Source organism: Halovenus rubra (genome assembly GCF_026586665.1).
GTDB lineage: Archaea > Halobacteriota > Halobacteria > Halobacteriales > Haloarculaceae > Halovenus > Halovenus rubra.
In genome coordinates this window covers 1-57,671 of record NZ_JAODIY010000047.1, presented here as the reverse complement: position 1 = coordinate 57,671, position 57,671 = coordinate 1, and the positions used below count along the sequence as shown (strand labels likewise).

At 52.9% G+C, this 57,671-nt stretch carries 51 protein-coding genes and 3 pseudogenes (1 of these 54 running past the window's edge); 33 read left to right on the top strand and 21 right to left on the bottom strand.

Annotated features, from left to right (window positions below; all coding sequences use genetic code 11):
* The 5 genes in view from N5098_RS16960 to N5098_RS16940 are tightly spaced (at most 3 nt apart) and all read left to right on the top strand, a layout consistent with a single transcriptional unit that may run on beyond the window.
* Window positions 1–938 carry the 3' portion of an ABC transporter substrate-binding protein gene (locus tag N5098_RS16960; protein WP_267639025.1) on the top strand. 328 nt of this gene lie to the left of the window's left edge, so only the last 938 of its 1,266 coding nucleotides appear in the window; the start codon falls outside the window, past its left edge; the stop codon is at window positions 936–938.
* A gap of 3 nt (window positions 939–941) precedes the next feature.
* A complete protein-coding gene (locus N5098_RS16955; protein WP_267639024.1) occupies window positions 942–1,976 on the top strand; it encodes a branched-chain amino acid ABC transporter permease in 1,035 nt (344 codons plus the stop codon).
* Window positions 1,973–3,097 (top strand): branched-chain amino acid ABC transporter permease, encoded by a 1,125-nt coding sequence (locus tag N5098_RS16950; protein ID WP_267639023.1) that lies wholly within the window; start codon window positions 1,973–1,975, stop codon window positions 3,095–3,097. The genes N5098_RS16955 and N5098_RS16950 overlap by 4 nt, the downstream gene beginning before the upstream one ends.
* A complete protein-coding gene (locus N5098_RS16945; protein WP_267639022.1) occupies window positions 3,094–3,954 on the top strand; it encodes an ABC transporter ATP-binding protein in 861 nt (286 codons plus the stop codon). Before N5098_RS16950 ends, N5098_RS16945 begins: the two co-directional genes overlap by 4 nt.
* Entirely contained in the window at window positions 3,951–4,658 is a 708-nt protein-coding gene (locus N5098_RS16940; RefSeq protein WP_267639021.1) for an ABC transporter ATP-binding protein, read from the top strand. The genes N5098_RS16945 and N5098_RS16940 overlap by 4 nt, the downstream gene beginning before the upstream one ends.
* A gap of 133 nt (window positions 4,659–4,791) precedes the next feature.
* On the opposite strand, the gene N5098_RS16935 is transcribed toward N5098_RS16940, so the two are convergent.
* Window positions 4,792–5,898 (bottom strand): Ldh family oxidoreductase, encoded by a 1,107-nt coding sequence (locus tag N5098_RS16935; RefSeq protein WP_267639020.1) that lies wholly within the window; start codon window positions 5,896–5,898, stop codon window positions 4,792–4,794.
* A gap of 171 nt (window positions 5,899–6,069) precedes the next feature.
* On the opposite strand from N5098_RS16935, the gene N5098_RS16930 reads away from it, so the two are divergent.
* From N5098_RS16930 to N5098_RS16920, 3 genes are all read left to right on the top strand, one after another.
* Window positions 6,070–6,546: a hypothetical protein gene (locus N5098_RS16930; RefSeq protein ID WP_267639019.1), complete on the top strand. Its 477-nt coding sequence runs from the start codon at window positions 6,070–6,072 to the stop codon at window positions 6,544–6,546.
* Window positions 6,543–7,055, top strand: a complete 513-nt coding sequence (locus tag N5098_RS16925) for a hypothetical protein (RefSeq protein WP_267639018.1) — start codon at window positions 6,543–6,545, stop codon at window positions 7,053–7,055. Before N5098_RS16930 ends, N5098_RS16925 begins: the two co-directional genes overlap by 4 nt.
* An 88-nt stretch (window positions 7,056–7,143) precedes the next feature.
* Complete coding sequence (locus tag N5098_RS16920; RefSeq protein WP_267639017.1) at window positions 7,144–8,742, top strand: hypothetical protein; 1,599 nt, start codon at window positions 7,144–7,146, stop codon at window positions 8,740–8,742.
* A gap of 31 nt (window positions 8,743–8,773) precedes the next feature.
* On the opposite strand, the gene N5098_RS16915 is transcribed toward N5098_RS16920, so the two are convergent.
* Complete coding sequence (locus N5098_RS16915) at window positions 8,774–9,331, bottom strand: CDP-2,3-bis-(O-geranylgeranyl)-sn-glycerol synthase (protein ID WP_267639016.1); 558 nt, start codon at window positions 9,329–9,331, stop codon at window positions 8,774–8,776.
* 152 nt (window positions 9,332–9,483) lie between these two features.
* Here N5098_RS16915 and N5098_RS16910 point away from each other — a divergent pair, with 152 nt between their 5' ends.
* Complete coding sequence (locus N5098_RS16910; RefSeq protein WP_267639015.1) at window positions 9,484–9,906, top strand: PPC domain-containing DNA-binding protein; 423 nt, start codon at window positions 9,484–9,486, stop codon at window positions 9,904–9,906.
* A complete protein-coding gene (locus N5098_RS16905) occupies window positions 9,907–14,067 on the top strand; it encodes a DNA-directed DNA polymerase II large subunit (RefSeq protein ID WP_267639014.1) in 4,161 nt (1,386 codons plus the stop codon).
* Between the two features lie 27 nt (window positions 14,068–14,094).
* Here the strand turns inward: N5098_RS16905 and N5098_RS16900 are convergent, their stop codons facing one another.
* From N5098_RS16900 to N5098_RS16885, 4 genes are all read right to left on the bottom strand, one after another.
* Complete coding sequence (locus tag N5098_RS16900; protein WP_267639013.1) at window positions 14,095–15,114, bottom strand: ArsA family ATPase; 1,020 nt, start codon at window positions 15,112–15,114, stop codon at window positions 14,095–14,097.
* A gap of 555 nt (window positions 15,115–15,669) precedes the next feature.
* Window positions 15,670–16,038 (bottom strand): hypothetical protein, encoded by a 369-nt coding sequence (locus tag N5098_RS16895; protein WP_267639012.1) that lies wholly within the window; start codon window positions 16,036–16,038, stop codon window positions 15,670–15,672.
* A complete protein-coding gene (locus N5098_RS16890; protein WP_267639011.1) occupies window positions 15,995–16,285 on the bottom strand; it encodes a DUF7565 family protein in 291 nt (96 codons plus the stop codon). Before N5098_RS16890 ends, N5098_RS16895 begins: the two co-directional genes overlap by 44 nt.
* 136 nt (window positions 16,286–16,421) lie before the next feature.
* Window positions 16,422–16,886: a DUF302 domain-containing protein gene (locus tag N5098_RS16885; RefSeq protein ID WP_267639010.1), complete on the bottom strand. Its 465-nt coding sequence runs from the start codon at window positions 16,884–16,886 to the stop codon at window positions 16,422–16,424.
* Window positions 16,887–17,080: 194 nt separating this feature from the next.
* Between N5098_RS16885 and N5098_RS16880 the strand changes: the two genes are divergently transcribed.
* Window positions 17,081–18,172, top strand: a complete 1,092-nt coding sequence (locus N5098_RS16880; RefSeq protein WP_267639009.1) for an ATP-binding protein — start codon at window positions 17,081–17,083, stop codon at window positions 18,170–18,172.
* Between the two features lie 13 nt (window positions 18,173–18,185).
* On the opposite strand, the gene N5098_RS16875 is transcribed toward N5098_RS16880, so the two are convergent.
* Window positions 18,186–18,533, bottom strand: a complete 348-nt coding sequence (locus tag N5098_RS16875; protein WP_267639008.1) for a DUF5789 family protein — start codon at window positions 18,531–18,533, stop codon at window positions 18,186–18,188.
* 136 nt (window positions 18,534–18,669) lie between these two features.
* Between N5098_RS16875 and N5098_RS16870 the strand changes: the two genes are divergently transcribed.
* Together N5098_RS16870 and thsB are read left to right on the top strand one after the other, a co-directional pair.
* On the top strand, window positions 18,670–19,614 hold the full coding sequence (locus N5098_RS16870; RefSeq protein ID WP_267639007.1) for a cell division protein CdpA domain-containing protein: 945 nt from the start codon (window positions 18,670–18,672) through the stop codon (window positions 19,612–19,614).
* 408 nt (window positions 19,615–20,022) lie between these two features.
* Entirely contained in the window at window positions 20,023–21,675 is a 1,653-nt protein-coding gene (gene thsB / locus N5098_RS16865; RefSeq protein ID WP_368408039.1) for a thermosome subunit beta, read from the top strand.
* Between the two features lie 155 nt (window positions 21,676–21,830).
* On the opposite strand, the gene N5098_RS16860 is transcribed toward thsB, so the two are convergent.
* Window positions 21,831–22,460, bottom strand: coding sequence for a peptide-methionine (S)-S-oxide reductase MsrA (locus N5098_RS16860; RefSeq protein WP_267639006.1), 630 nt, complete (start codon window positions 22,458–22,460; stop codon window positions 21,831–21,833).
* 134 nt (window positions 22,461–22,594) lie between these two features.
* Between N5098_RS16860 and N5098_RS16855 the strand changes: the two genes are divergently transcribed.
* From N5098_RS16855 to N5098_RS16835, 5 genes and pseudogenes are all read left to right on the top strand, one after another.
* On the top strand, window positions 22,595–23,458 hold the full coding sequence (locus N5098_RS16855) for a DUF2250 domain-containing protein (protein WP_267639005.1): 864 nt from the start codon (window positions 22,595–22,597) through the stop codon (window positions 23,456–23,458).
* Window positions 23,459–23,751: 293 nt separating this feature from the next.
* Window positions 23,752–24,543, top strand: a complete 792-nt coding sequence (locus tag N5098_RS16850) for a hypothetical protein (protein WP_267639004.1) — start codon at window positions 23,752–23,754, stop codon at window positions 24,541–24,543.
* On the top strand, window positions 24,540–25,766 hold the full coding sequence (locus tag N5098_RS16845) for a PD-(D/E)XK nuclease family protein (RefSeq protein ID WP_267639003.1): 1,227 nt from the start codon (window positions 24,540–24,542) through the stop codon (window positions 25,764–25,766). Before N5098_RS16850 ends, N5098_RS16845 begins: the two co-directional genes overlap by 4 nt.
* Complete coding sequence (locus tag N5098_RS16840; protein WP_267639002.1) at window positions 25,763–29,305, top strand: UvrD-helicase domain-containing protein; 3,543 nt, start codon at window positions 25,763–25,765, stop codon at window positions 29,303–29,305. Before N5098_RS16845 ends, N5098_RS16840 begins: the two co-directional genes overlap by 4 nt.
* 781 nt (window positions 29,306–30,086) lie before the next feature.
* Window positions 30,087–30,236, top strand: a pseudogene (locus N5098_RS16835) (ISH3 family transposase); the annotation flags it as partial.
* 193 nt (window positions 30,237–30,429) lie between these two features.
* On the opposite strand, the gene N5098_RS16830 reads toward N5098_RS16835, so the two are convergent.
* The 5 genes from N5098_RS16830 to N5098_RS16810 form a co-directional block, all read right to left on the bottom strand.
* On the bottom strand, window positions 30,430–30,918 hold the full coding sequence (locus N5098_RS16830; RefSeq protein ID WP_267639001.1) for a PIN domain-containing protein: 489 nt from the start codon (window positions 30,916–30,918) through the stop codon (window positions 30,430–30,432).
* 24 nt (window positions 30,919–30,942) lie between these two features.
* A complete protein-coding gene (locus N5098_RS16825; protein ID WP_267639000.1) occupies window positions 30,943–31,245 on the bottom strand; it encodes a ribbon-helix-helix protein, CopG family in 303 nt (100 codons plus the stop codon).
* A gap of 211 nt (window positions 31,246–31,456) precedes the next feature.
* The gene (locus N5098_RS16820; RefSeq protein WP_267638999.1) at window positions 31,457–31,660 is read right to left on the bottom strand and encodes a carboxymuconolactone decarboxylase family protein; all 204 of its coding nucleotides are present in this window, start codon (window positions 31,658–31,660) and stop codon (window positions 31,457–31,459) included.
* Between the two features lie 376 nt (window positions 31,661–32,036).
* On the bottom strand, window positions 32,037–32,204 hold the full coding sequence (locus N5098_RS16815; RefSeq protein ID WP_267638998.1) for a DUF1931 domain-containing protein: 168 nt from the start codon (window positions 32,202–32,204) through the stop codon (window positions 32,037–32,039).
* Between the two features lie 71 nt (window positions 32,205–32,275).
* A complete protein-coding gene (locus tag N5098_RS16810) occupies window positions 32,276–33,268 on the bottom strand; it encodes a DUF8137 family protein (protein WP_267638997.1) in 993 nt (330 codons plus the stop codon).
* A gap of 129 nt (window positions 33,269–33,397) precedes the next feature.
* On the opposite strand from N5098_RS16810, the gene N5098_RS16805 reads away from it, so the two are divergent.
* The 11 genes and pseudogenes from N5098_RS16805 to N5098_RS16765 all read left to right on the top strand — a co-directional run bounded on the left by N5098_RS16805 (window position 33,398) and on the right by N5098_RS16765 (window position 41,665).
* Window positions 33,398–33,757, top strand: coding sequence for a hypothetical protein (locus N5098_RS16805; protein WP_267638996.1), 360 nt, complete (start codon window positions 33,398–33,400; stop codon window positions 33,755–33,757).
* A 65-nt stretch (window positions 33,758–33,822) separates the two neighbouring features.
* Window positions 33,823–35,232 (top strand): DEAD/DEAH box helicase family protein, encoded by a 1,410-nt coding sequence (locus N5098_RS16800; protein WP_267638995.1) that lies wholly within the window; start codon window positions 33,823–33,825, stop codon window positions 35,230–35,232.
* On the top strand, window positions 35,219–36,571 hold the full coding sequence (locus N5098_RS16795; RefSeq protein WP_267638994.1) for a DUF790 family protein: 1,353 nt from the start codon (window positions 35,219–35,221) through the stop codon (window positions 36,569–36,571). Before N5098_RS16800 ends, N5098_RS16795 begins: the two co-directional genes overlap by 14 nt.
* A gap of 127 nt (window positions 36,572–36,698) precedes the next feature.
* A complete protein-coding gene (locus tag N5098_RS17745) occupies window positions 36,699–36,848 on the top strand; it encodes a DUF7837 family putative zinc-binding protein (protein WP_438267335.1) in 150 nt (49 codons plus the stop codon).
* Window positions 36,849–37,011: 163 nt separating this feature from the next.
* Window positions 37,012–37,254 (top strand): annotated as a pseudogene (locus tag N5098_RS17820) (hypothetical protein); the annotation flags it as partial.
* Window positions 37,146–37,457, top strand: coding sequence for a hypothetical protein (locus tag N5098_RS16790; protein WP_267638993.1), 312 nt, complete (start codon window positions 37,146–37,148; stop codon window positions 37,455–37,457). The pseudogene N5098_RS17820 and the gene N5098_RS16790, both read left to right, overlap by 109 nt.
* Window positions 37,458–37,646: 189 nt before the next feature.
* The gene (locus tag N5098_RS16785) at window positions 37,647–38,756 is read left to right on the top strand and encodes a PDDEXK family nuclease (protein WP_267638992.1); all 1,110 of its coding nucleotides are present in this window, start codon (window positions 37,647–37,649) and stop codon (window positions 38,754–38,756) included.
* Between the two features lie 154 nt (window positions 38,757–38,910).
* Entirely contained in the window at window positions 38,911–40,254 is a 1,344-nt protein-coding gene (locus N5098_RS16780; protein ID WP_267638991.1) for a PD-(D/E)XK nuclease family protein, read from the top strand.
* 184 nt (window positions 40,255–40,438) lie between these two features.
* Window positions 40,439–40,798: a DUF7964 domain-containing protein gene (locus tag N5098_RS16775; protein WP_267638990.1), complete on the top strand. Its 360-nt coding sequence runs from the start codon at window positions 40,439–40,441 to the stop codon at window positions 40,796–40,798.
* A 2-nt stretch (window positions 40,799–40,800) separates the two neighbouring features.
* Complete coding sequence (locus N5098_RS16770) at window positions 40,801–41,145, top strand: DUF7964 domain-containing protein (RefSeq protein ID WP_267638989.1); 345 nt, start codon at window positions 40,801–40,803, stop codon at window positions 41,143–41,145.
* 31 nt (window positions 41,146–41,176) lie between these two features.
* Window positions 41,177–41,665, top strand: a complete 489-nt coding sequence (locus N5098_RS16765; RefSeq protein WP_267638988.1) for a DUF8045 domain-containing protein — start codon at window positions 41,177–41,179, stop codon at window positions 41,663–41,665.
* Between the two features lie 11 nt (window positions 41,666–41,676).
* Here N5098_RS16765 and N5098_RS16760 read toward each other — a convergent pair whose 3' ends face one another.
* From N5098_RS16760 to N5098_RS16745, 4 genes are all read right to left on the bottom strand, one after another.
* The gene (locus N5098_RS16760) at window positions 41,677–41,931 is read right to left on the bottom strand and encodes a hypothetical protein (RefSeq protein ID WP_267638987.1); all 255 of its coding nucleotides are present in this window, start codon (window positions 41,929–41,931) and stop codon (window positions 41,677–41,679) included.
* A 216-nt stretch (window positions 41,932–42,147) separates the two neighbouring features.
* A complete protein-coding gene (locus N5098_RS16755; RefSeq protein ID WP_267638986.1) occupies window positions 42,148–45,561 on the bottom strand; it encodes a HEAT repeat domain-containing protein in 3,414 nt (1,137 codons plus the stop codon).
* 63 nt (window positions 45,562–45,624) lie between these two features.
* On the bottom strand, window positions 45,625–47,229 hold the full coding sequence (locus N5098_RS16750) for an AAA family ATPase (RefSeq protein ID WP_267638985.1): 1,605 nt from the start codon (window positions 47,227–47,229) through the stop codon (window positions 45,625–45,627).
* A 766-nt stretch (window positions 47,230–47,995) separates the two neighbouring features.
* Window positions 47,996–48,595 carry a hypothetical protein gene (locus tag N5098_RS16745; protein ID WP_267638984.1) on the bottom strand — a complete coding sequence of 200 codons (600 nt, stop codon included), beginning with the start codon at window positions 48,593–48,595 and terminating at the stop codon, window positions 47,996–47,998.
* An 81-nt stretch (window positions 48,596–48,676) separates the two neighbouring features.
* Between N5098_RS16745 and ybiA the strand changes: the two genes are divergently transcribed.
* Complete coding sequence (gene ybiA / locus N5098_RS16740) at window positions 48,677–49,675, top strand: riboflavin biosynthesis intermediates N-glycosidase (protein WP_267638983.1); 999 nt, start codon at window positions 48,677–48,679, stop codon at window positions 49,673–49,675.
* A gap of 215 nt (window positions 49,676–49,890) precedes the next feature.
* Here the strand turns inward: ybiA and N5098_RS16735 are convergent, their stop codons facing one another.
* On the bottom strand, window positions 49,891–50,637 hold the full coding sequence (locus tag N5098_RS16735; RefSeq protein ID WP_267638982.1) for an HFX_2341 family transcriptional regulator domain-containing protein: 747 nt from the start codon (window positions 50,635–50,637) through the stop codon (window positions 49,891–49,893).
* 100 nt (window positions 50,638–50,737) lie between these two features.
* Between N5098_RS16735 and N5098_RS16730 the strand changes: the two genes are divergently transcribed.
* Window positions 50,738–50,980: a hypothetical protein gene (locus N5098_RS16730; RefSeq protein ID WP_267638981.1), complete on the top strand. Its 243-nt coding sequence runs from the start codon at window positions 50,738–50,740 to the stop codon at window positions 50,978–50,980.
* 926 nt (window positions 50,981–51,906) lie between these two features.
* Here the strand turns inward: N5098_RS16730 and N5098_RS16725 are convergent.
* The gene (locus N5098_RS16725) at window positions 51,907–52,527 is read right to left on the bottom strand and encodes a hypothetical protein (protein ID WP_267638980.1); all 621 of its coding nucleotides are present in this window, start codon (window positions 52,525–52,527) and stop codon (window positions 51,907–51,909) included.
* 375 nt (window positions 52,528–52,902) lie between these two features.
* Between N5098_RS16725 and N5098_RS16720 the strand changes: the two genes are divergently transcribed.
* Together N5098_RS16720 and N5098_RS16715 are read left to right on the top strand one after the other, a co-directional pair.
* Window positions 52,903–53,133, top strand: coding sequence for a hypothetical protein (locus N5098_RS16720; protein WP_267638979.1), 231 nt, complete (start codon window positions 52,903–52,905; stop codon window positions 53,131–53,133).
* Window positions 53,134–53,600: 467 nt separating this feature from the next.
* A complete protein-coding gene (locus tag N5098_RS16715; RefSeq protein ID WP_267638978.1) occupies window positions 53,601–55,499 on the top strand; it encodes a DUF7978 family protein in 1,899 nt (632 codons plus the stop codon).
* 37 nt (window positions 55,500–55,536) lie between these two features.
* On the opposite strand, the pseudogene N5098_RS16710 reads toward N5098_RS16715, so the two are convergent.
* Both N5098_RS16710 and N5098_RS16705 read right to left on the bottom strand, forming a co-directional pair.
* Window positions 55,537–55,882: pseudogene (locus N5098_RS16710) on the bottom strand (IS4 family transposase); the annotation flags it as partial.
* Window positions 55,883–56,142: 260 nt separating this feature from the next.
* Window positions 56,143–56,793 carry a recombinase family protein gene (locus N5098_RS16705; protein WP_267638977.1) on the bottom strand — a complete coding sequence of 217 codons (651 nt, stop codon included), beginning with the start codon at window positions 56,791–56,793 and terminating at the stop codon, window positions 56,143–56,145.
* Between the last annotated feature and the right edge of the window lie 878 nt (window positions 56,794–57,671).

Below are 57,671 nucleotides of genomic sequence, written 5' to 3'. Positions count from 1 at the left end.
AGGGCGATGTCGACTTCCTTACGGGTGCGGTGTCGTCATCTGTGGCACTCCGGTTGGCCGGGTGGGCCACTGACAACGAGGTGACGTACTTCCCAACAGGGTCTCACTCGGATGCGCTGACCGGTGGGGAGTGTGGTGATTTCGTCTTCCGCCCTTCAGCATCGAATTCGATGCTAGCAAACAGTATTAGCAGCGGGATGGTCGAAGCATCTGACGAATGGTTCCTTATGTACTCCGATTATACGTGGGGACAGACAGCGGCCGATGCTGTCCAAGGGGCGCTTGAAGCTGCTGGCAACACTGTCGTTGGGCGAGAAGCGGTGCCGTTCCCGAGCGACGATTATGCCCAGTACGTCAACCGTGCAAAAGCCTCAGGCGCGCCCGCAATCGGTGTGTTAATTGCTGGACTCGACCTGCGAAAGGCGAGCAGTCAAATCATCGCCAGTGGTATCCAAGACCGGACGCTGGCAATGCACCAACTCGAAGACTTCGTCTTCTGGGGGATGGACAAGGATGCTGCCTCGATTCTGGATGTGGCGGGACAAGTCTGGGGACCAGCAGTCGATGGCGGCGAGGATTTCAAACAGCGGATTACAGAACAGGGAGAGATGGACCCGTATATCCGACACCTGCTCGGCTACATTTCGGTCGACCAAGGCGTTCGCGCGGCAGTTCGAGCCGAGTCAACCGCCGCACCGGACATGCGAGACGCTTTAGAGGGTCACGAGGTAAGCTCGCCAATCGTCGATATGAAAGGCGGTGGCGATATGTACTGGCGTGAGGGAGACCACCAACTCGTCCAACCAACGTATACAGTCACCTCACGGTCTACAGACGCGATGGCAGACGACCCGCACAAAGACTGGTTCTCCGTGGAGAATAAGTTCGCTGGCGACGATGTCACTCGACCGGTCGAAGAAACCGGTTGCTCTCTGTAGACGATGAGTAGCACGCTCGATGCTCGTACCCGGATGCAGCGACTGTTATCTGAACGTTCGCCAGCAGCGCTGCTCGGGGCGCTGGCTGGTGTGTTACTGTTAGGAAACGCCGCCGTCCAAAAACCCGGACTATTCATCGACCAAGCAATTGGTGGTCTGGTCTACGGAATGATTCTTGTGATGATCTCGCTTGGGCTGGCGCTCGTGTTGGGTCTAATGGGTGTCGTCAATTTTGCACACGGCGCGTTGTTCATGCTTGGAGGATATTTTACCTACGCCACGATGGCAAGTTACGGACTGCCGTTCTGGGCGGCACTGTTGATTGCACCGATTGGTGTTGGTATCGTCGGTATTGTCATTGAGGTTGTCGTCCTCCGGCGACTGTACGGCAAAGAGCCGATTATTGGCCTGCTCGCAACATTCGGACTGACGCTGATGATTGAGGAGGCCGCTCGGTTCGTCTGGGGAGCAAGTGCTGTTCAGCCGGCAAAGCCGGAGTTCCTCACCGGCGGGACCGACCTCATCGTAACGCAAGTTGGAACGTACCGCCTCTTTACAGTCGCAGTCTCCACTATCTCAGTGGCGGGCGTCTACTACCTCATCACGAAAACCGACTTTGGCCTGAGCGTTCGAGCCGGCGTTCAAGACGGTGAAATGACTGAGTTCGTGGGTGTGAACCTGCCGCTTCGGTTTACAGCAATGTTCTTTTTGGGGTCGGCTATAGCAGGACTTGGCGGTGCGCTCCGTGTCGTGGAGTTTGGTATTGACCCGGGAGCAGCAGAGGAGTTCGTTCTGCTCGCGTTTGTCGTGGTCGTCATCGGCGGAGTCGGGAGCATCTTCGGGAGCGTTCTCGCTGGACTGCTCGTCGGGTGGGCACAGTTCCTCGTACCAGTCGTTCTGAGCGCCCTCGCGATTGTCACCGGTGTCTCTGCGATTAATGTCCAAGGAATTAGCGATATTATCCCGTTTCTTGTCATGATTGTTGTGTTGCTTATCCGTCCACGGGGACTGTTCGGTGAGGAGGGATTACTCGAATGAGTGGAGAATCGACCGACCGGGCCACTGGTGGACTTCCATCCATGTTCGAACGGTACAAAATCCCGCTCGGTCTCGTTGTCCTTGTTGTGGCGTTACGCCCACTCATCACGAGTGAGATGGTACTCGGATACAACGCAATCGCCAGCAAGATGCTTATTATGATGCTGTTCGTGGCAGGATTTAACCTGCTCTTTGGCTACACGGGGTTACTCTCTTTTGGCCATGCAATGTTTCTCGGATTTGGTATATATATCCCAGCAATCCTCGTCTTGAACGGAGCCTGGGTGTTACCTGCCGGTGGAAACATCACTTTCCTCGTCGGCGTCATCCTAGCGCTTGCAGCTGTTGCCGTCTATGGCTACTTGCTTGGAACGCTGATTGTCGGGATGGGTGAGATCTACTTTGCGCTGTTGACCCTAGCATTCTCCCAAGCAATCTATTTCATTGTCTTGCGTAATCCCGGTGAGCTAACTGGTGGGTCGAACGGCCTTACACAAGGGACGTTGCCGGATTTCGTCGAACAGACCCGGGGCGAGATAGCCATCGAAGCGTTTGGCTTGTCTTTGGACTGGTACTGGGCTGTTGCCGTTGTCTTCCTGCTGGGAATGCTCGCTCTCTGGCAGATTGTTCGGTCACCATTTGGTCGGTCGTTGGTTGCTGTCAGTGAAAACGAGCAGTTAGCGCGGGCGATGGGCGTCGATACTACCAGTTACAAGATATGGTCAGTGACGTTCAGCGGCGTCTTCTCTGCACTCGCTGGCGTCTTGTTGATGATACAGAACTCAGGTGCCGCCATCGAGAATCTGAGCGTCTTCACCAGCGGCGATACAGTTTTGATGGCGGTGCTGGGCGGTGTGAATTACTTCTTCGGGCCGGTTGTGGGGGCCTTTTCGTGGCTGTTCGTCGAGGACTTCCTGACAAACTTCGAGTTGTGGCAGTTCCCCCTCTCGGAGGTCACGTTCGTGACAGTCGATCTCAGCGACATACTGGTCTACTGGCAGTTCCTGCTGGGTGCGCTGTTTGTCGTCGTCGTATTGACTGCTCCCGAAGAAGGTATCTGGGGGTACATTAGGTCGGTTGCCAGTTGGTTGCGTAAACGAATGCAGCAGGTGAGAGCATGAGCCACGCAAACGAAACAGACGAGGTCGGACATGCAAAGTCAACAGACAGGGGCCACGACCAGGAGCCTTCCCCAATTGAGCCAGCGGTGGCACCGTCATCGGCGGTGCTTGGTGTCCATGAGATGACTCGGACGTTCGGCGAAGTGCTCGCGGTCGACACGCTGAGTCTGGGTATTGAAGCGGGAGAACTCCGAGCAGTTATCGGCCCCAACGGCGCAGGCAAGACAACCCTGTTCAACTGCATCATGGGTGCCCTCAACCCGACAGAAGGGTCAGTGTATCTCAACGGGAGCGAAATAACGGGTGACGCCGAGGAGCAACGTCCGCACAAGGGGATGGCTCGCTCGTTCCAGTCAAACCAACTGTTCGCCGACCAGACAGTCCTCGAAAACATTCGACTGGTCGTCCAGACCGCACGACAGGGCGCGTTCTCGATGGACCTCTTTCGCAGTCACTACAGTGTGGGTCGCGAGCGAGCAATCGAAATCGCTGACGATGTTGGCCTTACTGCTGACCTCGACGCCGAGGCAAAAAACCTCCCACACGGCGAACAACGCCGCCTCGGGATCGCGATGGCACTGGCGACTGACCCAGACGTGCTACTGCTCGACGAACCGACAAGCGGGATGAGTCCCGCTGCGACGGCAGAAACCGCATCTCTCATCAAGGAGGTTCGTGATGACCGTGGCCTGACTGTTGTTCTGATTGAGCATGATATGGATGTTGTCCTTTCGATTTCAGACCGCATCACCGTCCTTAATCGCGGGGAGGTTATCGCTACTGACAGCCCAGACGCAATCCAAGGAAATCAAGCCGTTCAAGACGCTTATCTGGGCGGTATGCGGGAGGAAATATGACGCTGCTAACAGTCGAGAACCTCGAAGCAGGATACGAGACCGGACAGGTGTTGTTCGGCGTCGACCTTGTCGTCGAAGAGAGTGAACTCGTCTCACTACTGGGTCGAAACGGCGCAGGCAAGACAACGACGCTGCGGTCTGTCGCCGGCGCTGCAGAGCCCACAGTGTTAGGTGGCGAGATTACCTTCGGCAGCGAGCAGTTAGCGGGAGTGGCTCCCTACAGCATCGCACAGCGCGGACTTAGCTTCGTTCCCGAAGCCCGACGCTGTTTCCCGCGACTCACTGTCCGCGAAAACATCAGGCTCGCAATCAATCACGCGAGCGACCCAAAAGACCTCGAAACGGTGTTGGATTTCTTCCCGGAGCTGTCAGAAATGCGTGAAAAGCAGGCGCGAAACATGAGCGGTGGCGAACAACAGATGCTTGCGATTGCCAGAGCGCTTGCGGCCAATCCTCAGCTGATGTTACTCGACGAACCATTCGAGGGACTGGCACCGTATATCGTCCGCCGTATCGAGGATATCATCGCTGAAATCAACGACCAACAGGGAATTGCTGTGCTCCTTGTTGAGCAAAACGTCGCCGCCGCAGTAGCGGTTGCTGACCGGCACTACATCCTCGATGAAGGCCGGATTGTCGAATCGGTTTCGACAACACAACTCCGAGAAAACGAAGAAATGCGACAGCGGTATCTCGGTGTCTAATCACGACACGAGACACCTTTTTGCTCGTGGTTTCGTTGGTCGCGTACACAGTAGTTGGCCGACGCTCTTTTTGGCTCAGTGTCGACGTCACAGAAAGTATCCCTACCCACACATCACGAATCTGATGAGAAATTTACTCGCCGACAAACGGATGGTCTACATCGTGTGCTACAGCTAACTCGGTAAGCTGGTCGACAACCCGCTCAGGGAGCGGAATACCCTCGTCGGACCGTTCTCGTGCAGTCTGGTATTCGGCCTCGCCAGGCAACAGGGGCTTCGAGCCAGCGACATCGCCAGCCGCCACGGACGGCTCCGAATCGGCGGCTCGAAAGTGCTCGACGAATGCGTCGACCTGTCTTTCCATCCGCTCTCTGTCACCGAATCTTGTTGGGTCGATTGCCATGAAGTATGCGCCGTTGTTAAACCAGGCTTCGGGGTCGCGCTGGCCCGCAACTGGTCCCCCACCAAGCAAGCCGGCGAACAGTTCGGCCATGACAGCCAGACCAGTGCCTTTGTGACCGGCGGTTGTACCGCCAAGTGGACGAATCGCTCCCCACTCGTCACCCGCACGGAACGACCCCATCTCGCTTGGGTCAGTCAGCGGCTCCCCCTCTGGTGTGACTGCCCACTCGTCGGGAAGCGCTCGGTCGTCAGCTTCGGCGGCATCAAGCTTACCGTGTGCGACCTGCGATGTAGCCATATCAAGAACGATCGGGAACGGTAACTTACCAAACGTCGGAACAGCAGCGGTAATTGGATTCGTCGAAAATCGCCGCGTGGTTGAGCCAGCAGGTGCGACAACGAGTCCGCCACCCGAGGTATGAACAAACGAGAGAAAGCACAATCCCTGTTGGACGACCTGCTCGGCCCATTCACCGATTCGACCCAGATGGGTCGCGTTCTGGATACCGACGCCAGCAAGCCCATCTTCGGTGGCTCGCTGGACAAGAATATCCACTGCAGTCCGTCCGACGAGTTGTCCGAACGCATTTTGTCCATCGACAACAGCTGTCCCCCCTGCACTGTGTTCGGTTGTTGGCTTGCCATCGGGGACGAGAACGCCATCGGCAATCATCTCACCGTACGTTGGAATACGGAGTACGCCGTGGGAGGTGTGTCCCTTGCGGTCAGCATCAACCAGGGAAACGGCGACTTTCGCGGCAGTGTCGGCTGGCGTGCCCAGTTCTCCCAGCAACGAGGCTGCGAACACTTCAAGTGTGTCGGCGTCAATCACGGTCATTGTTTACATATCAGCAGACTCCTTCATAATGATTTGCTGGACACAATCCCGACAGACGACAACAGCAAGTGTCAGCTAACACCGACACAGATGCCACGTACAGACGGCTATACAGGAAAGAAACTTACCCCGAGCGATGGTTTTAACAGCATTAGCTTACATCAGATGGATATGTATCCACAACGGCGTGATGTCTACTGGGCGGTGGGGGGCAACGTCGTCGTGGGATTTGGGGCAGGGACGGCGACACTGGCCGCGTTTGCCCCATCACTCCCACTCTTTGACACGCCACACTTCGCACTCAGAGTGGCTATTGTCTCTCTTGGTTTCGCGTTTTTCTTCGCTGGCTATCACATTACACAGGCCGGAACGTACCGCAATCGGGATGAACCGCTCACGACGACGCTGCTCCCGACCGCAAGCCAAGCCGGCGAGCAGGCAAACGCAAAAGAAAACGCTAGTACAAGCCCGCTCGTACTCTTGAGAGGAGTCTTTGTCTTGCTTGGCGTCCTCGGTCTTGGTGCCGGAATGCGGCTATTTGCGATAACAATTCAGTCATGGGACCCGGCAACTGGCTTGCTTGCCGGGCTTGTCTGTATCGGCGGATACATTTTCGGCCATATTGGACTCAACTGGGTGTTGCTATGAGTACACGCCACGAGAACACAGTTCTGAGAGATATCGCCCGGGGCGTCGTATTCCTTGGTGGTCTTGCGGTGACGGCGATGTCGATGGCGTCAGGGTTTATCTGGGCCTCTCAGAGTAAGGTCGTCCTCGTCTACGTTGCCGGATTTCTCTCTTGGACAGGGTATCTTGTCGCTCATTACGGAGTAACTGGCGTCTTCGTTGACGATGCAAACGGCCCTGAGCAAAAAGGAACAGCGGATAAAGCAGAGTCGGGTCATCAGGACAGCGGCGCGGCTGCCGACACAAACTGGTCTCTTTTGGGGGTGCTGACACAGCTGCGGGCAATTGCACCGGCGAACCCGGTGCGCGCCGTTGGCTTCGTTGCGGGCATCGGTATCCTCGTCGTCGGAATTGCCGTGCTCGCGTGGTATGTCCGACACGAAAACCATCTGCTCGGAAACATCGGCAGCGGCATGTTCCTCGGTGGATACGTCCTTGCCCACTACTTCGACACTGGAAAGCCGCTGTGAGCGATCACTCTGACTGGAGAGTATAACACTGCCACAGAGTGTCACGCATGAATTATTTTACACCGGCCTGACTACCTACACAGGCTGGATGAACGAAACGGAAGACAGTCCTCAGGAGACACAGTCAGAATCGCCGGGGTCGAAAAAAGGGGATTCGACGGACAGTACTGAGCCATCAGCCGCTGACGGACCATGGACCGCCGACCGTCCGGCCGACGCCGACTCGCTCGGTACCCTCTGGATACGGTGGACTGACGGTGGGTCAGACCTCCATCTACATCACACCTGTGAGAGTCTCCCACAAATTAGACGGATCGATTCGTGGCCATATATTACGGCCAAGCAAGAAGGAGATGACTTGCCCACCTTTTATCCGGTTCGTGAGGGCACAGATGATAGTGAGCCAGTCCGCTTCAGGTTCCTCAGCGGTGTGCCCCGGCAGTTGGTGCGCCACGCCCCACTGGTGATACTCGTCGCGACAGTTGCAATCTTTCTCGGGCCGGTACTCCCAACAGTAGACGTGAACGGCTGGGGAGCATTCCTCCCTGAGCTCGCCGGGCAAGAAGCTCTCCTGTGTGGGCTCTTTGTTGCTATTGTTCCGGTGTTAGTCGGGTTGCTTGGGACAGTCGGGGCTATCAACACCCGCAAATTTTCTGATGGTATCGTCACCTACGGACTGGTGGCTGTGCTGGCTATCGGCGTCTTGCTGTCTATCTATCTCGTCACAACCGCCGAACATCCGAGTCAGGTTGAGCCAAATGTTGTTCTCACTTCGGGCTATCTGCTGAGTATGTTGCTTGGAGCGATGTTACTGTACGAAGGAGTGTTACGAATTGAACACATGTTCGTGAAACTCGGGGATAGAAATGATGATATCATCAATAACTCCGAACAGTACCGGGCGTTCCTGACGGATTTGAACGCCGCGTTCAACGAACGTCGCCTGTTCGGTCTCATCCGTCCATCTCGTCTCTTTGGGACACTCTTTGCAGCACAATTTCTTATCGCCTGGACTATCGGCTGGGGACCACAGAACCTGAACTACTCGGTGGGGCTTGTCGTGAATTTCCTGTTGAACGCCGCGCTTGTAACGATCGTATTCAAGTTTTTTATTTTAGTGTGGTATCTTAACATGCTGCTGAACGAGAATAAGACCTACAGTGGAGTCGGCTTTCACTACGAGCCATTCCACATTGATGGCTACGGCGGCTTTCGTGATTTCGGTCGGTTCGCGACTCGCATCAATCTCATCCTCTCATTTGCCGGGCTATATCTTGTATATCGGCTGTATATTGTCGGAGGGTTAGAACTTCCACAGGAGGGCGTAACCGGATTCACTGACCCGCTTACCCTTACTATCTGGGCAATTAGCTTTATCGGGCCAGTCGTCTCGTACACCCTCGGGGCCGTTGCCTGGGGATATTATTCGTTCTGGTCTCTTCACGCAAAGATGGCACGTGACAAGCAGAGGCTCACCCGCAAGTATCAAGGTAAACGAGGGGCGGCAAGCCGTGGTCGGGCGCCATCAGCCGGCGACACAATCGATTCCTTTGAGGATTGTAACGGGCCAGAATGGGGGGCGTTTCGGGCTGCGCCGACGTGGCCACTGGACGTGAACAAAATGGTGAGCCTCCTCTCAGGGAACGCTCTCCCGCTGTTACTCCCGGTCGTCAACCTCCTGCTCTAACGACCGTTGCCCGCTGTGGTACAGTCTCGTCTTACCAGGGTTCGTCTTTCAAACCGAGGACGTACGCAAGGCCGTTCGTCGAGACGTGAAGAATTGGCGTCAATACGAAGACAGTTGCGAGTACCGAGAGCGTGAACGTCTCGGTAAACCACGATATCGAGGCGGCAAAGTCGGCGACAAAGGCGAGTGCCAGCGAACCGACGACGAAATCCAGCTGGTCAAGGCCCGGGAACGGCGCACCACGTTTGCGACCACTCCGACGTTTCACGAACGATGCACCGATGTCTCCGAGCATCGCACCGAGTGGTAAGGCGAGTGCAATGGCGACGGGGAAGGTCAGCAACTCAACATCGAGCAAGTCGGTGACAGTTGGTTGAACTGCATTGAGCGCGACTGCGACTAGTGCACCAGCTACCCAGCCGACGAGCGTGCCACGCCACGTCTTTCCGTCACCCAACAGGCGGCTTCCACCCATGGTTCGGCCGCCGTCGATTGGTCGCCCGCCGCCAGCGAGTACCGCGGCATTATTCGGAATATAGGCCGGAAGCATCGCCCAGAACGCCGTCACGACGACTGCAAACAGCTCCATACCCGGCTGGTTGACTGGCTGACTCTTAACTTCCATGTTTGCCGAAGACGAGGGGGATGTGACCAGCGACTATGGGCTACTTTAGGCGATAGTTGTGCTAGCTGGCCGGTCGGACCAAACAGTTTTTTACGCACCACTCGTCCATTTTCAACATGGATTATCAAGAGGTCGAAGGTGCACGCGAGTACGTTGCCCGGCTTGAACACGGGCAAGACTGGCGCGCACAAATCGAGGCATTCGCAGCCGAGGAACGTATTGATGCCGCGTTTTTCATGGGTATCGGTGCGGTCTCTGATGCGACGCTTAAATTTTATGACCAGGAACAACAAGAGTACGACACTCTTTGTTTTGACGAACACTTCGAGATGACTCCGGCAATCGGCAACATCTCGTGGCTTGGTGACGAGCGATTTGCTCACACTCATGTCGTCCTCTCGCGTGAAGATGGCTCGACCATCGCTGGGCATCTCGATACGGCGACTACATTCGCCGGGGAGTTGTACGTCCGCGAGTTTGAAGCGACACTTGAACGGTATCACGACGAGGAGACCGACCTTGACCTCTGGCCACTGTAAATGACGCCAGAAGACGAACGATACTTCGAGCGACTCGAAACCGAACTCGACAACGCATTCGAAGTCGCCAACGCAGCACGCGAACGTGGTGGCGACCCTACACCCGAAGTCGAGATTCCGGTCGCCAAGGATATGGCCGACCGCGTCGAGAATATCCTCGGTATCGACGGAGTTGCCGAACGTGTCCGCGAACTCGAAGGAGAGATGTCTCGTGAAGAGGCTGCGCTCGAACTTGTCGAGGACTTCGTTGACGGGAGCGTTGGCGACTACGAGACGCGAGCTGGGAAAGTCGAGGGTGCAGTCAGGACTGCCGTTGCACTGCTCACTGAGGGTGTCGTCGCTGCCCCAATCGAGGGAATCGACCGTGTGGAACTCCTCGAAAACGACGATGGCACCGAGTTCGTTAACGTCTACTACGCCGGCCCAATCCGGTCAGCAGGCGGGACAGCACAGGCACTCTCGGTGCTCGTAGCCGACTACGCTCGGTCGTTGCTTGGCATCGACGAGTACAAACCACGCGATATCGAGGTCAACCGCTACGCCGAAGAGGTCGGGCTCTACGACGAGGAAACCGGTCTCCAGTATGCTCCCAAAGAAAAGGAGGGAAAGTTCATCGCCAAGCATATGCCGATTATGCTCGACGGCGAGGCAACTGGCGACGAAGAAGTATCGGGGTTTCGAGACCTCGATAGAGTCGCTACCAACTCTGCACGCGGCGGAATGTGTCTTGTCTTCGGCGAGGGAATCGCACTCAAAGCTCCCAAGATACAGCGCTATACGCGCAACCTTGACGAAATCGACTGGCCTTGGCTACAGGACCTCATCGACGGCAACTACGGCGACGACCCAACAGCTGACAGTAACGACGAGAGTGACAACGAGAAATCAGACGAAGGCGAGACAGACGGCAAAGAAACGACAGACACAGGCTCAGATGACGACGCTACACCTGCTGGCCCACTTCGAGCAGATTCATCGAAAAAGTTCTTGCAGGACCTCATCGCCGGTCGGCCGGTGTTTTCACACCCGAGTGAGTCGGGCGGCTTCCGGCTGCGCTACGGGCGGGCCCGAAACCACGGACACGCCACCGCAGGTGTCCACCCAGCAACAATGCATCTTGTCGATGACTTCCTTGCTACAGGAACTCAAATAAAGACCGAACGTCCGGGGAAAGCCGCTGGTGTCGTCCCAGTCGATACCATCGAGGGCCCGACTGTCAGACTCGCAAACGGAGACGTTCGTCGTATCGATGATGCCGACGAAGCACTCGAAATTCGTAACGGAGTGAAGCGAATTCTCGACCTCGGGGAGTACCTCGTCAACTACGGCGAGTTCGTCGAAAACAACCATCCACTCGCGCCGGCTTCGTATGTGTATGAGTGGTGGGTCCAAGAGTTCGAGGAGACCACCGCACCAGTACAAGCATTGCATGATAGCACTGAGGTCGACCTGACAGACCCGACAACGGACAAGGCATTGGAGTGGGCAACTGAGTTCGATGCGCCGCTCCACCCGAAATACACCTACGTCTGGCACGACGTAAGCGTCGACGCTGTCGACGCGCTTGCCGACGCAATCGAGGCGGGTGAGCTGGTCGCAACTGACGGCGCAATGGAGACAAACTCCGGTGGCGGCAATGGGTCCAGCCCCTCGAACGCGCAGTCAAGAGCTGACGTGCTTGTTGTTCCGCATACAGAGCAGGTCAGACGGACACTCGAAACCCTGCTGGTCGAGCACACCCAAAACGAGGAGACGCTTTCGATTCCAGTATGGAAGCCACTCATCCGGACAGTTGGGTTCGATGACGACCTGAAGCGGTCTTGGACAGTCGACCAGTTGAGCGAGCGTGCCCGCTTGTACGACGACGGAGCAAACGCCATCGAGGCAATCAATGAGATTGCTCCCTTTACCGTGCGCGAACGGGCACCAACCCGAATCGGCAACCGGATGGGTCGCCCAGAGAAATCCGAAGAACGAGAACTTTCACCGGCAGTCCACACACTATTTCCGATCAGAGACGCAGGCGGAAACCAGCGCTCAGTTGGTGACGCAGCCGACCACGGCGACGAAGTCGAAGGGACCCGTGGGCAGATAGAGGCCGAAGTTGGTCGGCGTGAGTGTCGCTCCTGTGGGACACGAAGTTACCGGGCACGCTGTCCCGACTGTGGTGATGTGGCAGAGGCAGTCTATGTCTGTCCTGACTGTGACCGCGAGGTCGAGCCCGACGAGTCCGGGCGGGCAGAGTGTCCCAACTGTGAGGTCCTGGCCAGTCCAACGCAGGACCGGACGATGCATCTCCGACAGGAGTACAAACAAGCCCTCGATGCTGTCGGCGAGCGACCGGCTGCCTTCGAGAAGCTCAAAGCTGTCAAGCGACTTACCTCAGAAGAAAAGACACCCGAACCAATCGAAAAAGGAATCCTCAGAGCGAAACACGACATCTCCGTGTTCAAAGACGGCACCATCCGCTACGATATGACTGACCTGCCGGTTACCGCCGTCCGCCCAGAGGAGTTAGATGTGACTGTCGAACAGTTCCGTGAACTCGGCTACCACGAAGATATCAACGGCGACCCGCTCCGTCACAGCGACCAACTGGTCGAGCTCAACGTGCAAGATGTGGTTCTCTCGGACGGGGCCGCAAAACACATGCTGAAAACGGCCGACTTCGTCGATGACCTGCTTAGCAAGTATTACGGACTAGACCCCTACTACGAACTAAAAGAGCGCGACGACCTCGTCGGCGAACTCGTCTTCGGGATGGCACCTCATACGAGCGCCGCCACCGTTGGGCGCGTTGTCGGCTTCACCAGCGCTGCCGTCGGATACGCACATCCATACTTCCATGCGGCAAAACGAAGAAACTGTTTCCATCCGGAGACGAAAGTCTGGTATCAAGACGCAGAGAGTGACTGGCATCACGACGCCATTGAAACTCTCGTCGAGAAGCGACTGAACAATCCACAGAGTGACGATTTCGGAACGCTGATTCAGGAACTCGACGAGGATATCTACGTCCCATCAATCACGGATGACGGGAGAGAACGTATCCAGCCGGTCAACGCCGTATCTAGACATCCAGCACCAGACCATCTCGTCGAAATCAAAACCCGTGGCGGTCGGAAACTAACAGTGACGCCAGATCACGAGATGCTCAAATATGACGACTCGGTGCAGCGGGTCACAGCTACTGAACTCGAAGCTGGTGACAACGTACCGTCACCGAGTCAACCCGATGCTGTTCCTGTATCGTACGATGGTCGTCCTCAGCTGCTCAGTGACGGCGGTGAGGTATGGCTCGACGAAATCAGCGCTGTCGAATACGTCACCGCCGACAGCGAGTATACGTATTGTCTCACAGTCGAAAACACGCATACGTTGGTCGCAAATGGCCTATACACCGCCCAGTGCGATGGTGACGAAGACTGCGTGATGCTCCTGCTCGATGGCCTACTCAATTTCAGCAAGCAGTTCCTCCCTGACCAGCGTGGAGGACAGATGGACGCACCGCTGGTGATGTCCTCACGTATCGACCCCGCAGAAATCGACGACGAGGCACACAACGTCGACATCATGCGTAAGTATCCGCTCGCATTCTATGAAGCGACGCGGAATCTCGCCGAAACTGGTGAGGTCGAAGAGATAATGACTATCGCAGAAGAGACGCTGGGGACCAACCGAGAGTATAGCGGATTTGACCACTCACACGATACAACCGATATCGCGGCCGGCCCGGACCTCTCGGCGTACAAAACGCTGGGCTCGATGCAGGAAAAGATGGATGCCCAGCTTGCGCTCTCGCGCAAACTCCGGGCGGTCGACCAGACCGACGTAGCCGAGCGCATCATTGAGTTCCATTTCCTGCCGGACCTGCTGGGCAATCTCAAGGCTTTCTCAAGTCAGGAGTTTCGGTGTCTTGGTTGTGGCGAGAAATTCCGGCGTGCGCCCCTCTCCGGAAACTGTCCAACGTGTGGCGGAGATATCAACCTGACCGTCCACGAGGGCTCGGTCAACAAGTACATGGACACTGCCATCCACGTCGCCGAAGAGTTCGACTGCCGAGACTATACGAAACAGCGCCTCGAAATTCTCGAAACTCGAATCGACCGTATCTTCGAGGATGATACGAACAAGCAGGCAGGGATTGCCGATTTCATGTAGCTCTCGGGACCGACTCACGACGTCTCTTCACTCCGCTAGACAGGCAGCAACGACGCGCAGCAGTTTCTCACCACGGACCTCTTCAGCAAGTAGTGGCATCCGCCGAACGTTGTGTCCACGGAAGATATCCTGTGAGCGAGAGAGGGCGCGTTGTTGGACTTCCCAGCGACGGGAGCAGAACTCACAGTCCGTGTGGTTAGGAGCGACAAACCAGTCAGGGTCTAACTCGGCCACCTCTGTCGGTTCCTGCATCACACGGTTGACGATGACTGTGCCGACCGGGACACCGAATTCGTCGAGGCGGTCGAGCATCCGCTCGGACTCGCGGACACTCAGTTCTTCAGGGACCATCACAAGGCGGAAATCTGTCAGTTCGGGGTCTCGGAGCAGCCCGCGAAGGCGTTCGATACGCGCCGAAAACTCCTGAAGACTGTCGATCTCCTCTTCTTTGGGTTCATCCCCAAACATATCTAACATCCCACTCATCCGCTCGCGGAAGGTGACTAACTTCCCCATCATTGAGTCAAGCATCTCGGGCAGTTCGAGTAGGCGAAGCGTGTGCCCTGTTGGTGCGGTGTCGACAACAACACGCTCAAAACGCGGGTCGTCGAGATACTCCAAGAGAAGCCGGATTGCAGCGGCCTCGTCTGCGCCGGGCATCGACCCCCCAAGCGGGTCAGCCACCTCGTCACCGAGCATCCCAGCAAGTGGATTGCCGCCACCGTCCATCCCAAAGGGGCCGTCTTTGAGGGCGGCTTCGGGGTCGATTTCGGCACCGTAGAGCGGAATCTCATCGTGAATCCGTGCTGGTTCCTCCGGAATGGTAGTTTCCAGCGTGTCCGATAGCGAGTGTGCTGGGTCTGTCGAGACGACGAGTGTCTCCGTGCCGTTGCCAGCACTGGCAAGTGCCGTTGCAGCGGCCATCGTCGTCTTGCCGACACCGCCTTTCCCGCCGTAAAGGACGTATTCGGCGGCGTCAACACTCGACGGCAGCGTTTCAGTGTCCACATCGTCGATGGACTCCACTGGCTCAACGTCAATTTCCATGTGCCCGAGTTTCCACTCCAGAGTTGTGTACCCGTCGAAAAACAGGCTTCAGTCAACTGCCTCAGGGTCAAGCCCCGTGGCATCCGCCTTGATTTCTTCTGTGAAACTTCCTCGAAGTCGTGACGTTCCTGCAAATCAACTGGATAAAGCCCCTCAGTCCTGACCAGACAATCTAGATAGAAGCATCGCGTAAGCACAGACTGTGCTGCCTCAGAGATGCTTTCTGATTTTGAGTGATAACAACAGAATCCGTGACTGGCCCGGGAAAGTCGTCATAGTCGGTTGGTTCTACGTCCATCGGTTCGGGGCTCTCGATGCGGTACTGCTAGTTCGAAATCGTATCACGAATTTCTAAGACTGTATCAGACAGTTTATCGAATACAAGCCCCGTATTTGTCATCAGCCGTGAGTAGACACTTAACAACTAAATAAGCACCCCAGATACCATCATAAATAATGGTAATCCGCATACAGTAGTGTACTCTTGGAATTTTTACTATCAAGAGTGCTTGAAGTGAAGAAAAAAAGAGACAATTATTCGAAAAGCAGTGATAGTCATTCAGATTCCGAACTGTTCACACGGTCCAAGTTAGCGTATCGGGACCCACCAACGACGACCGTCGCAAAAAGCAAAAACAGAGACACAAAGATGCCCAGAAGAGCGAGAATCCCTAGCGGATTCTGTTTGACAGTTTCAGATGGGTCGATAATAAACGACTCGACGCCTGCAGAGAACCCAGCCATAAATACAGCGTAGGAAAGCCCGATGGTAAGCGCCGAAAGAGCCCCAATACAGAGTACGTACACTCCGAGATATACTCGACTGGAGTTCGTCATCGGACAGATGTAGGTATCGGGCAGATAAAATACCGTTGTGTCTTCATTCGTCGAGTCGGTCAACAACTTCGCGGAGGTCCGCAACATCCTCGATAGCCTCCTTGACCTTCTCGCGACGGCGGACTTCTGCCGCGGAAGCCTCGTACGCACGAACGTATTCTGCACGAGAGTGTTCGTCGAATGCGTGTCTGATAGCGAAGTAGCCATCAGGCACGACGGCACCACAGACGTTGCATTTGATACGCTCGTGTTCGGCGGCTTGGTGGACCATCAATTCCTCGACCCGGTCGAACGTCGCGTCGTCACCTTCGATTGCACAGTTCCAGCGCGCCATTGCTAATAACTGACTTGATGGGGAGTAATAAAAACCTGTCTTCGTCCGCCGCGTGCAGCGACCCAGATAATCAGTTAGCTAGTGGCTTTTCCGCAGAGCAAGCAATCACATATCAAAAGAAAAGACGTTGCCTGTTTCAGTCGGTGTCAACTGCCTCGGCACGTAATTGTTCGAAACACGTGTCAACGAGGTCGCCGGTAGCTGCGACGAGATCAGCCCACTCATCGTTGTCGGGAGCCATTCCAGCAAGTCGAGCAACCCGCATGATAGAGACGTGATACACCTGCTGTCGACCTGGTTCTTTCTCCCAGATAATCATGTTACATGGGAAAAGCGCCCCAATCTGTTTCTCGGAGAGAGCGAGCGCTCGGTTTGCCATCTTGGGGTTACATGCACCGAGAACGTAGTACGGGTCACGGTCAGCGTCAACTTTCTCGTTGAGCATATCGGAGGGTGAGAACTCGACCGGGATGCCAAAGCCGGCTTCAAGACAGCATTCACGGACGAACTCAATCGCATCCTCGTGGTCCATCGCGAGTGTTACCTGCTCTTCACCGATGTCTTCGTCAGTAAGCTGTGTGGGATCGATTGGGAGTGACATACCAGCGATTTGACCCACCCCACAATAAAATGCTGGCTTGAACGTAACGTGGTCACCTAAAATCCGACCATCCCTCATAGTTTGGTGTGAAAAGATACCTAACCAAGCACCAACACCGGCGAAATAGCCGAAACAGTTAACGGGGTAAACCAAGAATGCCTTTCGGATGGGAGAGACCCACGAGAAGGGCTAAAATGACAGCACAAAATAACGTCGGCATTGTACATGAGTATATCAATATCGCACATACAGAGTCACGAGTCGCTGCCGCCGAACGGTATCTCGCTGAGGACGCGACAGTTGTCGTCAACGGCACGTCGATGACAAGTGCAGAATACGTCGCAGAGATCGGGCAGAGCGACCGGAGTTTTGTTCCTACCGAGACAGAGATTAACCAGACTGTCGTTGAAGATAACACCGTCGTTGTCCGGGCAGTCAGCAAGCAAAAACAGGTCGAGCCAGCGTATGGCATCGAGCCAACAGACGGCGAGATAGAGACACATTTTAGCGTATTTCATCGGATTGTTGATGAAGAAATAACACGGATGGTTATTGTCGTCGACGAGATGGCCAAGTTTCGACAGCTTGGATTGCTCTCTGAGGACCCGACACGCGAACAGCTTCAAGACCAGTACTATCAGGTACTGAATCGGGTGCTGCGCCACGACTTGCGAAACAGACTTAACGTGATACGACTGGCGGCAGACTCACTCGCCGAAAACCACGCGAGCGACCCAGTCGTTGCCGGAGTCAAAATTCGGGCCGTTGTGGATGAGCTACTGCAGACGACTGATAAGGCACGAGCACTGGAGCAGCTTGCCATCGACGCGCCACTGGAGTCAACCACCTTCCAAATCGATTCGCTGGTGAATCCGGTTCTCCAGAAATACAACGAGAGCACGGATGCAGTCTGTACTGCCGAGTATCCGGACGATGTACCGAGTATTACCACAGATAAGAAGCTGCTCTGGAATGCACTGAATGAACTCCTTGAAAACTCACTCCTCTATAACGACAGAGACGAGACACAGATTACTGTCGTAGTCCGGGAAGTGCTCGACTCTCAGTACAACTGTGAACTCCAGATCGAAGATAACGGACCCCAGATACCAGCAGAAGTCCTCAAGCCAATTGAAGAAAACGAGGAGACTGAGCTCTTACATGGGAGTGGGATTGGACTCTGGATTGTAAAATGGTGCCTCACCCGACTCGACGGAGAGCTCTCCTTTGAGCAGTGTGACGACGACGGAACCCGTGTCCGTATGCTGCTCCCGAATCTGGACTGAGCCCGCCAAGGAGTTACTCTGTAGAGTCGTCCTCGTTGTCTGAGACAGAATTCTCGACAGCTTCAGACTCTTCGGTATTATTGCCTGCAGTCGGGACAATGCCAGGGCCAATCGCTTCATTGACAGCGTCCTCAAAACTCTGGCGTGTGTCGAAATACGTGTGCTCGACGTCGTCGAGAATCTCGGCCAGTTCGCGGGAGCCATCCGGCGTCCGAATCAGTGTCTCGCCCTCACGCTCTACGATAGTCGTTTTTTCGATGCCCCACATGAAGCGAGCCGAGATACGGGCGAGGGGTGCACCCTCAACCGGTTTGCCATCACCCAGTTCGATGACCGGTTCGTCATCGCTGTCGTCTGTCATAGATGTCTGTTTACTCGCCGTCGATTTGATTGTTGTGACACGGGCCAGCCAAGTTAGGCGAGAAAGACAAAACACCCAATGGCGTCGGACGAGTGTCTGACGGGTAGTTTTGTGGATTGTCGCCTAATGAAGAGGTATGACTGACCTGTCCGAAGTGTACCAAGGAGGGCGGACGGTCGTGACGCCACAGCAGCGGTGGCTAGGTATCTCCGTGTTCGCCGTCGGTGTGTTGCTCGTTGTAGGTGCGATTCCGATTGCGACGACAGACCTCTCGTCGTGGTTCGGTCTCGACATCTATCAGGCTCGGCAGGCAGGTGGTGTGTTAGCTGGGCTGGGCTTACCGGCTGTCTTTGTCGGCATTTTTGTCGTTCTCCCGGCGAGTAATACAACGCGAGCAGCAGCCGCCATCGGCGCAAGCCTCGCAATCTTCGGGGTTGCTCTCTTTAGCTATGCATACCCCTACAAGTGGCTCGCCTCGAATCCACAGCTCGCAGTTGGGACAGCCGCAGTGTACGCGACGGGGACACTTGTGACATTCTGGTGTCTGTTTATCGCTGTCGCAACGTTCAAAACACGAGATGACCCTGGTGGGACTGCACGCATCGAAATTACCGAGGAGGGAAAAGTTCGTGTTATCAATACTGGCTCAAACGGAGCACTGGAGTCAGGAGACACCCCATCAATTCCCGGTTTCGGGAGTGTCGGACTGTTCGGAGGCGAACCTGACGGCACTGTTCCGACACAGACAAACGACGACACGCAACCGAATCCAGAAGAGACCGATGATTCTGTCGTGTTGACAGACACGAGAGACAAAAAAAAGGCACCGACAGAGACCGATAGTTCAGCTGTAACGGGTGAACCGACAAGCGACGGTGGAATTGCAGTCGAAACCGACCCGGCAATTGAAGAGACTGTCCTCGAATCAGCAAAAGAACGCGGCCAGCCCGACACGTACTGTGGCAACTGTAGCCACTTCGAATACGTCAGTGTCGACGATGAAATCGTCCCCCACTGCAGTCTCCACGATGACCTGATGGACGACATGGAAGCCTGTCCTGACTGGTCTGGGAACAACTGATGCCCACGGTTCGCGTTGTACGACACAACACCGGTGTTCTATTTTCAAAGGACAGTCTTGTTGTAAACGGCTTGTAGTTCTGAGCAAGCCACTCAATGAGTGCCCGAAGTGAATACAGGTTGGTTAGTTTGAGACAAACGCTGGCGCTTGCGAAAAGTTAGTCCCCTGATAAAAAGTGTCGGTACGAATCAAAGTGGACAGGCAAAGACCGCAAAGTGTTCTATGGCATATTGTATATTATAAAACCCATCGTGGCTAACGGCAAATATGTGTTAACTACACACATGACTATTGTTCTCATAGCCTCACGTATGGCGGTTCGCAGAAATTCGTTGTTGAGAACGTTGCGGGAATATCGGACGAAAACACATACATTTATATAGAACCACATGCAAACTTCGAGTGATTATGAGTCAGCAGATGCAGGGTCAGCCCATGATTATTATGGGTGACGACGCAGAACGAATGAAAGACAAGAGCGCTCAGGAGCACAATATCGCCGCCGCTCGCGCCGTAGCGGAGTCGGTACGCTCAACGCTCGGTCCGAAAGGGATGGACAAAATGCTTGTCACCTCCCTCGGTGACATCGTCGTCACAAACGACGGCGTCACAATCCTCGAAGAGATGGATATCGACAATCCGACCGCCGAGATGATTGTCGAAGTCGCCGAAACCCAAGAAGACGAAGCTGGCGACGGCACGACAACCGCAGTCGCAATTGCTGGAGAACTCCTCAAAAACGCCGAGGAGCTTCTTGACCAGGATATCCACCCGACGGCCATCATCAAAGGCTTCAATCTCGCAGCCGAGCAGGCCCGCAAAGAAGTTGACAACATCACCATCGATGTCGACGGCGACGACCGCGAGACGTTCCGCAAAGTTGCCCAGACCTCGATGACCGGAAAAGGTGCCGAACAGCACAAAGAAGACCTTTCGGACCTTATTGTCGACGCTGCCGACGCCGTGACCGTCGAAGCAGAGGACGGCTCGACCATCGTCGACCTTGCTTTCCTGAAAGTCGAGACCCAGACCGGTCGCGGTGCCGGTGACTCCGAACTCCTCGAAGGCGCAGTTATCGACAAAGACCCCGTTCACGAGGAGATGCCAAGCGACCTCGATGACGCAAGCATTCTGGTCATCGACGAGCCCCTCGAACTCGACGAAGCCGAAGCTGATACGCAGGTCAGCGTCACCGACCCGAACCAGCTTCAGGACTTCATCGAGCAAGAAGAACAGGAACTTCGCGAGAAAGTCGACCAGATTGTCGACCTCGGCGTCGACGCTGTTGTCTGCCAGAAGGGCATCGACGACATGGTCCAGCACTACCTCGCCAAGGAAGGTATCCTCGGCCTCAAGCGCGTCAAGCGCTCTGACGTTGAGTTCCTCCGCGAGATTATCGGTGCTGACGTTGTCTCCAATCTCGACACCGCGACCGAGGACCACCTCGGAACCGGTACGTTCCGCCGCGACGACGACGAAGAGCTGTTCTACATCGAAGGAACCGATGACTACTCCCACGGCGTGACGCTTCTCCTCCGTGGCTCGACCGAGCACGTTGTCGACGAACTCGAACGCGGCGTCGAGGACGCACTCGACGTTGTCGGTACGGCCATGAGCCGTGGCGAGGCGTTGCCTGGCGGCGGTGCTCCTGAAGTCGAAGTCGCTGCACGCCTGCGTGAGTTCGCTGACGGTGTCAGCGGCCGCGAACAGCTTGCAGTCGAAGCGTACGCCGATGCACTCGATGTCGTCCCCCGCGTCCTCTCCGAGAACGCCGGACTCGACAGCATCGACACGCTCGTCGACCTGCGCGCTGCACACAGTGAGGGCAAAGAGCAGGCCGGCCTGAACGTCTTCAGCGGCGAAATCGAAGACACCTTCGAGGCAGGCGTCGTCGAGACACCTAGCGCCAAAAAGCAGGCGCTTACCTCTGCAAGTGAGGCTGCGAACCTCGTCCTCAAAATTGACGATATTATCGAGTCGGGAGAGTCCGACGAAGATGGCGGTCCCGGCGGTGCCGGCGGCATGGGCGGCATGGGCGGCGGCATGGGCGGCATGATGTAACGACAGGACGCTCAAGAACGTAGGTCTCTCTGCTGCTTTTTCCGTTTTTTCGACGATGAGTCCCAACAATCGGCACACACGTCTGAAAGAAGAGTCCTAATTGGTAGAGTAATAGCTAAACGCTACTCGGTCGGACACCCAAGTAACGGCGAGTCTTACGTAGACTGCGGGCCCGGCGTGTACCCCGCTGGTTCCGACAGAAACGGAACAGTAATATCGTGACCAGCAACGTGGGCGTTTAGCTTGGCGGCCGCGGGAGACTCTCTGATGGCTCTGTCGTCGTAGCCTGCTTTTTCCAACGGTTCGGTAATCCAGCGTTTCCCGCTAAGGTTGAACTTCTGGTGATATAGTTCGGCAACATGAAACGCTGAAAGTGGTTCAAGCCGTGTCCCGATAGTATCAGGGTCGTACCCGTTGGTGTCCAGATACTTGTCGAGGGTCTGCCGTTGAGAGTCACTGTCAGTGAAGATGATATGCTGGTACTGTCGTTTTTCGGGCTGATGGGACGGACTGTGTTCGGCAAAAGCAATGTCAAGCAGTTCTCGAAACGCGACCTGTTCGGGGTCGTACTCGAGTTGAACAACTTCAGTGTGGTCACCGATACATCGATAAGATGGTTCATCTTTCGTGCCGCCGGCGTACCCGACCCTCGTTTTGACGACGCCGTCGACCGCACCGAACGTAGCGTCAGGCCCCCAGAAACACCCGAGTCCGAATGTGGCCGTTGCCGTCTCTGTCGGTGTACTCGCGTCGTACTCTCGGAGTACAGTTGGCGTAAGCACCATACTGTCTCGTTGTAATAGCTGTGTCTCGATAAGGCTGTGGGCCAGTGGGCTGTGCTACCCGAAACTGAGTCGTTGGCAAGAAAACAGTTGGACACGGAGGATTCAAACAGACAGAGTGTTATCAGTCGACTACAATGGCATCTCAGGCCGAGATTGACCGCCTCCGCCTGGAAGCTGACACGATTATGACCCGGTATCAGGAGGTCGAACGGGCGCTCAAACAGGCACGCGAACAGTCTGGCGACCAGTGGGAAACCGGTGAGTTGACACTCACACTCGAAGCACCGACCGGAGAGTCACTTACAGTTACTCTCGACTTCGAGGCGGCCCCTGCAAACAACGCCGAGTCGCGATACGAACGAGCGAACGAACTTGAAGCGGTACTCCAACGAAAGCAACAGATTGTCGAACAGCTACAGCCGATGCCTGCACACCCGGTCGCATACCTCATCTGCTATCATCTTGACCACGTGGACGGAAACTACCCAAAATCGATGGCTGGCTATCTCGACGCAGAGCGTGACCGGGTCGAGCAGTTGTGCAAAGATATGGAAGCCGCCGAGATACTCGAACGTATCGAGTCAGGGACCGTCAAGCAACGGAATGTCAAAGCAAAAAAGACCAATGAAGTACGCCAGCATCACACTTACTACCGCCTCTCCCGGGAGGGGGACCATCTCCTTCGATTCCTCTCTGAGCCCGAGGGACAACTGAACCACCTCCGTCACCTCCCCGACGCGAAAACTATTCTTCAGCAGGTAGTCAACGACGATCCACACTCACCGCGGATGACTGCTGTAGATGAAACAATGCAGTTCGAATACGTCCGACATCTGTACCGCACCCTACGGCAAGTCGGTCTGGTCGTAGAATCCGACAGAACGCCGGCAAAGAGAGACGACAGTGCCTCACAGAAAGATGGTGATAGCACGCACGGACAGACGTATTATACGCCGACTGACAAAGCAGATGAAGTACTCGAAGCGCTAGAGGCGTGAGGGCCGAGGGTTCGCAGTGCAGATTCGACCATCAGAACCCGGATTATGGAATCCGCCAAGAACACGTCAGGCTTTGTCTGTCTTGTGAGTGTCGCCAACGGAATCGAGAGTCAAACAGTGTATGAAAGTAGTTCCTGTCCGGCAAAAGGCACTTATCCGATACCATACCCCCACCGTGTTCAGTCCCGACAGAGATTTGTAACGGTAGGTAGTTACCAGTATACAGTCAACGCCCGGTACGTAGCGAGTAGTTACGTTTCGGTTAGCCACTTTCGTTCGAGGGAAGCGATTTTATGTGTGACACAGACCAGACGCAACTTCCGCAAAATCTCACTCTCATCGTGGGTGATGAAGAGTCGCTGTTGAGCCGTGCAACACACAGTTCAACAGAAGTCGTCCTCGCGCCGGTAGAACTCCATAGACGCAACGTCCAGCGACGCCTGCGGGAACGCCGGCTTCCGACCGACCGATTCGATATTGCCGCTGTGACCGATTTCAGTGAGAGGCTTCTCCAAGAGAGCGGCTATAAAACGGCGACAATCGACCGAATTGACCGGTTAACGATACTTCGCTCACTGCTCGTAGACGGCAAACACAGAATAACAGGCCCAGCAGTGCCAGCTGACCCACAGGAGGGAGAGCAGATTCGCGCGGAAGTCGAAAACGTGACTGCGTTCCATCCGTCTCGGCACGAACAACTACGGACAGTCGCGGACGGCCTTGCAGCACCAATCGACGCCGATGGGACGGAGCTTGTAGATGCAGCCGTGGACATCGAGCGGTGTCTTCGTGACCGGACCGATGATGCAGTTTCGGAAGTCCAGAATGTTCGGCGAGCGACTCGAACACTCATAGAAACAGAGGGCGGCCTGTGGACGACCGCGTACCCAGATGTAGAGCGGCTCTCGCTCGTCGGCGTCAGTAGCATCCCGGCCGCCTACGTCGATTTACTACACGCACTGCTTGAGACAACCGCCGTTTCAATTACCGTGTACTTCCGACGCGGGACTGGCCCCTATCTCGCTGAGTGTTTCCCAAAGCTTCTGGACATTTCTGGACCTGGAACGGTGGTGTTCGACTCGTGACTTCCGCCGGACGCCTGAAGCTGTCTACACCACTTGACGACGCCGATATCCCAGTCACAGAACTGGTTGTGCCAACTCGCAGAGCAGAATCACGGACCGTGATGTCGATTGTCTCCGGGTTGTTGGAGGCTGGCGTTCCCGTTCGAGATATTGCTGTCGTCGTACGTGATCTCGAAGAGTACGAGGAGCCATTACGGCGAGGTGCAAGACAGAATGGACTGGCGACAGCTTTCTGGACGCAGCTCACAGTGACTCGCACGACTCCGTTTGCTCTCATTGAGGCAGTATGTGACGTGCTTGGTGCCGAGGAACTCGACGCGTCTACACTCTGTCAGCCGCTCGAACAGCGATGGTGCCCGCCTTCAGCAGCGTCTGCTAGCTGGCCACTCGACCAACAAACCGTACAGCGAGGGCAACATGCGCTCTCGACGGGTGCGCAGACAATCGATGGGTGGTACGACGAAGTGCAAGATAAGCCTGCCATCGACCAGCGATTTGTGGCTTATCTCGAATGGCTCCTTGATTGTCCGAAAGCAACACCAGATGCCGTCAAAAGTGTCCTCGGCGGCGTTATAGATAGGTACGAGCGTCTTGGACTGCCAGTCACGAAGGCCCGTGATTCTCCGGCAGGTGTCGAAACAGAGCGCGATGCCCGTGCAGTCGTCCGGGCACAGACACTCACACAACACCTTCCGAACAAGTACGCAGACCGTCTCGACGAAGAAGCGCTTGAGCGGTCGTGGAGCGATGTCGCAGATTTGAGCAGGTTGATTGTCACGCAACGGCCCGGAAGACGTGAGCAGTCGAACGCTCGTGCAGTAGATATTCTAGAAGCGAACGATGTGTGGTTGCTCGACATCCCATATGTGATTGCTGCTGGTCTCGTTGATGGCGAGTGGCCGACGCCAACCCAGAGCCCACTGCCATCAGAGCTTCAGGAGGCAGTCTTGTCTGGCGAAAGACAAGCCGAACAACTCGCCCCGAGGACGGCGTGGACAGATGGTCGTGACCGCGACCAGTTCGACGACACGGTTCGCGCTGCTGACAACGGGCTTATTCTCACGCGGCATACCGAAACAATCAGCGGTGAGGAACAGCGCCCTTCGTACCTGCTGGAGTATCTTGACAGAGAGGTAGTTAGTGACAAAGAGGTAGAGAGCCTCCTCGGCCCGGACTGTATCCTACCACAACCAATTCGTCGAATGCTCAAAGGTGACAGATGAGCGACGGCCCAATCCGGCTAAAAGGTGCACAACGGTCAATCAGGGACGCGTATTTCAGCCGCGAGTCTGGGCTATACACGCTCAACTGCGTCCCCGGTGCAGGGAAGTCAGTCGTCGCACATCACCTTCCGGCCGAGGATATGCTCCGTCGGTACGTCAACGGCGATAAAACGCCCGAACAGCACGTCGCGGTTATCTCTTTTACACGCGGCGAGGCCTCGACAATACTTCCGGAAGTTTGCGACCGCCTGCGGGAGCTAGTAGAACACAACCTCGTTCCAGCTGCAACTCAGGTTTCGGAAGCCGAGCTAGAGCATCTCCTCCAGCGAGTCCGCCAAGCACCGTACGCTGGCACGATTGATAGTGTTCTTCGTACTGTGTTGAGTGATATTGTCCGTGATATTGGGTTTGATGGGATGCCCGTCGTCGGGAATACCGCCCGGCAAAAGCAACTACACGCGATATGTTACCGCGAGGCTCGTGACAACTCCGAGCTGGTACAGCCCCTCGCGAGACTGGAACGTGCCTATCCTGAACAACAGTTTGCCGATGGTATCCAGCGACTGCTCCGGTCCGCAGTCGCCTATTGCCGGGATAGGCGTGTCTCGACTACAACGTTCCGGGAGAAACTGGAGCAGACGGTAAAGAGCGTGTACCCTCATGGACCACCGGCATCGTTTGGGGACGTTATCGCGGTCGTGGGCCAGTTCGTTGATGCAGAGATTAATGAGGAACTCTATGAGCATCTCGACGGCGATGACCGGCGTGCACTCGTTGCTGCCGACAGGCGGCTCTATGATTCGTGGCGGAATCGTCTCGATGATTTTTGTACAGTGTTGGCCGAGTATCGCCGAATTTACCGGAATGCCATCCGCGAACGCGGCATTGTCTCGCACACGGATGTTGCGTATTTGGTTGATGCATACTTTGATGAGCGAATTGACGGCTGTGATGAGAGTCACCGGGTGCGGGTGCAAAACCGGTATCAGACACGGATTCAGAGTCTGGTTATCGACGAGGCTCAGGACGTGTCTGCAATCCAGCACGCGGCGCTTTCACACCTCGTTTCGCCTGACACACGGGTATTCGGCTCTGGAGACCTCTTACAGAGTATCTATCGCTGGCGACACGCAGACCCGCTTTTGTTTCAATCGGCAATTAAAGACGGACAGTATCTCGGAATCGATTGGAAAACACATGAACATCGCACCGCGACGACGACCTACCGCTGTTGTCCTGCTGTCGCGGCTGCAATCAACAGTATCGCAAAACCAGTTCTGACCGACAAGCGACGTGGTGCCTTCGGTGCTCTCGACGTAACCTATCCTGGAATCGAGCCTGAGAGACCGTCAACCAACGAGACAAATATCCACGTTGCCTCGTTCTCACCGAAAAGTGCCGACCCAGACTCGTTCCAATGGGTCGCTCCAGACAATGGAACTGGAGAAGCAGACGTTACTGCAAGGCTTATCGCGAAAGGGCTTGCGGACGGGACGTTTACAGACGAGAATGGCGACCCACTCGGCGTTACTGTGTTGTTTCGCTGGTCGACAATGATGGACGCCTACAAGCAAGCATTCACCGACCAAGGGTTACGTATTCGAGACACTAGCAAGCATTTATTTGCTTGTCCTGTCGTCCAAACGGTGCTTGACGTGTGTGAGTGGCTCTCAGCGCCAGAAAGTCCCAAGCGAACAATCGCCCTTGTCACCGAGTCCAATCTCGGGCTATGCTCGCTTGAGGATGCCGTACAGAGACATGATACAAGCCTCGATCAACTTAGACAGCAATGTGACCTATCCGAGGCCCAACAACAGGTTTTGGACGGGCTTATCTCGTTACGAGAACGTCGTGATTTGAGTTACACCCGGCCAGCGTCGGAGTACGTCGAAGAAGTTATTGAACTACTTGCACTTCGAGCCGACCCACACGACAATTTCGACATTCAGCCCGACCACCGCGTCGCAAATCTCGACGCGCTCACAGAAACGGTGGCCGAATGGGAACATGATGAACAGCTGTCACTGTCGGAGTTCACTGAGCTAATCGAGCCCTTTCGGGAGTCGCCTCGTGACGGACCGAGCCAGCCGACAACTGCAAACACAGAGTACGATGTCGAGTTTCGGACGGTCCACGACGCCAAAGGCGACCAAGATAATGTGGTCGTCGTCGCCAATCCTGGGTTTCCCTTATCGAAGCATGGGACACAGTCCAAGCGGTTTGTGGCGCAAGGCGAGATTGCAGGCCTCGCACCACCGACGAATATCGACACGACCATCTTAGGCGAACGGTCGACCACACAGGTTCCGGGTCCAAGAACGGCTCCCACCGAGAGTCTGTTGCCGCCTTATCGTAACGGCATTTATAACCCTGAAAAGACTACTCAGCCCGATATTGGGTTACGGTGGGCAACCGCTCACTGGAGTGATACCCTTGTCGACTCGGTAACAGACAGGAGGCTCGTCGGCCCGGAACACCTTCGCAACGCCACAGCAAACCAACGAGCAGAAGCATGGCGTCTCCTCTATGTCGCGTTGACGCGTGCACAGGACCATCTCGTTGTACCGCTCCCGAACGACACAGGAGTATGCGATTTATCGCCCCGTGACCGTTGGCTTGACGCCATCCAAGAGGGTCTGGAATTCGACGGCTCGAATCATGACACCTATACCGTAGAGAACAGCACAACTGGGTCCAGCCAAGAATTCGATGTCGGCATCAACGATGTCTCTCTCGAAGCCGCGTGGACACCTGAGACACGCACACAATCAGCTGCAGTCGCCGTCAGGCCGCCACAGCGAGTAACGGAACAGTCGTGGGTGCCACGCTTTGTCCGTCCGAGTACGATGTATCGGCTGACTGAACAACCCGAAAATTACATGCTTGCACATCTTCTTGGAAAGTCACGACACACAGGAACGAATGCTGTTCCTGATAATCATCCGCTTCCCTTCGACCGGATGGGTCCTGACGACGTTGGTACTTGCCTGCATGACGTCCTGACAACGCTCGTCGAGCGAGACGTAACCGAGACGGCGATTCGCGCTCGCGCCCCTGTAGTTCGAGCCGTGTTTGAACAGACACTCCAAGAGAACACTCCTCACGTTCGTCAGGAAGAACAGGACGCACTGTTTGTGTTTTTTGAACAACAAATACTTGAATCGTTCTTGGACTCAGATCTTTGGACGCGGATCACTGACGCAGAGACAGTGAAAGTCGAACAGGCTGTCGACGGAATCGTTACGATTGCCGATATCGAATTCGAAATTCACGGCGAGGCCGATTTCGTAATTGAGATGCCTGCCGGTGAACGTCACGTTGCTGATGTGAAAATTGCGTTGGCTCCGGTGACCGCGGACAGCCGACGACAGTACGAGCTCCAAGTAGCAGCCTACGCCTACCTCTTTGAACGACATCAGTCGGTCAACAGTCACATTACACGGACCATCGAAACATTCGGTGCAGACCGAGAAACAATCCGGACCACCTGGCCACCACGAACAGTTGAGCGACGGCTTGCACGATTGCTCGAAAGATAACATTGTCCTCCGCAGAGAATCGCTACCGCAAACGAGACTCGAAAGCGGTTGCCAACTCTCGTCGATATCGTGACAGTAGTTGGTCGAATACCTCAACCGTCACCGACTTTGTTGGAGCACTCTATTCAATACTATCGAATAATCTAGTGATACCGTAACACACGGCAAGATGAGCACACAGTACTGTCCGCTTTTCTCTCAAACTACCAGTCGAGTCGGTGTTCAGGATGGGGTTTAATAAAAGAGTGCTCCGGCTGGGATTCGAACCCAGGTCATCGCCTCGAGAGGGCACGCCTCGCTCACGAACGGACTTCCGGCAATTTCTTCGAATAACCCCCAAAATTTGCTGTCTATTTGGATTTGGGTACGTGGTTAGTGCCTATTTTTGGCTCATAGGTAAAAAATCCCCGCGACGTTGCCGTACAGGCAAATTACGTACTATGAATGATTTCAGTACTTAAAAGAGGGATGGGAGAATTCAAAATAAAATATTATTTATATATCGAGAATCCTCGAAAATAGCAATTCTGTGTATATTTGAGCCCATTCACGAATAAATGATATGTAAAATTGGGTAAACGATTGTTTGTACCATCGTAGCGCAGCATTCGTCTTTGGCTAAGCTGGACAAGTCGCATGAAGGCTATTCCAGTAGATTGCTGAATCGGTGTACAGCCGTTCAGACGGCAAATTAGATCTCGCTCGTCCGAACTCTGAATCTGGATCTATTACGCCGCCACCTTGCGATTGGGGTTTTAGCTAAAGACGGATGGATGTGCAACTTACGGCGCCCTGTCGCCGGGGGTGCCGCCTCTGGATATGGCCGTTCAGAGAGTTCTGTGAGATGGTGCTCCGGGCAGGCTAGACAGCACTTAGCGTCCACAGAGCTGTTCCAGTAAATCAACCGCTTGAGGATCGGTTCTTCTGGTAGCTGTCCCGAATGAGGACAGCGGTAGTTAGTCGCAAAGCTGTCGCGTCGGCGGCAAATCGCCGCCGACAGCGGCTCTGAACTATTGAGACTCACTATCTGTGTCATCTCGAGAGATGACCATTTATCGAAAGCACAGACTCACGCTCTACTGGAGCGATTAGAGAGCTCTCGATGTGATCGACTGAGATTGATTCTACTCGAAGAGGTTTTTGGCCTTTCTATAGATCGGTGATTCGAGCCAGTCACGGTTTTCCGCGGCCTCATCCAATTTTTCCAGCGCTTCTTCTTGATCAAAGAGATCTCGTTTGACCAGTGCTTTGAGTAAGACCGGGGAGATCACGACGTTGGAGTGAGTAACTGTTTGCAGTTCCGGAAGTGCTCGTAGATCATCTGTGATCAAGAAGTCAGCCTGTGTTTCGTTTGCGAGCGAGGCTGCTGTTCCCTCGCCTTCATCGATTCTGGACGACTGAAAACTCGATTCATTGGTGTTGTGGACTCCAATTCGCTCTAATTGATCCAATACATCTTGTGCAGCTTGTCCATGAACGTCATCATATTCCGCGGTCTTCTCAAGTTCTTCAATTACTGTCGCTGTGGTATGAAGGTCGTATTCGGACAGAACGTGGTCAAGGAGGTTGATAGAAGCTATTGTAATGAGGGCGCTGGTATCGACTACAATCATTCCTGAGTCCTGTATTCCGGATTGTTAGAGATCTGCGAGTTCGTCTGCCAGTTCGTCGCCTTGATCAAGAAGGGTTTTGGAGGCTCTGACTGCCTCTGCGTCTTGTCGTCCGATGAATTCTTTGAGTACGTCGAATTCGATTTGATTGTCGAGATAGAGTTCGACGACTGCCTCTTTGAATTTCTCGTCGTCTTCGACGTCCTCAAGATATTCTTGGAGTGCTTCTTTGAGAATTTCTGTCCGGTTTTTGTGCGTGATTTCAGCTGCGATGTCGGCTTTTTCGATGAGGTCTTCTGGCAGTCTGAAGTTGACTCGTGTGGTTCCCATTGTCACAACCCACTTGTACATACATTGTACCCACATATTTAAATAAGTACCCCATTCGTCTTTAGTTAAGATCTGAACCGCAATACAGCGACGGGATTAGACAGCAGAAATGAGCCTTCTATTCACCAACCACAACGGTGATACTAATCCTCTCAGCCTGTGATGTCCAATAACGCTCTAAGAAGCCCGTGCACTCGGTGCACGGGCTTCTCTACGAGTTAGATCGTTTTCTGTTGCTGATAACCAGCTCTCGCGTCTTTTTAATTCTCTCTTCATCACTTTGCAAATATGCTGTGATGATCGCTTCAACGATCTCGGAGCGGCTGGCTCCGAGATCTGCGCACTCCTCAACGAGGAAATCGAGCTCATCAACGAGTTTAGTCCGGACGGAGACGCCCATTTTTGTTCGAGTCATATTCTAAGACGGTCTTAAAAATGCGTGCACCGAGTGCACAGTAAGCTTAACGCTTTATTTTAACAATGGTTAAATCATTGTCAATTCTTATCTCCTGCTCTACTTACATAATGACTAAATCGCACCGCTGTCTTGCGATCTCTTAACTAAAGACGAATGGACAGGGATATAGAAAATCTCAGGAGCATTACTGAATTGACCGTCGTCGACACGTACAAGTATGTCCGAATCCGCTGCTACTTCCACGACCGTTCTGTGATCATCACTGTTCGCGTTACTGATCTTGTAGCAGGCTGCACAGAGTGCTCCATCGACTTCGTCTTCTGTCGTCTTGTTCGGCTTGAGAGATACAGTCGCCCGTGGCTGTGATAGATACCTACAAGTCCTGTGGCATTACCGTCTTCCGCTCGTTCGCTTCGGCACGTCGGGAGGCGTCCTCCAGCAGTTCTGCGACCTCCTCATCCAAAGCCTCGTAGAAGTGCGGTGAGATTGGGTTATCATCCAGTTCGTCCTGCACGCCAGTTTTGATAATCAGGTCAACCACACACGACAGTTGGACACTTAGACAGCTAAATTTTGTCGAAACAGTCTCTTTCTCTTGAGTATGTCCAGACTTCACACGGTGAGGTCAGCAATTTCCCAGTTACTGGGTAGGTCATCGTCGATCCGCTTTTGTCTGACGAGTTTCCGAATCCGTTGTTCCACGTCATCAGCCAGCTCAAACTCGTAGTCGAGTTCTTCTTGCCATTCCCAGTAACGTGGGATTGTCGGGGTAAAGTCGGCCACAACTCCAGCAGGTGCATCTAGCAGGTATCGTGTCTCTGAAATCTCGCCTGATGGATGTCGCATTATTTCCTGAATCGACTCGTCCTCAACGATTTGCTCCAGCAACTCGATAGCCGACCGCTGGTCAGCGTAGAAGGCGTGTTCCAGTATCGCATTCACGATTGGGATACTCGTTGAGGCGTAGTCGTGGATGTTGTCGGCAACTGAATGCTCGGGATGCCCGATTCCCCATCCATATGGATGCATTCCTTCGGTGATGAAATCGTATCCGCTCCCATCGAGTCGGGTGAGAATTGAGCTGAAGAATCCCAACGCTTCGACTGGAATTGCCTCAACGCCGTCTGAGAGTCGAGTCCGAATCAGATAGCGACTGGTAACGTTCTGGAGTATCGTCGTCACGTGCGGGAACTCATCGGCTGTCTCTGGATGGTAGGCGTCAAGGAACTCTTCGAGGAACTCCCACCCCTCCGTCTGTGTTGCCTCATCTAACACGGTGATGAGTTGCTCTCGATACGCTCTGGAAATACTTCGATAGCGGTCGGGTTCGCCAGATTCGTGTGCTGAGCGTAGTTGCGTCTCGTACATCGCCATCGCCTGATGAATGGCACTCAGTTCTCCGTCGTGGATTGACGCCAGCAACTCGTCTAACTGCTTAATCGTTACCTCGTCAGACTGCCTCTCGGCTACGTTACGGTCACTCGCAGAAGTCTCCGATTTTTCACTGTCATCGTTCTCAGCTGGTTCATCCGCTGGACAGTCGTGGAGACGGAGTCGAGAGAGTGTCTCGAACTCTTGTCCGCAGTCCTCGCAATCGTGACTCATTATCAGTTACTACGCCGAACCAGCAGGTAAGAAGTTGTGATTGGAAAGACCACCGACCCATTCGTACTCCACCCGAAACGAGCTTTTGATCAACGCACACTCAAGACCTTCCGCAACCAACAGCAGAACATGAGCGACACGTACGCACTTACTATCATCATCGAATCATACCAGTTCAGTGGCGAGTTCTACCTTGTTGGAGACGGATACAGCACGGGTGAAGAGGTGCTGAAGCACGTCGCATCCGACCATATTCTGGCGATGAAGAACCGCCCACACGTTGCCGAATACCTACTTGAGACCCTCCAAGATGGTGAGAACGTGAGCGAGTCGGAGTACGAGCAGACAGACCCCGACGTTTCGTGTGGACTCAACTTCAATGTCGACAATCAACAGTTTCGGTTCTGGGTCGGCGACTACGGTGCCGAGATCGGGAGTCAACCAACCAAGAGCGAGCTTCGGTCAATCGCAGAAGACCTGCCCTCGTAGGGGCACTTGTGAATCTGTCCAGCCCCAGCAAGAACAAGTATCCCGCCAGCCATAGAGTAGGATAGATGCGTCTCTCGTTTGACGATGGTACGCTTCTCCTCGAAGACGCTCCCGAGGATGTCCCCTATGCCCAGTACGACGACCGTGTCGACGAGTTCAGAGCACAGGCACAGCATTACAGTGATATTCGAGAGTGGGCAACTGAATCTGACGGACAGGCAACCCTCGAAGAATCCACAGCGACTGTGGCTGAGTTTGAGGACGACGCCCGTGCCTACTCCGAGTTCTATTTCACGCCGTCCGTTGCCATCGAACCTCGTGACTATCAGCAAGAGGCTCTCTCAGCGTGGCGTGATAACAACCGTTGTGGGAGCGTCATTCTCCCAACGGGAAGTGGAAAGACGTTCCTCGCCGTCCAAGCTATTGCTGATGCGGGTGTGAGTACGCTCGTTGTCGTGCCAACTATCGATCTGATGAACCAATGGCACGCGACGCTTACCAACGCTTTCGGTGACCAGCTTCCAGATGGGGTCGGTGTCCTCGGTGGCGGAAGCCACAACGTGACGGATATCACGGTGACAACCTACGATAGTGCGTACCGCTACATCAACGAGTACGGTGATCAGTTCGGACTTCTCGTCGTGGACGAGGTACACCACCTTCCAGCTCCGACTTACCAACAAATTCCCGAGATGACGATTGCTCCCTATCGGTTAGGACTCACAGCTACGTACGAGCGTGCTGATGGAGCACACGAAGAACTTGAGGACTTGCTTGGGACAGTTGTCTATCGAGAGGAAGTCGATGAACTTGCTGGCGACTATCTCAGTGAGTACGAGACAATCCATCTCCAGGTCGATCTCACAGTTGATGAGGGGGAGGAGTACAACGAGGAATACCAGATTTACCGTGACTACGTGGACAGCCACGAGTTCGACCTCTGGAAAGAACGCGGATATCAGGAATTTCTCAAACGAACCTCGTACGACCCACAGGGACGGCGTGCCCTCATCGCTAAGCAACGAGCCGAGAAGATCGCCCGTACTGCCACGAAAAAACTGGACACACTCGATAATCTCCTAAAACGACACCACGACGACCGTACCATCATCTTCACCGCCAACAACGAGTTCGCCTACGAGATCTCTCAAGAGTTCGTCGTCCCCTGTATCACCCACCAGACGGAAACGGAGGAACGAACAGAGATTCTGGAGCGGTTTCGAATGGGAGAGTACTCGATGCTTGCCACCTCACAAGTGCTGGACGAGGGGATCGACGTGCCAGCGGCGAACGTGGGTATTATCCTCTCGGGAAGTGCGTCAAAACGACAGTACGCACAGCGATTGGGTCGGATTCTTCGCCCGACAGATGACCGTCAACCCGCCCGCCTTTACGAGATTATCGCCGAGGACACGATGGAGACCTACGTCTCCGAACAGCGTCGGCAGGGGGTGAGTGCGAGTGCTGACAGCTGACCTTGCACGCTCACGCACGTACGAGGGTACCATCACACCGTTGTTCATCGACGCTGACGAGCAACAGTATCGAGACACAGCCGAGAAACTCATTCGGATTTTCGAGGAGCATCTTGGCGAGCCAAAGGGCGAACTGGAGGACACGATTGACCAGCTCACCATCGCAGATACGGACTACAAAATCGTACAGGGATTGGCGAAGTTGCTGAAAGACGAGTGCGAGTTCGAGACCGTGGCTCCAGTCGAGCCACAAGAGATTCGACAGGCGCTCTTCGAGAAGGCAAATGGATCGTACCCGATTGTCCGACAGCCAACGCTCGGCGAGGACACACAGAAACTGGAAGTCTACAGCTCCGTCGCTGACCAACTGGGCATCACGCTCGAAGAATGCTATCGGGGGATGTACGCCGACTTGGAGGAGAACAAGCGACTGGTTCGATTTGGACACCGTGTTTCCGATGAATACGAGAACGCGGATGACTCAACCACCACGACACGGCTCACGGGTGATAGTGAAGAGTCCTACGCCGAGGATACGATCACGGTTGATTGGCTTCTCACACGCTACAATCTTGCTCTGGCTCAGGCTGTCTTGTACGATGCCACAGAGATGCGAGTGCGAGTCTGGGATTCGTTTGCCACAGTCTTCAGCTACGTCAAACTGTTCGGACTGATGCACCGTATCTATCCAGTCGACAGCAACGGGAATCGGGTAGCGAGTACTGATGTCGCAGACGGCTACGAAGCAATCTTGGACGGGGCGGCGTCTCTGTTCTCGAAATCACGAAAGTACGGGATACGGATGGCAAATTTCCTCCCTGCTCTCCCGTTGTGTGACCGATGGGAAATGGAAGCCGATATTCTCGACGGAGAGGGTGGTTCCACAGGCGGGACACTCTCGTTCGAGCTTGACTATACTGATGACTTGTCCTCGCATTACTCGGCACAGAGCGATTTTGATTCTGATGTGGAACGGACACTCGCTCAGAAGTGGGAACGGGCGAATACTGACTGGGAATTGATTCGAGAAGATGACGTGCTGGATTTGGGTGCGGAGGTGATGCTTCCTGATTTCGCCCTAGAACATCCAGACGGACGGCGGGTTATATTCGAGATCGTTGGGTTCTGGACGCCAGAGTACCTCGATGAGAAACTGTCGAAGATACGTGAGGCTGACCGAGATAACCTCATCGTCGCTGTGTCTGAGCGGTTGGATTGCTCGTCGGAGGATTTTGAGGGGATGGATGACCGTGTGCTATGGTTCAAATCAGGCATTCACGTCTATGATGTCGTGGAATTAGCTGCGGAGTACGCTGTCGAGGTCTCACCACCTCAGTGACTTCGATTCCGTCTATTACTTTCACTACACTCACCTGAGAGATTTACGTACGGAATGATAATCCTCAGATGGAGCTTGGAACTTTGTCACACGCTCCAAGTTCCCCTTTTGAAAGCACAAACCCCCTATGTCAAACTCAGCGTCGGAACTTGGCACGTGTCCGTTCTGCGGGTCGGCTATCCAAACAGGAGCTATCCTTGTCGAGTACGAAGCTGAGGGGGAGACACGGGTGTTTGCTGAGTGCTTTGAGTGCGAAGAGCCTGTCCAACCACAGTAGCTGGAGATTTTAGAGTAGGCTGGTCGTATCACCACTGAGAGTCTCCCTGAACGATTTGTACTCAGCGGTCGCAAGATGAGAGAAGGCCAATCTCGACACGCCAGTCTCCTCACTTCCATCCCGACCGCTTGAGAGAGAACAAGAACTCGCCCAGCTCGAAGAGAGTGGGCGGTCTGAGGCGATTATCCACGCTGAAGACACGATGGAACTTGACGAACCGTTCCTGTATGTGTACGATCTCATTTTCATCACCGAGGAGAGCGTCTCTGCGGTCGTCTATATTGAGGACGGCGAAACGTGGTATACGATGTATTCGTCGGCAAAACAGGTGATGCGGGCCAGACAACTGTCAGATTACAAACACAGGGCTCAGATGAGCTTACCGAGGAAGAACGGGAATTACTGAAATCGAGAGCTTCACAGCATACTGAGACACTTCCCGATTACACCTGGCGCTTTCATCGAAAGGTGAATGTCGGCTTCAAACAGGTTGGACACGAAGCTGTGATCCAAGACGATTCATACGAGACCTATGTCGACGCAATCGTTGACGAGCTACTCACCCTTACAGAGACGTTTCATCCAATCTTCGTTGAGGAGAGTGGCTGACGGGTTCTGAGCCTACCTGTTCGGTTTATTTGCTCAGGGGTGGACCAAGGAGTTGGCTTCGGACGACAACGGCGCGATGCCGTCAGAACCGATCTCTATGGGGCAACAAACCCGAGACGCTCCTCACTATCAATCGTGTGTCAGCAATCGAGGGCTAAATCTAACACTCCGGCCCGAGATGCCGATTCTATGCGACTCTATGATTTCGGCCAGAGTGCCAATCTGAACCAAGCCGAGGAGTACGAACGAGAGCGGTTTGATACTGAGCAGGAACTCGAATCGGTACTCAATCAGAACCCGAACGTACTTCTTGGCGAGCAAATATTCATTTTCAGTCGTCAGCCGAGTCTCGACCCTGGACTTCCAGACCTTTTGGGACTTGATCAGTACGGGAACGTCGTCGTGTTTGAACTCAAGAAGGGTCTGAGCGGGACCGGTAGCGCCAGTGAGGAAACGATCCTGAGCCAGCCCCAAAACTACGCCCGCGCTTTGGGACCGTTCGGTTATGACGACCTGAACGACCTCTATCAGGCGTACCAACAGCAGATCCGTAGCGGCGAATGGGACGTAGACGAGTCTTTGATCCCTGCTGAGTCGTTGGATGATGCGTTTGAGACGGTCTTCGGCCAGGTGCTCAAACCAGAAGACTACAACCAGTATCAGCGAATGGTTATCGTCGCCGAGACCATCACCGGTCAGACCGCTGAGAACGCACGCTATCTTCAGGACCAAGGCCTGTACCTCCAGGCACAGGAGGTCCAGCTGTTCGAGTCTCCGAACGGATCTGGCGAGACCCTGACAACGACAGTCGTGGTGGATTACGATGACCGACGAGTGCGACCGAGCAGAGTCGGCAATCCGACCTACGACGAGGTAAATCAAGAGATCTTCGAGCGAGCCTATCCGCAGATTCAATCGCTGGTCGGCGGTTCGACAGTCGGTCAGTTAGTCAATTCATTCGACAACCGGGAGCCACGGCTCCGGTCGGAGCATCCCGACCACCCCGAGACTGTAGAGTTTAGTCTCCGGGTAAAACCACGAACGGGTGGGCTTGTCCGTGTCACGCTTGATGTTGACAACGACAAGGAAGCGGTCGAGGCGATCCGAGAGCACGCCAAACCATTCGAAGATAGCGGCTTTGAGGTCAGTCACACTCGTTCGCGTCACAGGGTCGTGATGTATACGTGGGAGATGGACAATTTTGAACCACTGAACCAAGACGAAATGCTTGACGAGATCGCTGAGACGTTTGCTCGCCTGGTTGAACTTAGCCATGAAGTATTCACAACCACTGAATAATGTGAGCACTCTCCCAACCGTCGTTGGTGCACATTTGCGAAGCTACCGGGTGTCGTTTCTGTGCGAATCGTCAAGTATCATCAGTGCTGGTTTGTCCGCGATCCGATAATGGCTCGTGGAAAAGCTAATTTAGCCCTCCTGAGAAATTAGGCGCGTGACAGAGAGTCTTAGACGCAACCTTGTCCAGTTAAAAAACGAACTGGATCACTTTCCAGATGCCAAAGAGCCGCCAGAAACGGCGCTTCAAATCATCCGTAACAATCAGCAGGAGCAGGACTGGCAACGGTTACTGTTTCACTACCTGTCCCCGGACGAGGCTCACGGACTGGACCACGCACTGCTTGAACACATCTTGTCAGCACTTGCCGACCGTAGGGATCTGGAGTTCAGCTTCTCACGTTTCGACCTCATGGAGGTCAACATCGAACAGGAAGTGACCATCCCAAGCGGTCGGCGGCCAGACGCAGTGATTTGGACATCGAATGACTGGTTTATCTGCTGGGAGCTAAAAGTCGGCGCATCTGAAGGAAAAGACCAGACACGGGACTACGTCGATGCCGATGGCTTCCAGAGCATCGAATTGTCGAAGGAAGATGTCCCGAAAGACGGCCACCACTACATCTACCTCGCTCCTGATGGATCTATCCCGGATGCGAAGGAGTTTATCCCGGTTTCGTGGACGTGGATTGCGGACCAGATGCAGTCATTCCTTGTGGAGAGTCACGGTGAGTATCCAGCCCGAACAACCACTCAGCTTGAAATATTCATTGGGACGATTCAGAGTGAGCTAACGATGACAGAGTACCAAGAAAACCAGCAGGAGAAAGTAGAACTGTATCTCGACTACTACAACGAAATTTCGGACGTACAGCAGGCGTTCGAAGAACAATGGGATACATTTACACGAACGTGGGGGGCGCGACTTGTAGACGCTCTTGATGCCGCCGCCGCTGTTGAAGATCCAGATGTCCCAGATCAAAACGTATCCGCTCAGATCACTATGGATAACGGTGAGGAAAAGCAGTGGATCTTTTCGCAAGATCATAATTGGGCCTCAATCTACCCGAAAAGTTGGTGGACTAAATTGGATGACAGAGAGCCAACATACGATAGATCTAAACCGAATGCTCGGCTCAGCTATATCCATCGGCTTGGTGATCGGTACAAACCGACTGCTATCGGGGAACGTAAACTGAAGTTTTGGTTGAGAAGTGCACGAGCCAGCCATGATGATTTTCACGAGAACTTTGCTTCGAGATTCCATGCCGAAGACGAAATTCTCGAACTGATACCGTCTCGAACGACCAGAACGGGAAATAAGTCGAATGTGCTCGAAGCAACATACGACATCAATGTTGATGCCCACGAGGACTTTTTCGAAGCCTATACTGCCGCCTTGGCCCGTGCGATGGACGAGCATATTGTTTCGAATCCCGAACTGATAAAAAAGACCGACCAGATCTATCAACAGACTATCGAAGAGGATACAGAGTTCTGAACCACAGAGTGAACCAGAGTTGCCTCGTGGGCAAGAGAATCGGGTGCCTGAGTATTGTCCGGACGAGAGCGGCGCAGTGCTGTCTGGTAGTTTTGTGCGCCCTCAGTTCGCGAAGAGTGCCGAAGCAAGGTATGGCTGTCTTGGGAGATGGGGATTCAAGACATGCCACCGTGAATAATCTCGCATGGCCGAAAATTCTGATTCCGACACGACTCCGTCCTTTCTCTCATCGTTACCGGACCAGCCGATCACAGATGATATCGTGAAGCAGATCGGCGAAAGCGATCACCCGAAAATTCACGGCGCGATGGGGTTTCCTGGCTCGACACCGGGCACCATCGAAGCGTTCCTACTGAACATGGAGGAGAAGACACATGTGCTCGTGTTTGATCCGAGCGAAGAACGATGGTGTGTCTACGAATCGTTCGACAACACCAAAATGGATCACCAGGAGATGATCGACCACGCCAACGAAATCGCCAACGAGTGGTTTGCTGAGAGCCTGTCGGATCGTATTACCGCCGCTGAAGAGACAGAGGACTGACCATGGTCGAGTCTCTACCAGATCGTCCGCTCACACCTTCTGAGGCTGTGAGTACGTCACGGAGCAGAGATGAGTTCCTGTTGCTCCCGGCAACACCGGATAGTATGTTTGATGGCGATGAAGTCTCGGACGTGCGAGATTTGCTGATTGTGACGGATAGCGTAATGACTGTTCTTGCTTACGAGGAAGCTGAAGGCTGGAGTACCGTCGTACGATTCGAGAACACAACAAAATTCAACGAGGCTGTGACGGCGATTGTCGAGCACCGGGAATACGATTTGTCCGAAGAGGATATCGAGACTATTGTTGCGGACTACCACGATCTGTACGAGGCAGGATTCGAGTGAACGGCGAAAAAGTTCGTGCGTGGATACCTGTATGAAAATACGCTACTACGCTGATGCGGACATTCAGGAGTGGCATGACCATACGCTCCGACTGCTGAGAACGGTACATAACAACCACGACATTCTGGTTGAGATCGTTCAGATCGACGAACAATATGGACCGATCACTAATTTCCCTGGTGAGGTGCGGTCTTCGACTCCCGAGGATGTGTACGAGAGAGATTTTAAACAGAATCGTGACTTAGCGGCGAACATTAGCCGCCCTCCATCGAAGGTATACAAGTTTGAGGGCGATATTGATATTGCTGGCCATGTGGCGGTCGTAACCGACGATGTCCAGTGGGCATCAACCCTACAGGGGGATGCCTACGGTCATGGTACTGGAGCAAAAGACAAAACGCCAATTGACTTTCTGGCAGATGTATCTGAATCGCCCAGCAATCGCATCTGTATCGAGTGTGCCCATCTGCTGGATGGAGACGAAACATTTTGTCCGGCCTGTGGATTTGAACCTCAGTAAGGGTGGGTCAGTCAAATGTCTTCCAACCTGTCAACATATCGCTCGCGGTCGAACGGTTCCGTCTCGGTCATCATCTCGTGCATCTCTTCAAGCAGGATCGCACCGACCGTATCGATTGCCTTCTCTCTGCTGTGGCCTTGGTCGATCAAGCGATCCACCGCGTTGTTGACCTCCTGTAAGTCTGCTTGCTGGAGTTGCCGTTCGACGACGATCCGGATTTCCTCACCGAGTTGTGGATGTTGGTCGGTTGGTGTTGAGTCGTCCATTAGCTTGGCCTCCCATGTATTTGAACGCAATAGATCCATGTCAACATACGGGTTGGTTGATCAGGATGCGTGATTTCGGCCTATGACTTACGCTGACAATTCAACAAACCGGTATTCGAGTCGAAGCAACAAACGGCGGGGAAACCAAGGTCTTGCTCACCGACGGTGTGATTGAAGATTCCCTTCCTGCCACAGCCAATCTTCGTGGCGACCTCATCAGCCAGCAATCGAGGTCGTTGTTTTTTCGCTGCAGTGTGGACAAGTCCATTCAACGTATTCTGGAAACACCACACGAAGTGACACTGTATGTGGCTCCTGCTGTTCGTCACAATGTGGGCACGTCGAGAGTGACAGAAGAGTGAGCGCTGCAATCGCACCTGCCTGGACTGAGTTATCGGGGTCCGTCTGCTGGAGGTACTCTAGTCGCGGTTCTGCGACATCGAATCCAAGTCGACCCACTGCCCAACATGCATTTGCTCTGGTTGGAGGATACTCTGCCTGCAAACACTCGACCAATTCTTGTTCTGAATCAACGAACGAGTCTGGATGTGTTGTTGCGAGCCGTGCAATTATCGAAACGGCATTATATCTAACTCGCCGGTCATCGCTTTCGAGAAGAGCAATATAACTCTCAGATGCAGCAATGAGCTCGTCTGGATATTCGTTTGCAAGTTCAGACAGTACTGCAAGCGCATTATTTTGTAGCCGCGTGTCTTCAGCCGATATCTTTTCGAGACACGTCTCGATTGCCGACTCGACAGCAGTTGGGTACTCGTCTGCGACCATTCCAAGGATTACCAGTGCTTCGACAGGGCAGTCATCGCTCTCGACCAATTCAATCAGTGCTGGGACCACCGGACGTATTTCGTCGGGATACGGCTCACTTATCAACCGTAGCACGGTCAGGGCAGCACGCCGGACATCATCGAACTGATCATCCAGCAGTGGGGCAAGCGAAGGCACGGCATCGAGAATAGGCGCGACATCTTCTTTGCCGACTGCAGCCAGCGCGTTGCAGGCCGCCAATCGAGTGAATCGTCCACGGGCACCAAGCGCTGTCGTCAGTGCGGGAACCACCGGGAGTACACGTTCGGGCATCGTGTCAGCAACGTGTTCGACCAGCTCTGCAGCTCGGCGCTCTATTTGCGAGACCTCCTCCCCCGTGATTGAATCCAATTGCTGTTCAACGAGTGGAAGGACGTCATGAACCCGGTCCGGATTCTCCCGCGCGATGCGTTCGAGAGCCCACCATGCCGTGTGTTGTTCGTGTTCGCTCCCTTCACGAACAATCGCCTTTAGTCGGCGCATAGAACAGAGTTCTGCTCCACAGCGTGCCGCTGCGTCACGACAATCGTATTCTTCGTCTTCGAAGGCTGCAACAATTTTGTCTGTAGATTCCGACAAGGTGGATGGGTCGTGTTCAGCTACTGCAGCAAGACACTCGAGCACGTGTCTGCGTGTTTCCGTCTCTGTCCCCTCAAGTAAATCAACGAGGCGCTGAGAATAAGGGATGATTGCTTGCGGGTGCTCGTCGGCGACTTTTGCAAGGATCTGAGCGAGGGCGTGCCTCGTTTCAGGCTGCCCCGATTCCAGCCTCTCGGTGAGCAGGGACACGTCATCGGTAGTCGTCTCACTCCACATTACGAGGGTATCTACGAGCGAAACGAGTGAAGATCGAACAGCGTCATCGTCGAGAGTTTCCAGTAACGTCTGGAGGTGCTCGTAGAATCGATCGGGCTGTTCTGTTCCTGCCGATTCTAGGACTGTGGCGGCACTTGACCGAACCGATGATTGCTCGTGCTGGAGGGCATCAAGGACGAGCGAGTCGTGACCAGCGATGACCGCTGTGGTGAACGCATGTTCTCGAACAGTTCTAGAACTGTCTTCGAATCCGGTCTCGACAGCTGACCGAACGAAGGAAAACATCTCGGGTTCGTCACGAACCATTGCTTCGACGATTTGAAATCCGCTTTCACGGATTCCATCGGTTGTATCAACTGTGAGTGACGAGACACGGGGGAGAAACAGAAACATCCGGTCCGGATAGGCTGTTGCTACCGTCGCAAGAAGGTGTGCCGCTCGCTTCCGGCCTGCAGGAGGTCCGTCATCAAGGATATCATCAAAAACAGTGAGTGCATCAAGGACGGTTTCTGGCTCCTCTGCTGCAATTTTTTCAAGCCCAGCCAGCGTACTAGTCTGCTTCTCCGGTTCAGCGGTTTCGAGATGCGTAATCAGTGCATCGGTCGCACCCAAACGTGCGAGTGACTCGCCACATTTAATTCGAACACTCTTGTTTGAGTCGTCAAGGCCTGCAACGAGCGCACTTCGTACCGCTTTGTCGACTGAATTTTTCCCATCAATGAGTTCAGCAAACGCCTGTGATGCAGCTTTTCTGATAGTCTCATTGTCAGATTGCAATTCGTCCGCAAGGAGAGTCGTACTTTCGTCCAGTCCGACTGAGAAATCCTCGGCGAATCGCTGGAGTTGTTCGATCACTCCTTCGCGGAGGGATTGATTCTCTCGCTGCAGAATGTCTGCCAGTCGGTCTGAGTCAGACAGTATACCGCGTGTTCTGAGTGCATCTCCTGCATGAGTGCGCACCATGTCGTCATCGTCCTGCAACAGTGGCACAACGAGATCGATGACGTCTCTTGGAGAGAGTGACGCCGCCAGGATTGTCTTCGCAACGATTGCAGCGGCGTGCCGTCGTGTTACGGGCGATGAAATTGAGAGATACGGTCTGACAGCATCAATGCACCGATCTGGGTCAACGTCGGTTTCGATGTTTTCGTCGAATGCTGCGTGAAGAACAGCGAGTGCGATACTCGCGCGCTGATCGTCTGATTCTACGAGAGTGACCAGTTTCTCGGGAGAAGGCTCCAGCCAGAGATCGGTTCCACAGGCAGTTCTCAACTCGTCTTCGATGTCTTCGACCGCTTCGGGGGGCGAGCGCGTATAATTGTAAATCCATTTTTCGGTCTCACCGATTCGAATGCCTGTTGCAATGGAGGGTCGCGGTTCTGGCTCGTCCTCTCTGATGTGAGTATGAGCAAGGGAAAAGATATCTGCCGTATAGCACATATCGAGGAGGTATTGGCGCGTTGTCTCCGGAACAGTAAACGCATAGATATCTTGCAGTGGTGTCTGTCCGTTCATTTCCTGAAAGAATCCCGTTCTATCGCGTGTGATGCAACAAAAAACTGCGGGCTTGTCTTCATCATATGGATCATGGTAGTGCCTGAACTCAACGGCTGTCAGCGAAACGGGCCTGTAAGGCGGGGCAACCGTCTCAGCAGCGTCCATTTTCTGGAGCAGCTCACTGTCACTATCTGGCGAGAGAATCGAGGCATAGACACCGTACGGTGGTTTAAACCGTCTAGTAAGAGAGAGTTCATCTTTCAGCGTGACTGGTGGACGACCGAACACTCGCTCCTTTCGTCGTTCGATCGACCGGTATGACCGATCTGTCGCTGGACTGTATGTTCGTTCTCTTTCAGTCACTTCTCGCATCCCTGCAACGTTCTCGTCGAAATCCTCAACATGTGTGACGAGAATCTCTCCGTTGTGAAGACGGCCAAGTTGTTTGACCTCATCATCCTCCCTATCGAACTCCTGAATTAGAACAACCATGCTACCCTCCTGTGAAAGAGCGACCTTGGTGGCTTGTTCGGTAGTAGTACTTGTCGGTTCATATTAATTTGTGACAACTCTTTGTCTTGGTGATTGTATCGTTTGCGGCGATTCAAGCCGACGAATTGCTGCTTCGATATCCTGTTGTGTGACTTTTGCGGACGTGTCATTCTCTCGGGATCGGCGAAGGGCGTGACGGGCCGATTCGGTCGCCAGTTGTTCCATATCACTGGCCACGAATCCCTGGGTTCTGGTTATAATCTGTTCGAGATTGAGTGCTCCCGTAGGTGCTTCAAGATGTGATTGCAGAATCTGTACCCGTGTCTTTCCATCTGGCGGAGGTACCTCTATTTTTTCGTTAAATCTCCCCGTCCGAAGAATCGCGGTATCGATGTCGCCGGGGCGGTTCGTCGCTCCGATCACGATTACAGTCTCGTCGGCTGCATGGAGTTCTGACAGTTCCTGCAGAAACTGGTTGACCATCTGACGCTGGCTTTGAGTCTGCTGGGTTTGCGTTCGATCAGTTGCCAGTGCATCCAGTTCGTCGAGAAAGACCAGACAGGGGCTGTGTTGTGTCGCTTCCTGAAAGAGTTGATCAACGTTTTTCGCTCCTTGACCGACGAATTTACTGACGAGTTCGCTTGTTCGACACTCAACGTAGTTGATACCAAGTTCGCCAGCTAAACAGTGGGTTATGTGTGTCTTGCCCGTCCCAGGTGGACCATAGAGAAGAATACCTGTTTCAACGGAGATCCCGAACCGCTCGTACTCTTGAGGGCGTTCGAGTGGGTCGATAACAATCTCCTGGAGTCTTGTTTTCAGGCCGTTCATGCCAGCGACAGCTTCGAATCCTGTGGCTGGTGGCTGAGAGACGTACTCACCAAGTTGTCGGTGATTCGAACGAACATCGTCAATCGCATCGAAGATCTCTTCCTCGGTTATGGTAACTGATGATGAGTTAGTATGTAGGAAGCGCCGGGCAGCACGCCGCGATGCGCCGTTTGCTGCTTGCACCAAGTCACTCGCACTGAAGTTTTGGGTCGCGTGCTTGAAGCGGTCCGGATCGATCTCTTCGCACTGTGCCGGGAGATGATACGTGAAAATTGCCCCGCGTGTCTCGAAACCTGGTTTTGGAATCCTGATTTTCGAATCAAAGCGGCCTGAGCGGATAATTGCATCGTCGATTGCGTCAGGATCATTTGTTCCGCCAATAATGACTATCTCTTCGTTATCGAGAGCCGAAAGTTCTTGCAACAGCTGAGAAACCATTTGTTTGCGGTCATGATGTTGTGACCGACTTGATCGGTCGGTCGCGATTGCGTCCAATTCGTCGAAGAAGATGAGTGCTGGCTGATTTTGACGCGCTTCCTCGAATAGTGTACGTATAAGCTGCACCCCAATCCCCAGAGACGGTCCTGCAACATCGCCTGTCGTAACTGGCGCAAAATTCACACCGAGTTCACCGGCGAGACATCGTGCGATATGCGTCTTTCCAGTTCCAGGAGGACCATACAGCAAGATGCCGTTTTCAACGCCAACCCCGAATTGAGCGTAGACCTGTTTTCCATCCAACGGTTCGATAATTTTCTCTTGGAGGTCGGCTTTGAGATCGTCCATCCCTGCGATATTCTCGAAGTCCTTTGCAGGTGGTGACTCAAAGAAATGCAATGTCTCTCCCGAACTCGGATGTACTGAGTTCGTTGTCCGTCGAGAACTCCGTGACGTGCGTGATGATGTTTCCGTCGAAGAGCGTACTTCTAAATTGACATCACCGGTGTTAGACTCCTGCTGGTTGCTCTCTGATGTGGATTCGTGATCCTCTTTTTCCCGGGAATCTTCATCTGATGCCTCGTCAGTGCTTCTCTCATTTTCCGTTTTGAGCGGATAGTGTTGAGCGGGGTTTGGATATCGCAGAAGAGTATATAATATAACATATAGTCCAGATGTGATGGCTGAAAATAGCAAAATAGTCAGGATCGATCTCGTTGTGGTATCCTCTAATTCACGTGATAGTGCTTCCATATCCATGTATATCGTGTATGACCCGCAAAAGACACAAATGGTTTGTACCGATTGAACAGTCTCCCCAACCCTGATTTCCGATATATTGATACTATCAAAGAATATCAGTATCAAAATAGTCGCAACTGTGTAGACTGCAATAAGAACCGTTCGTTTCCAATGTCGGGAGTTAACCGCGTCAACATACGGTTCTTCATCACCAATCTCAGACTCATCAACCACTAATCGCCTGGTAACAGCCTTTGCAAGACTGTGTACTAGGAGCCAAGTGACTAAGACTACAATCAATCCGGTAACGAAAATTGGGGTTAATACTGGTAGTGTCATAGCTATTCATACAACCTCCAGTTCTAAAATACTTTTGACTATAACATAGTATCATTAGTATATGTAGATGAACAACATAAGATCATTACTCTCGCAGCCTGAGGACTGCAGGATCATCCCGATCAACGGGCGGATATGACTCCGGACAATTAGACTCAGTCAGCGGGACATCAGACACCGAAACAGGACGTTGGACATCAACAGGCGCTGTCCCTGATTCAATGGCATCAACAAATGTCCACGGGAATTTATGCTCATACCCACCGAGTCCCGAGAGATCGACATCATCAACCACGATAAAATCAGGCTGATTCTTCGGGTTCGGGTTGAGTTCTTCGTAGATTGCTCTCACGAGTGCGAGCCCTTCTTTTCTGCCGAGTCTTGCACTCTGTGGCGGGACATATTCACGAAACCGTTCTACGGAATCGGGGAGCATCAACTCCTGCCAACTTGTAATCGCTTCATTTATTCCTGGAATGGCGGCCTCTTTTCTGAGATATTGGTTTCCAGTCGCCCAGACATGAATCTCTCGTCGTTCGTGTGCAAGGTGTTTCACCCACGAGAGTGGGACTGCCTCGTGATTTGGATGTGGATTCACACTCACGGTATAGTCTCGATCAAAACAGACGACAGTATCTGGATACCTGATCTGCTCTCCGAAGTCAGTGGTTTGTTCTTCTCCCATGTATCCAATCATGAACTCTCTCTCCAAATTACTTACGACAATTCGTTACTTTCTATAGTATCGAGTACAAAGCCAGGTTGTATGTCTGACTACAACCGCACACAATGGCCAACAGAAGATGTAATTGGACCGTTCGAAAACGACAACGAGTTCTTGTCGAACTTCTACGAAGTCAGCGTTGTCTACGACGGGACAGAATTCCCGACGTCGGAGCACGCTTACCAGGCGATGAAAGCTCGTGATGAGGAAGAGTTGTATGATGAAATCGCCTCTGCCGAGAGCCCGAATAAAGCGAAAAAGCTGGGCAAAAAGCCGTCTCCCCCGAAAAACTGGGAAGAGCGCAAAAAGTACATTATGCTCGAAATCGTCACGGCAAAGTTCGCTCAGAATCCAGAACTTCGGGAGCGACTGCTCAAAACCGGTGACGAGTTGTTGGTTGAGTTGAACTGGTGGGACGACACCTACTGGGGTGCTGACTCTGATACCGGGGAGGGGAAGAACATGCTCGGTCGGATTCTCATGGAAGTCCGGTCATCGCTCCAGTCACTGGATATGGGATTGAACCGTGAACTGATTATTGCTAAAGCAGACGAATATATGGAAATTGCAACAGAGGAGCGTTACCAGAAAGAGGAACCACGACAACTTGAACGGCTACCAGTAGCGTTTGAGGATGGGACGTGGACATGGGACGACTTGGAGTGGATTGTACGTTGGAAAACCCATCGATCAATCGGTTACTTCAGGCGCAATGATCAAGATCGGGTGAAGGGAGCCATTGAAGAAGTAGTTAACACATCGTCTACCCGCCGGAAAGTGGATTTACTCATCGATTTGAGTGGAATTCAGGTTAAGATGGCCTCGGCATTTTTGTTGTTCATGAACCCAGATGAATACACTGTCATTGATTCGCGGGCTGGTAGTGTTTTATCAAGAGAGGGTTATCTGGAAACACCAGTGTCGGACAGTCCATCGATAGACGAATATATCAATTACCTTCAGGTGTGCAGAGAAATTGCTAACCAGTTTGAGATTGATCTACGGACACTTGATCGTGCGTTATGGGTACTCGGTGGCTGACCACAGCCGACAGTAAATCTGTTTCTCGGAGTCTGATACTTCCCGTCGAAGCTCCCCGAGTTGAACGCCGTCGAAGGCTGTTGGGACCAGCTCCAAGAATGGTTCAAGCATCAACTCGTTCCTGATCTCTCGACGCTGGAACAGTACCTTCTACGAGGGCTGAACACAATCAGCGAACCAGATATTTGGCCTCATCTCACCAGCAAAGATTCGTTCTAGTCACTATACGGAGCGATATCGAGAAGATCTTGTCCCCTATCCGTCACGACGACGTGCTTCTCTCGACCACTTTTTGTAATATCGACGTATCCATCTTCCTCTAGGGGATCAATAATATGCGTTTCCAGCAGTCGATACTTCCCCTCATCGGTCTTCGCCTCAGTTTCGGCAATAAACGGCAATGATTGGTCTTCTGCATAGCGAATCAGTTCTTTTTTTGTGACGTGATCACGGTCAGCAACGTACGCGAGTATCTGTTGTTGCTCTTCGCTAGGGAGGTCAAGATTGAACCTCGGAATTTCTTGGATATTGCCGACTGACTCCACCAACGGTTCTGTCGGTGGTTCCAGATGTCCCTCAGCACCGCGGAACTCAGATCCCACATAAAACGGTGTTGCTCCAGTTGCTTGGCAGGCATACATCCCCGCTATTGCTGTGAGTTTACTTCCTGTTGCGAGGTTAACGTACACTTCATCATCATCTCCGCAGTCACTAATCGCTTTTTTGATTGCTCTCAGTGAATCCTCAAGAGAAAAGATATCACACCGTCGTTGTTCAACTTTGATCCGGTCGTTGGCTTCGAGTTCTTCCACGACATCAGCCTGAAATGGTGCCTCGTGATCGGTTCCTTCATATTGACGAAGGAGTATCACTTGATCTGCTTTGAGACGATTGATCGGCTCTATAACTCGGGCACGTTCATACCCGAAAGGGATGATCTGGACACGATCTGGGATTTCCATCGACACAGTGTGTCTATATTAACGTCAATATTATATAACGGTTAACATTGGGGGTGAGCACTGTCGGGTTCTGAGTATTTAAAACCAGCCGGAGCCGGTAGTGACGGCCTGCGACGTCTGCAAGTTCCAACAAGCAGAGAGGCTGTCAGCAGGACAAACGGATGCCAGTATCATCAGCGTTGACGAACTTGTTGCCGATGAGGTATACTCGCTGCGGCATGGCGCGTGCAATCCAGCGAGTTCGGACCTTCTGGAACGAGACCCTGAATTCGTTCGGTTGATTGGGCTCCATTTGCCGGTGACAGCCTTCGCCCACCAGCGACGGCTGTCGCCTGACCAGTGATTTTCACCCTCTATGACTCCGAGACACTGATTCTCTCAACCCCACCACGTGGTTCGATGACGACTGTTCAGGGCTGGTCGCTCCCAACTGTCCCGTCTCAACACTTCTCCAAGAAACCTCATCATTCGTCTTTAGTTAAGATCTGAACCGCAATACGGCGACGGGATTAGACAGCAGAAATGAGCCTTCTATTCACCAACCACAACGGTGATACTAATCCTCTCAGCCCGTGATATCCAATAACGCTCTAAGAAGTCCGTGCACTCGGTGCACGGACTTCTCTACGAGTTAGATCGTTTTCTGTTGCGGATAACCAGCTCTCGCGTCTTTTTAATTCTCTCTTCATCACTTTGCAAATATGCTGTGATGATTGCTTCAACGATCTCGGAGCGGCTGGCTCCGAGATCTGCGCACTCCTCAACGAGGAGATCGAGCTCATCAACGAGTTCAGTCCGGACGGAGACGCCATTTTTGTTCGAGTCATGTTCTAAGACAATCTTAGAAATGCGTGCACCGGGTGCACAGTAATCTTAACGCTTTATTTTAACAATAGTTAATTCATTGTCAATTCTTATCTCCTGCTCTACTTACATAATGACTAAATCGTACCGCTGTCTTGCGATCTCTTAACTAAAGACGAATGGAAACCTCATATTCTCCGGGGCTTTATCAACCCAGAACGCGACAGGCTTGCTGTGAATTTTTCGCCAAAAAAAGACCATCTTGAAACGGACGTAACATCTATCACGCCAAACGTGGTTTGTTCAGGTAGCGGGATTCTCAGCGATGCCATAGAACGGTTGTTATGGGTGACATAAGAGAGCGTTTGTTTAGTTGAGCTCGAAAAATAGCGTCGGAAATGGAGCTACCATTGATATAGATCGCTATACGGCGGGTATGTAAACTGTTCTATGATACCCTCACGGTTAATGTAAGGAAGATCCATCTGAGTATTCACCACCAAGGTACCAGATGGCCCTGTCAGTGTCACGAAGACTGAGTTTCGTATCTTCAACAATCGAATGACACTGTTCGAGATACTGTGGATACTCAGAGATAGTCGCCCTGCTGTCCCCCGTCCAGAGTCCGGCAAATTCCAGCGTTGATATCGCCCTTACATCCATTACCGTGTAGATATCGGGGCGCCAAAACGTCAACAATACTGTTCCTGTAGCCGCTGAAACTCCCGTCAGTTCGTCATCGAGATGCTCAAGCTGGTTGCGAACATCTTCTGGTTTTGGTCGCTCGTCCCCGGCTGTCATCTGAAAGGCTTCGCTGGTTACAGTGCGAAGATGGTTTCGTGTGTTTTCATTGGCGTAATTCGCCCAGAGTCCTGGCCACTTCCATTTAGTTAGGCATTTTAGATGCTTTCGTTCCGGAATGCACCCCTCCTGTTGGAATATTTCTGTGAACTCTCTCAGCATTTTTTGCTCTTCCCCCCAGAATGTATCCACATCCAACGTGAGGGCATCACGATCCAACGTTTCAGATTTGTAGCCCTCTAACCCTCTCCGCAGTTCTTCCTCAGATAATGGATTCTGATGCATAATAAGAACATTTTTCCTAATTCTATTATATCTATTGGGCGGACAAAACCATTGGTATTCCCTCGGGCGAAGTTGGATAGCAGTTTTGATATCTGCCGGTAGAGATGCCTCTCACCGTGGTTCTAGCTCTCGACCGCCCAGCCCATATTCAGCACCCCTCCGCAATAGGAGATCAATTCTTCCTCTGGTGATTCAACAGAGCACAGGAGACAGGGCTGGAATGACTGACTGTGAGACTGGCCGACCCCTGGCCCGAACGAGCCGATTCCAACGTGGAAGGAGTACAACCAGCTGAAAGAGGCGATTCATGACTACCTCGACCACAAGCCCAACGATCCAAAATGGCAAGATATCTGGCAGGCACTCGCCGCAATCATGAGCGAGTACCAGCGTGATGCGTCCGTTCAGGCACACGATCTCGACCGCCCGGCAGAGACGGCTTGCATCGCCCGCCTCATCGACGGTCGCGACGAGTGTCCGCACGCCCCGGTTGGTGAGGATGACGATTCCACCGTACCGCCGCACAGTCTACCAGCCAGCGACCACACAGCGCTCTGGCTCGACGATGGTGAGCCAGAGCGCTGTATGGAATGCACGTCTTTCTAGCAATATCGAGCGACTCGAAGTCGCTGAACCGCCCTCCAATCAGTAATTCGACCTCTGCGAGTTCGCCAGCCAGTACGGCCTCGAGCTCTCAGTTCATCCTGGTACAATCTCGGCTCGACCGTTCATGTCGTTCTATACCCACCGGAACGATACCGAGAAGTCTGCTTGACCCGTGTACCCAGTGTGGGCGACGGCCGCCTGCTGCCGTCTTTCCGGTTGTCGACGGGTCAGAAAAGTCACGATCGATATATCTGGGATCTCAAGGCCTAAATCGGGCGATAATTTTCGAAGCGCTGGTGTTTGCGAGTGTGAGTAGTTGTACCAATAATTTTTTCTGAAGGCTACAGGTCTATTTTCCACAGAGAATTATTTGCAGATTATTTGGTGTCAAAATCGATGCTTTTTATTCACAGTGCTGTTGAAACTATTCTAGTACTTCACTTGACGGAAAAAGTCAAGAGGAAATCATGTCTCTCGATCCAAGCCCGAGCGACCAATCTGACCACTCTCAATCACTTACAGACAAACTTCCACTCAAACAGGGGGCCATCACTGGAGGAGTAGCGTTTGTTGCCGGATATCTGCTTACACTCTTTCTCATTATTGTCGCTGAGGATGACGAGTTTGTTAATAACCTTATATCAGAAGGAGGGTTACTATATTATAATTCCCAGTTTGCTGATTTAGAATTGATTGAAGATGAGTCTGGACAAGTAATCTCTGAACAGGGGTTCAATCCTCTTACTGATGATTCCGTTGAAGTACTGCTGTTGGGGAAATTCGAGTTAGAACTAGAGTCACAAGTCCCACTCTTTCTCTACCATCTCATTCCGATTATTGTATTGGTTGCTGGTGGATTCTATGTTGCAAAACAGGTCCGAGCCCGTGATCTATCGACCGCCTCGATAGCTGGGGCCACACTCACAGTCGGGACTATTGGTCCAGCAGTTCTTGGAGCGGTTGTTTTTTCACGTACTGAAGAAGGCACAACAATGACACCCATTGTCAGTGACAGTATCCTTTTTGTTGGCCTTCTCTTTCCCGCTGTTTTTGGAACTCTAGGCGGAATACTGTGGACACAACTCCATCCACAGACAGCCAATCTAAATTCACGTCCTATAATATCACCACGCTCAAAGGGTGCGTTTGTCCAGCGAGTGGAAGCATATATTGAGAGTAATGGATGGCAAGTGGCTGATCAGAAACAGGTGTCGGAATCAGTCACACTTCTTGATGCACGATTGCAAAGCGAATTAGGAGTTAGAGCACAGGCACTCGTGATGGTAGTAACAGGCTCTGAAAACGAGGTGGGAGACAAGCACCTTTCACACCTCTCGAAAGTTCGGAGGAAGGTTGGCTCTGACGGAGCGACTCTTGTTGCTGAAAGCGGATATAACAAAGAAATCAGTGAAGCTGCTGAAGTCCAAGATATCAGTTTGATTGCTCCAAACGAAATGCAGTCTGGACTTATTGAGATGTCAACCTCACGCCACAGGAATGTGAATATTTCACGACGGGCCGTTTTGTATGCCGGAGCAGGGGGGACTGCTATAGTAATAGGCACTCAGCTTGGTTTCCTACAGGACGGACTCAATTCTATCGTTGGAGGTGACGACTCGCTTGAAGTAAATATAATTACCAATCCAGAGCAACAAACATCCCAGTTAGCCATCGAAATAAATAATGAAACTAATGTAGATAAGGTTGAACTGCGTCAAGGGGATGAGGTTCTGAGAGAAAGCGGAGTTTCACCAACACAGACTTCAGTGTCATTTGATCTTGATTCTCGTTCATTTCGAGATACGGCCATATCGCCTGGAGCCTATGATGTGGTCGCTGTTGACGATGGAGAAGTAATCAGTACAGAACAGATTGACCTTACCATCGGTGATATTGAAATTACGAATGTGAGTCTTATTGATCCAAATGAGGGTGACGGAGTCGGAGCGCCATTGATTTCCTCGTTTGAGATCGAATTCAAAGTCTCTGGAGGAGATCTTCCAATAGAGGTTTTGAGTGCGACACCAGTTGATGGAGTACCGACCACAGGTACACCCCCTGAAAACGATGACTCCGTCATTGCACGTATTTATCCCGAAGACAAAGAAACAGTCAGCTTTTCACCAATAGGAGTTAACACACAGCCTGTCTATCCATTAGCTACCTCAATATACGGTGGGACAGCCCCTACGTGTAACGGCGAAACAAAAACTGCTGAAATTCTTTTCAAATTCACAGACCAAGGACCAGATGATAGGAGACTCTATGTCGACTACAAACTATCAGGAGAGGCAATAAGAGGAGGACGTAATAACAACTCACAAGGGTGTCCGGAAGGGGCGGCTATCGACTGGGAGTGGAGTTGAAATTTGAGTAAAAGTAAAAGAAGAGTCCCTCTATCTTCTAAGCTACCTCTGTGGTACGTGGCTGGGTGGCGAAAGCCAGTCGTTCTTGGAAAGTGAGACGCTGCTGATGGGTTTTTTCAGGCGTCTTCGATCAACCAATCCAACAGCGGTGGTAGTGAGTAGCCGAGAAACTGACGCAGACGGTCAAGGATGAGCTGGGTGTGCGACCGGGGTCGCCGCCCAGCGTTCTGGTGGAAACGCAGCATCGTCATCCGCGTGATCAATCACCAGCGAAAGCAACTCCCTACTCACGACCAGAGACAACAACGCAGCATAGACCAGAATTTCCACGATATGTGGCTCGTCGTGTCGAACTCGTCCAACTTGTACTCCGTCTTCAGCTTTGCACGCTAGCGTCAGAGAAATCTGTAATCGGCATCATTCGTCCTTGCTACCACCTACATCACGCTGCTACTTCAACGTGCAAAGCTGAGTTATGCAAGAGCCTCGTGGTTTTTCTGTCTCGACTAATCCCCACTATGTTCAATCGGACCAGTCCTTTGTGCAAGACTCGAGCGTTGGATCTTGCACGGTACATCCTGACAACTTTTTGTGAGGACTGCTTCGTTGTCTTCGGTAAGAGCTCGATATTTTTCGGACAGCTCTACGACAGGGAATATAATTCTGGCCGATCTAAAGCTCGATTGATTGTCCGACGAGAGCTATCAAGCTCACGAGCAGCTTTTCGCTTTGAGAGTTCCCCGTCCTCAACGAGTTCCAGAACAGATCGAACACGATCGAAATTTGCTGCTTCAATAAGATAGCCGTCATCCTTCTCGAAACCAAGCGGCGCTGGTCCATGGTGATAGTCCTCATTCTCCATTCTGGTTCGGATACCTTCCTTTACCCGCTGGCGCGTCATCTCGGCTTCAAGTTCCGCGAAGACACCGAGCAATTGGAGCATTGCTTTCTGGTATGGATCATCTTCGCCAGTCATCTGCAGGCCTTCTGAGATAATGTGGAGCTCAGTGTTTGAGTTGTCGACGATGTGTTCAACTGTTTCATCAAGATCTCGGATTGACCTAGAGATGCGTGAAATCGAATTAGCAATTACCGCGTCGTACTTCCCGTTCTCAACGTCATTCAACATCTGGTGGAAGTCCGATCGATCAGTATTTGTTCCAGTTGACTTGTCTCGATAAGTCTCAGTCGGTGGTGTGTCGAAGTGACGCTGCGAATACTCGTGAGTTTTCTTGAGTTGGCGCTCAAGCGATTGTTCTTCCATGCTGACTCGGACATATGTGGCGACTTCCATGCACAGGGGGTACAGTATAATAAAAGATAGTAGTTACGCACAGGCTGTGCGAGAAGACTAGTAAACGCACATTGTTTCGCCATTTAGTCTCATCACGAGGCGTTGTTTCAGTAGGATCGGCTGATCCATCTGTAACCGATACAGTATTGCCGCCTTGATTTAGTGGGCCTTCAGTCGTGATCTGCTAGATTTTTGCAATAGACAATCTATCGGCTATATCTAGCCGTTTAGTATTGAGAAGCGGCAGTAGTCGATAATCGTTTTCAACTCAACGGGGTCAATGAAAATAACCTGCAGGTTTTTTTAATTCTAAGTCACGAAGCTAAATCAAATATTCTGAATAGTGATAACTGACAACAACATAGCTGCAAGCATACCCCAACCGTGTGAAAAATGGATCTGCTTTTTCCCAAGCGGTATTTGATCGAGGGCCCACACACTCACACCGTGTGAAAAATGGATCGGGTTTTTGGAGTAGGGTTCTGTAGAGTTAGCGCAACCATTGAATCGCCGGGAGAGCGTTTGAGAGGGTTATTATCGTGGATATTGAGCCAATACCTCTTCTATAACATCTAGATAATTTTTATTACTACCACTAATTATTCATTTTTCGTTGACAGGTTTGCGGTTATAGTTTGATAGCATCCTTATTAATAGTTTCTCTTTATCAAAACCCTCCGTAATTTTCTCGTTAGAGTTCTTCTAATGCGTGAAATTTCGTGTTTAGCCCTGAAATTAGTCATCTCGGGGTTTGCAGGGGGGTGTCTCCAAACGGCCGTGTTTAATCACCTGAAGGGAGTGGAATCTCCTGTTCTGCGGCCTTCCTGATGTTGTATACTGCACACATCAGCGCAAGTTCACGGAATTCTCGATACCAG

Excerpts from the sequence above, each read along its gene's own strand:
- N5098_RS16925 (WP_267639018.1), top strand. The coding sequence starts at position 6,543 with ATGAGTACACGCCACGAGAACACAGTTCTGAGAGATATCGCCCGGGGC.
- N5098_RS16935 (WP_267639020.1), bottom strand. The coding sequence starts at position 5,898 with ATGACCGTGATTGACGCCGACACACTTGAAGTGTTCGCAGCCTCGTTG.
- N5098_RS16760 (WP_267638987.1), bottom strand. The coding sequence starts at position 41,931 with ATGGACGACTCAACACCAACCGACCAACATCCACAACTCGGTGAGGAA.
- N5098_RS16765 (WP_267638988.1), top strand. The coding sequence starts at position 41,177 with ATGAAAATACGCTACTACGCTGATGCGGACATTCAGGAGTGGCATGAC.
- N5098_RS16805 (WP_267638996.1), top strand. The coding sequence starts at position 33,398 with ATGAGCGACACGTACGCACTTACTATCATCATCGAATCATACCAGTTC.
- N5098_RS16705 (WP_267638977.1), bottom strand. The coding sequence starts at position 56,793 with ATGGAAGTCGCCACATATGTCCGAGTCAGCATGGAAGAACAATCGCTT.
- N5098_RS16775 (WP_267638990.1), top strand. The coding sequence starts at position 40,439 with ATGGCCGAAAATTCTGATTCCGACACGACTCCGTCCTTTCTCTCATCG.
- N5098_RS16940 (WP_267639021.1), top strand. The coding sequence starts at position 3,951 with ATGACGCTGCTAACAGTCGAGAACCTCGAAGCAGGATACGAGACCGGA.
- N5098_RS16910 (WP_267639015.1), top strand. The coding sequence starts at position 9,484 with ATGGATTATCAAGAGGTCGAAGGTGCACGCGAGTACGTTGCCCGGCTT.
- N5098_RS16825 (WP_267639000.1), bottom strand. The coding sequence starts at position 31,245 with ATGGGAACCACACGAGTCAACTTCAGACTGCCAGAAGACCTCATCGAA.
- N5098_RS16745 (WP_267638984.1), bottom strand. The coding sequence starts at position 48,595 with ATGGGAGAAGAACAAACCACTGACTTCGGAGAGCAGATCAGGTATCCA.
- N5098_RS16875 (WP_267639008.1), bottom strand. The coding sequence starts at position 18,533 with ATGACAGACGACAGCGATGACGAACCGGTCATCGAACTGGGTGATGGC.
- N5098_RS16810 (WP_267638997.1), bottom strand. The coding sequence starts at position 33,268 with ATGAGTCACGATTGCGAGGACTGCGGACAAGAGTTCGAGACACTCTCT.
- N5098_RS16890 (WP_267639011.1), bottom strand. The coding sequence starts at position 16,285 with ATGGCGCGCTGGAACTGTGCAATCGAAGGTGACGACGCGACGTTCGAC.
- N5098_RS16770 (WP_267638989.1), top strand. The coding sequence starts at position 40,801 with ATGGTCGAGTCTCTACCAGATCGTCCGCTCACACCTTCTGAGGCTGTG.
- N5098_RS16870 (WP_267639007.1), top strand. The coding sequence starts at position 18,670 with ATGACTGACCTGTCCGAAGTGTACCAAGGAGGGCGGACGGTCGTGACG.
- N5098_RS16860 (WP_267639006.1), bottom strand. The coding sequence starts at position 22,460 with ATGGTGCTTACGCCAACTGTACTCCGAGAGTACGACGCGAGTACACCG.
- N5098_RS16755 (WP_267638986.1), bottom strand. The coding sequence starts at position 45,561 with ATGGTTGTTCTAATTCAGGAGTTCGATAGGGAGGATGATGAGGTCAAA.
- N5098_RS16905 (WP_267639014.1), top strand. The coding sequence starts at position 9,907 with ATGACGCCAGAAGACGAACGATACTTCGAGCGACTCGAAACCGAACTC.
- N5098_RS16950 (WP_267639023.1), top strand. The coding sequence starts at position 1,973 with ATGAGTGGAGAATCGACCGACCGGGCCACTGGTGGACTTCCATCCATG.
- N5098_RS16955 (WP_267639024.1), top strand. The coding sequence starts at position 942 with ATGAGTAGCACGCTCGATGCTCGTACCCGGATGCAGCGACTGTTATCT.
- N5098_RS16920 (WP_267639017.1), top strand. The coding sequence starts at position 7,144 with ATGAACGAAACGGAAGACAGTCCTCAGGAGACACAGTCAGAATCGCCG.
- N5098_RS16850 (WP_267639004.1), top strand. The coding sequence starts at position 23,752 with ATGTGTGACACAGACCAGACGCAACTTCCGCAAAATCTCACTCTCATC.
- N5098_RS16945 (WP_267639022.1), top strand. The coding sequence starts at position 3,094 with ATGAGCCACGCAAACGAAACAGACGAGGTCGGACATGCAAAGTCAACA.
- N5098_RS16915 (WP_267639016.1), bottom strand. The coding sequence starts at position 9,331 with ATGGAGCTGTTTGCAGTCGTCGTGACGGCGTTCTGGGCGATGCTTCCG.
- N5098_RS16830 (WP_267639001.1), bottom strand. The coding sequence starts at position 30,918 with ATGATTGTAGTCGATACCAGCGCCCTCATTACAATAGCTTCTATCAAC.
- N5098_RS16930 (WP_267639019.1), top strand. The coding sequence starts at position 6,070 with ATGTATCCACAACGGCGTGATGTCTACTGGGCGGTGGGGGGCAACGTC.
- N5098_RS16895 (WP_267639012.1), bottom strand. The coding sequence starts at position 16,038 with ATGTTGCGGACCTCCGCGAAGTTGTTGACCGACTCGACGAATGAAGAC.
- N5098_RS16855 (WP_267639005.1), top strand. The coding sequence starts at position 22,595 with ATGGCATCTCAGGCCGAGATTGACCGCCTCCGCCTGGAAGCTGACACG.
- N5098_RS16735 (WP_267638982.1), bottom strand. The coding sequence starts at position 50,637 with ATGGAAATCCCAGATCGTGTCCAGATCATCCCTTTCGGGTATGAACGT.
- N5098_RS16725 (WP_267638980.1), bottom strand. The coding sequence starts at position 52,527 with ATGCATCAGAATCCATTATCTGAGGAAGAACTGCGGAGAGGGTTAGAG.
- N5098_RS16880 (WP_267639009.1), top strand. The coding sequence starts at position 17,081 with ATGACAGCACAAAATAACGTCGGCATTGTACATGAGTATATCAATATC.
- N5098_RS16800 (WP_267638995.1), top strand. The coding sequence starts at position 33,823 with ATGCGTCTCTCGTTTGACGATGGTACGCTTCTCCTCGAAGACGCTCCC.
- N5098_RS17745 (WP_438267335.1), top strand. The coding sequence starts at position 36,699 with ATGTCAAACTCAGCGTCGGAACTTGGCACGTGTCCGTTCTGCGGGTCG.
- N5098_RS16840 (WP_267639002.1), top strand. The coding sequence starts at position 25,763 with ATGAGCGACGGCCCAATCCGGCTAAAAGGTGCACAACGGTCAATCAGG.
- N5098_RS16900 (WP_267639013.1), bottom strand. The coding sequence starts at position 15,114 with ATGGAAATTGACGTTGAGCCAGTGGAGTCCATCGACGATGTGGACACT.
- N5098_RS16720 (WP_267638979.1), top strand. The coding sequence starts at position 52,903 with ATGAGCGAGTACCAGCGTGATGCGTCCGTTCAGGCACACGATCTCGAC.
- thsB (WP_368408039.1), top strand. The coding sequence starts at position 20,023 with ATGAGTCAGCAGATGCAGGGTCAGCCCATGATTATTATGGGTGACGAC.
- N5098_RS16820 (WP_267638999.1), bottom strand. The coding sequence starts at position 31,660 with ATGACTCGAACAAAAATGGGCGTCTCCGTCCGGACTAAACTCGTTGAT.
- ybiA (WP_267638983.1), top strand. The coding sequence starts at position 48,677 with ATGTCTGACTACAACCGCACACAATGGCCAACAGAAGATGTAATTGGA.
- N5098_RS16715 (WP_267638978.1), top strand. The coding sequence starts at position 53,601 with ATGTCTCTCGATCCAAGCCCGAGCGACCAATCTGACCACTCTCAATCA.
- N5098_RS16785 (WP_267638992.1), top strand. The coding sequence starts at position 37,647 with ATGCGACTCTATGATTTCGGCCAGAGTGCCAATCTGAACCAAGCCGAG.
- N5098_RS16885 (WP_267639010.1), bottom strand. The coding sequence starts at position 16,886 with ATGTCACTCCCAATCGATCCCACACAGCTTACTGACGAAGACATCGGT.